We start from the raw sequence: 57,671 nt of genomic DNA on the forward strand, positions 1-57,671 counted from the left end.
AGATGTATATGTAATAGGGGCGTCGCCAAGTGGTAAGGCACCGGGTTTTGATCTCGGCATCCGTTGGTTCGAATCCAGCCGCCCCTGCCATTACATATCATCGAATTTAGGGGCGTCGCCAAGTGGTAAGGCACCGGGTTTTGATCTCGGCATCCGTTGGTTCGAATCCAGCCGCCCCTGCCATATCTTTAGACAGACTTGTTTTGTATCGATATTTGCTCAAATATATTGACATTGTCCTATAAAACAATTAAAGTTCTGCCGCATTAGGGGCGTCGCCAAGTGGTAAGGCACCGGGTTTTGATCTCGGCATCCGTTGGTTCGAATCCAGCCGCCCCTGCCATATAATAGATTGTTTCCAAATTACCCGTTGGAAAAATTAAAAATTTTTCCCTTGCGCTCGGTCGAAGCATAGCTTCGCTTAACCCTCGCTCAGGTGCTTCATGCCCAATCTTGTCGTTTTTAGTGGAAGTGCTCATCCACAGTTCGCCCAAAAAGTCGTAAGCCATTTACATATCCCACTCGGTGCTGCTTCTGTAAGCAAGTTCTCTGATGGGGAAATTTCAGTTGAAATTACTGAAAATGTTCGTGGTAAAGACGTTTTTATCGTCCAATCTACTTGTGCCCCAACCAATGATAACCTGATGGAAATCTTGGTGATGGCTGATGCTTTGCGTCGCGCAAGTGCTGGTCGTATCACTGCCGTCATTCCTTACTTCGGTTATGCCCGTCAGGATCGTCGTCCACGTTCTGCACGTGTACCGATCACTGCCAAAGTTGTTGCAGACATGCTGACAACTGTAGGTATTGACCGTGTAGTCATGATTGACTTACACGCAGACCAAATTCAAGGCTTCTTTGATATCCCGGTTGACAACATTTACGGTACGCCAGCGCTATTGGCTGACTTACGTCAACAACAACATCATAACCTCGTGGTGGTTTCACCTGACGTTGGTGGTGTTGTTCGTGCCCGTGCTGTTGCCAAGCAAATGGGTGATATCGATTTAGCCATCATTGATAAACGTCGCCAAAAAGCAAATGAATCACAAGTGATGCATTTGATTGGTGATGTAAAAGATCGTGACTGTGTCATCGTTGATGATATGGTCGATACAGCAGGTACGCTTTGCAAAGCTGCCGATGCACTAAAACAATTTGGTGCTCGTCGTGTTGTTGCTTATGCAACCCACCCTGTTTTATCTGGCAAAGCCATTGATAACCTTCGTAATTCTGTGATTGATGAATTGGTTGTTACAGACACCATTCCACTTTCAGATGAAGCCTTGAGCCTCGGCAAAATTCGCCAGGTTTCGGTTGCGAGCATGGTTGCTGAAACAATTCGTCGTATTAACAACGAAGAATCTATTAGCGCAATGTTCGATAGTTATCTATAATAGCCCAGCTTTTTTTCTTAAACCCTAGCTCGCTAGGGTTTTTCTATCACTAAACTGGTCGCAAGTTTAGTTCATTAAACTCCATTGAGGATATGCCCATGGCAAACTTCGTATTAAACGCTCAAGCACGTGAAGTCGCACAACAAGGGAAAGGTTCGAGCCGCCGCCTTCGTCACGCTTCACAAATTCCAGCAATCATCTACGGTGGTAGCGCTGAGCCTGTAGCAATCACTTTAGAGCTTCGCGAAATCGTTAAAGCTTTAGAAAACAATGCTTTCTTCGAAGAAGTGATCGAAATCAAAATCGGTGACAAAGTTGAAAACGTTAAAATCCAAGCGTTACAACGTCACCCAGCGAAAAACACACCTATGCACGCTGACTTCAAACGCGCATAAGTGTTAAAGGCGTAAATTAGTGTCAAATATTTCGCTAATTGTCGGTTTGGGCAACCCTGGAAAGGAATATGCCCAAACCCGCCATAATGCAGGCTTCTGGTTCGTGGAACAGCTTGCAGACCGTTATGGCATTTCCCTAAAAGCTGATCCTAAATTTCATGGATACAGCGGTCGTGGTCAAATTGAAGGTCGCGACGTACGTCTCTTACTTCCCACCACTTTTATGAACCGTTCTGGTCAAAGTGTTGTCCCTTTTGCCAAATTTTATCAGGTTGCACCAGAAGCAATTTTAATTGCCCATGATGAACTGGATATGGATCCTGGCATCATCCGTTTAAAGACAGGTGGCGGACACGGCGGACATAATGGTCTTCGTGATATCGTCCCGCATATCGGTGCAAATTTCCATCGCTTACGTATTGGCATTGGACACCCGGGTTCCAAAGAACGTGTTTCTGGTCATGTGCTCGGCAAAGCGCCTAGTAGTGAACAAGCTCTAATGGATGCAGCCATTGATCATGCCTTATCGAAAGTGAAAATGCTTGTTGACGGACAAGTATCACAGGCAATGAATCAAATTAATGCTTACAAACCCGCTTAAACTGAATTGTTGATCAATCACGCTTGCCATATTGCATTTTTAGGCGCAAAATGCGCATCAAACCGCCCCTAGCCCGCGGAAAACGTGACAAGTCAACCATAAGATAATCATCTTAGGTCTTACTCAGGAGACGCTAGCCATGCTATCTCGTTTATTAAAATGTAAAATTCACCGTGCAGTTGTGACGCATGCAGAGCTTCATTATGAAGGTTCTTGTGCAATTGATGGCGTATTAATGGACTTGGCAGGAATTCGTGAATACGAAGAAATCCACGTATGGAACGTTACGAATGGCAAACGTTTCACCACTTATGCAATCCGTGGTGAAGACGACTCAGGCATTATCTCGGTCAATGGTGGCGCAGCCCATCAAGCTGATGTGGGTGATCTAGTGATTATCGCAACCTTCGGTGATTTTACTGAAGTTGAAGCCAATCTTCACAAACCACGTCTGGTATATGCAAACCCGGACAATACCGTGAATCACACCGCAAACTGTATTCCGGTACAAATTGCATAAAGCATAAAAGATTCCTAAAAAGCCATGAGCCGCGAATGAAGTTGCTCATGGCTTTTTTATTGGCACCCCAAACCATCTTCCTCTATTCGCATAAAATCAGTCCTGCTTCAGCTCAAGCCTGGTTTTACGCAAACAGACTTGAAAAACATCGCCAGGCTTTGTTTAATAAACAGACAATAACGATAATTTGATCAATATGGATATTCTTAATATTCTCAGCAAAGTCAGCCTCTTTGCTGAATTGGATAGTTCAACACTTGAGAGCTTGATTCCCGCTTGCCATATTCGTCATCTACAAACCGGACAAACTCTGTATTGTGCCCATGATATTGCCGATCATGTTTATATTGTGATTTATGGGCGGGTCAAGCTCACTACCACAACCGGCGTGTTGACTTACTATGGCCGTCATGAACTGGTTGGCGAAACTGGTGTGATTTCCAATCAGCCACATCATTGCACAGTCAATGCAGTTCGGGACACTGCTCTCATTGGCATTCCACAACAACAATTTCTGGATTTCATTCATCAGCATCCCAAAGTCCTGTTCGCCTTATCCCGCCTGATCATTCATCGCTCGCAATCCGAACAGCAGCATAGTCATGCCATGGGCAGCAGCCGAACGCTTTCTGTGATTCCTGTTTCGGCCCATATCCCTGCCACCCATTTGGCAGAAAAACTAACCGAACATTTACAGCGCTGGCCGCATGTTCGCTTGGTGTCTGCAGCACATGTCGATGCCCTGTTTGGGGCTGGTTTTAGTCAAACTCCACTAGATTATAGTGTTGAAGATTTACAGCTCAGACAGTGGCTTGCCAGCTTGGAAGAAAAACATTGCTATGTCCTGTATGCTGCCGATAATAGTGAAGATGAATGGTCAAAACGCTGTTTACATCAGGCGGACCGGATTCTGATTCTGGCAGAAGCCAATCAGACCCCGACTCGAACCCCACTCTCGTATGTGCTCAGTCAACATGACTGGCAAAGCCCGATCGAACTGGTTTTGCTGCGTTCTGAAGGTGATCCTTCTCCCCACACCCTATTATGGAAGCAGCTTTATCATGCCCGCGCCCACTATTTTGTCCATCCTTGGGCACAAAATGACATCTGTGCGGTAGCGCGACAGATTTCCAGTCAGGGGGTTGGGTTGGTGCTGGGTGGCGGCGGTGCTCGTGGATTCGCGCATATCGGTTTGATTCGCGCCCTGGAACAGCTACATATCCCGATTGATATTGTCGGTGGAACCAGTATGGGGGCATTTGTTGCGGCGCTGGTGGCATGTGGTTTTGATAGTGTCGAAATGACCCATATCGCCTATGAGACTTTTGTGGCACGTAACTATCTGAATGATTACACCATGCCTCGGGTTTCCCTGATTCGGGGACAGCGTTTCCATAGTCGCCTACATGCCATCTTTGGGCAACGACGGATTGAAGAACTCAGACAGACCTATTACTGTATCTCCACCAATCTGACCACCGGACAAGCGGTCATTCATGATCAGGGTGAACTTGCCACCTGGGTTGGCACCAGTATGAGTGTGCCAGGTGTTGCACCCCCTGTGGCCTGGCATGAAAACCTGCTCTGCGATGGTGGTGTGATCAACAACCTGCCCACCGATGTCATGCAAAATCTGGAAAGAGGCACCATTATTGCCAGCAATGTCAGCTTGCATGATGATATTCGCGTTCCCGGTATCGGACTGGAAGAACCCGATCAGAGTGCCCTGCTCAACTGGAATAAAATTATTAAAGATAAACTGTTACACGCACCACGACTGGCTGAGATCCTGATGCGTACTGCGACCCTTGCCAGCGATACCATGATTCAAAGTGCAGCGATTGAACGGGCCAACTTACACATCCGTATGCCGATTGAAGGAATTGGCATGTTTGACTGGCATAAACTGGATGAACTGGTCGAACGCGGATATGAACATGCGCTCGAAATGCTATTGCCTATTCGGGATACGCTTCCTTCTTCTTGAATTTAGTTTCCCGATCCGGTCATAGCGGACTGAATCTGGTAACGCTCCAATAAACCATCTAGATATCGATAAGTTTCAGGATCTAACTGCTGCATATAGCCATCAAGGATTCGATGACACTCCTGCTGCTTTGCAACGGGCATGCGCCGCATGATGTCAAATGTCACTTCCCACTGGGAACGCAACAACGAAGCATAGGCAATATGATGCAGAACCTGCTCATCAATTTGTGCAATCGCGCAGGCGACCACGTCTCTGGCCTCATCTTGCATATAATTGACAATCACCAGCATATCCGTCCATAAATCACAACGGTCAGCCGCCTCGACAATACTCTGGATAATCTCGACCCGTCTTAAAGCCGGCAAATTAGCAACAAAATGCTGGGCTTGTGCTGACAGGCAAGCCACCACCGGTAGCATATCTTCCCACAACTGATCTTCTTGCGCAGCCTGAATAATGGCATTGATTACAGGCTCGCCTTGCAGAACCGCCAGATCACCCAGCTCCTGCTTCAACCCATAACTGATGTAACTCATCAAGGCCAAAACTTTTGGCCAGATGAGGCGCTGTGCCGGATCGCCAATAATCAATAACGCTTTCTCGATCCGCTGTTTCGGTAAGACATGCACCAGATGGTCAATTTGCTCACGTGACTCAATAAAAAATGCAATTTCCAGCAAATCACTTTCACTCTCGACCACTTGCGCCACATCTTGTAATACCGCATCGGACAGCATACTGACGAAACGGCCCATGGTGACAAAGTCACGTTGTTCCAGTAGAACTCGGGTAATCTCCGTAATCTGATGCGTGGTGAGATAGCCCAATAACTCTCTTGCCAAGCGTGGGTCGAGATACACCGAGATAGCGGCTACAGTTTTAGCAGGCAGATGCTTCACAATGCGATAAGAACTTTCTGTCGATAAATACACGGCAATTTGTGCCACGATAAACGGCTCTAAGCAGTGTTTGACCATAAAAACACTGATCCAGCGCGGCAACCAGCTTACCCAGGCAGCCAAATAACGGAAGCGTTTTTTCTGCTGATTTTGTAATCGTTCTAATATGGCAAAACGGAATTGTCTTAAATTTTCTGGTGCCAAAGGCTGCAAAAAGGCTAATTCAGCTTCGGTGACCTTCAAGATGCGCGCCAATTTGATTATCTCTGCCTGCACCGCAAGTCGAGTCATAAGCTTACTCCCTAGACTTTATCTCGGAACAGCCAACGTAGAAAAAAAGGAGTTTGATACAAACTCTGATTCATTTTCTGATCTTCATGTTCTAGGGTATGTTGTAATTGTTGGTTGAGCCAGGCCAGCTCCTGCGGGTTTAATTGAGAAAATGCCTTCAGACTCATGACAGGCCGATGTAATTGTTGTGCCAGCTGTTCCAGCTGGGTTTTATCTGTCTTTTCCATAATAGACCCTACTCCGAGATTATTGTTGTTTTATCTTTTCAGTCTATGCTCAATTGAAATGGATTACCAGTTGCACCGATCATGATAGAAAGCAGCGTCAAGTCTCAGCAGTTTTCTTCATTTTTATAGAACGATACATTCTATAAAAAGTTGCCTTTTCACTTAAAAATCTGGCTATAATCGAGGTACATCGCTTCAGGGCGGGGTGAAATTCCCCACCGGTGGTAAGTTAGGCAACACACTCAAATGACCTAACCAGCCCACGAGCCTGTATATATTTTTATATACTCGCAGATTTGGTGAGATGCCAAAGCCGACGGTATAGTCCGGATGAAAGAAGACGAAACCACTGAAATACGCTTTTGCGTTGTTTTGGTGTACGCTTATTTTTTACATCAGTCCTGAAATGTTCAACCGTATCCTATTTACGAGAGCGTTTCATTATGTCTAGTTTAATTCAACCCGAACTTTTCTTTTCAGCCCTTTCCCCTGCTGAACAACGTATTCAACAAGCTTTAGAAGATATCCGCCAAGGCAAACCTGTGTTGGTGATGGATGACTTCGACCGTGAAAATGAAGCTGACCTGATTATTGCAGCCGAAACACTGACTGTTGAAACCATGGCGCAAATGATCCGGGATGGTTCAGGTATTGTATGCCTATGTTTGACTGAAGCACTGGCAGATCATTTAGAACTTCCACCGATGGTCGTAGATAACTCAAGCCAGTTTAAAACTGCGTTTACCGTGACCATTGAAGCAGCTCAAGGCGTAACCACAGGTGTATCGGCCAAAGACCGCGTCACCACTGTTTTGGCAGCCACCAAAGATGGGGCTGTGCCGAGTGATCTAAGCCGTCCTGGTCATGTGTTCCCTTTACGCGCACGTGAAGGCGGTGTTCTGACCCGTCGTGGTCATACTGAAGGTACGATTGATCTGGCGCGTTTGGCAGGTTTAAAACCATCTGGCGTATTATGCGAACTAACCAATCCGGATGGTTCAATGGCGTCAGGTATTCAAGTGTTAGCTTATGCACAAACCCATGGCTTGACCGTGATCAGCATTGAAGAACTGGTGCAATACCGCTTAAAACATAATGTCTGATGAGACATAAAAAAGCCTCGATATTTCGAGGCTTTTTTTATTACTTGAATTTTAAGAAACTTTACGTTCTGCATTCAGTTCAGCCACCGTTTCAATGAGCTGGCTAAATTGAGAAATTTGCGTTACCGGCTGTGCCTGAGCCAGTTCCTCTGCCCGACCATAACCATAATTAACGGCAATGGTTTCAATCCCGTTGGCACGTGCACCCATAATGTCATACTGACGATCCCCCACCATAATACACTGCTGGGCATCGAGATGTTCTTGCTCAAGAATATAGGCAATCAAGTCCGCTTTATTAGTCCGCTCACCGGTCAGCTCACTGCCATAGATGGCGGTAAAATATTGATCCAGTTTGAAATGAGCTAAAATTTGTTTGGCAAATACTACAGGTTTGGCAGTAGCGAGAAATAGTCGATAACCTTCCGCCTGTAATTGCTGCAGTGTTTCTGCGACTGACGGATAAACTTCATTTTCAAATAAGCCTGTCACTGAAAACCGCTCACGGTAAGCCAGTAATGCCTGCTCAGCCAGTTCATCATCCTGGGTATTGAGTAATTTTGCCAAAGAAGCTTTTAAGGGTGGGCCAATGGTCCAGTCCAGATCCACGTCATCAGTCAAAGGTTGACCTAACTTTTGCAAAGCAAAACGAATTGAACCATGAATTCCTGTTTTAGGGTCAGTCAGCGTCCCATCTAAATCGATGAGAATATTTTTGATCGTCATTCGTTCAATCTCTTGCAGCCTTACACAACAGAGTCGAGAGTTTCTCGAAACTTCCCTATACTACCGTATATTGAAGACTAAAAGGAAATTGCAGTGCGTCCAACCGTGCTTTGTTTTTCAGGTTTAGATCCATCTGGCGGGGCTGGCTTACAGGCAGATATTGAAGCTATTGGACAAAGTGGTGCGCATGCTGCCATTGCCTGTACCGCATTAACCATCCAAAACTCACAACAAGTATTTGGCTTTGAAGCCACTTCAAAAGAATTGCTCCTTGCACAGGCCAATGCTGTGGTCGGTGACTTACCGATTAAATGTGTAAAATCAGGCATGCTGGGCACAACCGATAATATTGCTGCACTGGCTGAATTCTTGCGCACCCATCCAGACTATCTCTATGTCCTAGACCCCGTTTTAGTGGCAAATAGCGGCGGTTCATTGGGTGACCAAGCTACATTAGTCAAAGCCTTTGTTGAATTGATTCCTTTAGCGACGGTAATCACGCCCAATACGGTTGAATTAAGAGCTTTAACCGGTCTGGAAGATATTGAACAAGCCACGCAAAAACTGTTTGAAATGGGTGCAAAAGCCGTATTGGTCAAAGGCGGCCATGAAGATACCCCTGATCATATCCGCAATGTGCTTTATGCAGATGGAAAAATGCTTGCAGAAAGCCGCTGTCCACGTTTAGAAGGTCAATATCACGGTTCAGGTTGCTCTCTGGCAAGCTTCATTGCAGGACGTCTGGCGCTGGGTGATTCTTTAAAAATTGCCGTTCAACATGCTGAAACCTGGTTGTTTGGCGTATTGAAACAGGCAGAAACCCCTGTACCCAATGGGCAAAAGATTCCAAAACGCTTTTAAGCGCTGCAGAAACCGTTCGTTTTTTCAAAAAATTTTCATTAAAAAAGGCGCATCAAGCGCCTTTTTTAGTTCCATCAGATTACTGTGGAATACGTAAAACCTGTCCCGGGAAAATGTCATCGGCATTTTTAAGTAACGGGCGGTTCGCTTCAAAAATCTTGTTGTACTGGTTCGGATCGCCATAATATTCTTTTGAAATCTTCGACAGGTTGTCGCCTGATTTCACGGTATAGAATTTACTTTCTGGTTCCGGTGTTTCCACGGTCATCTGATCATCCACTTTCGCAACATGATCTGTGTTTCCGACCGCCAATACGATCTTTTCTTTATCCGCCTGGCTTTTTACCTGCCCTTTAATTGTTGCGGTATCTGTGCTGCCATTATAGGTCACAGACAAACCTTCAACCCCTAGACCCAAACTCTTAATCAAACCTAATAACTTATTTGCAATCTCTTGAGCTGATGGTTCAGCTGGTGTTGCTGGCGCAGCTTGTGGCTCTGCTGGTGCTGTATTTTTCTTACCGATACCTTTAACAAAATCAAAAAGACCCATTGTTATTACCTCTGTAATTATTAATCTCAAATCGTCAAAATAGACTTACTTTAGTTATACCGAAAAAAATAATCACTCGAGTTTCAATTTAAAGCGGTCTTGTAAATATATGTATATCCACTAAAACTCAGGATATTTACTGCTCTTATTCAATAGCCCATAAAAAAGCCACCTGACGGTGGCTTTTTTATCATGCAAGCTGATTAAGCAAGTTTCTTAGTTACGTAATCGATTGCAGATTGAACAGTTGTGATTTCATTTGAATCTTCATCTGGAATCGTGATGTCAAAATCGTTTTCGAAAGACATTACAAGTTCAACCAAATCTAAAGAGTCAGCACCTAAGTCATCCATGAAAGATGCTTCGTTTTTAATCTCTTCAGCACGCATACCTAATTGTTCAGCTACAGCTTGTTTGATGCGTTGTTCGATATCGCTCACAGGAATTCTCCTCATTGCTTGTGGCGTTTTAATTTGCCACTAGTTTAATTGAATATAAAAATTTTTAAAAGTTTATACATCGCCAGTTAGGCCATGTATAGACCACCATTTACGTGTAAAACTGTACCAGTAATGTAACTCGCCTTATCGCTGGCAAGGAAACTCACTGCATCAGCAATATCTTGAGGTTCGCCTAGACGATTTAAAGCTACTTGATCAGTCATTTTTTTACGAATCTCTTCGCTTAACTGATCAGTCATTTCAGTGGCAATGAAACCAGGTGCAACACTGTTCACTGTAATCTGACGGCTCCCCATCTCTTTTGCCAAGCTACGACTGAATGCTTCAATCCCTGCTTTCGCTGCCGAGTAGTTCGCTTGTCCAGGATTGGCAAAATGAGCAACCACTGAACTAATATTAATAATGCGGCCGAAACGTGCTTTGGTCATGCCTTTCAATACACGCTTAGATAAGCGGTATACCGCTTTCAGATGAATATTGAGAATGTCATCCCAATCATCTTCCGACATACGCAGCAACAAATTATCTTTGGTAATGCCTGCATTGTTGACCAATACCAGCACCGAACCGTATTTTTGCTCGATGTCTGAAACCAGTGCATCAATCGCAGCACCATCACGCACATCGAGTACAGCACCTGCACCATGTTCAGCAAAGCTTTCTGTCAGCTTTTGCGCGCCTGCTTCAGAAGTTGCGGTGCCAACCACAAAAAAACCGTCTTGAATGAGTTGCTGTGCAATTGCAGCGCCAATACCGCGGCTTGCTCCTGTCACTAACGCAACTTTTCGTTGTTGTGTCATGCAATTTTTCCTTCTGCCACTAACACTGCGTTTAGGGCATCTTCCATACGTGCTTTGCTATCAATGGCAAATGCTTTTTCTATGTTCGGTAATCGCTTGGCAAGATTGCTGAGCACAGTCCCTGGTCCACATTCAACCATGTACTGGATTCCCTGATCTTGCAGATATTGCATGGTCCGTGTCCATTGAACCGACTGGTACAATTGGGCTGTTAAGGCCTGACGTAACTGCGCAACATCTGTCGCGATTTCCGCGTTGACATTTTGTATTACAGGAAGGCATGGTAGCTCAATGGCAGTTTGTTCCAAAGCTTCAGCAAACTTTTCTGCTGCTGGCTTCATCAAGGTACAATGTGAAGGCACTGAAACTGGCAATGCAATCGCCTTACCAGACTGCTCTTTTGCTTCAGCCATCACTTGCTGAACCAATGCAGCACTACCCGCAATCACAACCTGACCCTGTGCATTGTAATTTGCAGCTTCAACAGAACCTTGACCCGCAGCAGAAACCTTTTCACAAAGTTCAACCACTTTGTCATCTGCCAAGCCAAGAATTGCCGCCATTGCGCCTTCGCCTTGAGGAACAGCGCTCTGCATTAATTGACCGCGTAAATGAACCAGTTTAACCGCATCAGCTAAAGTCATCGCTTCTGCTGCAACAAGCGCACTGTATTCCCCTAAAGAGTGCCCAGCAAGGTACTTTGGCACAATTCCACCCAGTTCTAACCACACACGCCATAAGGCAATACTTGCAGTTAATAACACCGGCTGGGTGTTTTCAGTCTGGTCTAAACCTTCACCGCTCTGGGCAATATGCCAAAGATCAAAACCAAGTGCTGCCGATGCTTCTGCAAATGTGTCTTGAACGACACTAAATTGCTCTGCAAGTTCAGCCAACATACCTGCTTTTTGTGAACCCTGACCAGGAAAAACAAATGCTGTTTTTGTTGCTTGAGCAGCCTGCTCAAGTCGCTTAGTCGACATATAAAAATCCTTAAAATGGTCTATCGCCAATTTCATCAACATGCATGATTCTACATGAGAATGACAACAGACTCTTTTCCGATGCGGCAATTTACCATTGATTAAATCGTTTTTTAATTGCGAAAAACAACAAAAAAGGGAGCTTTCGCTCCCATTTTTTCTATACTTTAAGCTAACGCTTAATGCATATGGTTCAATTATTCAGCATCAGCTGCTTTAGCGAATAATTGACGACCACGGTAGATACCATCTTTAGTCACGTGGTGACGACGATGAGTTTCACCCGTAGTTTGGTCTACAGATAATGCATTCTCGGTTAAAGCGTCATGTGAACGGCGCATGTCACGGCGAGAGCGACTTTTACGGTTTTGCTGAACGGCCATGATGGCTCCTTACAAAGATCGAAAAAATGGATCAGAAACAAATTCAGTTGTCTTAACTCAACATTATATCACAAATTATGAGTTAAGTTTACCCTTCAAACTTGCCAAAACATCAAACGGGTTATCCCGTTTCTCTTCGACAACGTCCTGAATGGCAGGTCGATGCTTATGCTCACAAACATCATGCTTGGGAGATAAAGGCATCAACAATAACAGTTCATCTTCTAGTAGTGCGAGCAAATCAATCGAAGCAGGTGTATCAAAATCACCTTTTTTCGAAGACTCGCTTTCACCTAAAACGATGAAATCAGCATCCTCATCCAAGCGCTCTATCAGTGACTCATCATCGATCAAGGCCAAATGAAAATCTGAAACAAGTTCAGTTTCAACAGTATCCAGACAACGCTGGCATTCCATTGGAACTTTCGTTTCAATACGTCCATCCAGCCATACAATGCGATGATATGCATCCATTGATAGCTTACAGTCTACGTTGATCAATCGATCATTAATTGATCCAACAGCTTCACGAGCGATACGAGCAAAGCGAGACAATGGCAGTGTGCCTGACCATGTAAAGCCCTGTTCAGCCCATTTAAACGGCTCAATCTGTGCCGGAAAGGTATTTGCTGACATAATTAAGGCGGCAATTCTACAAATTCATCGGTACTCTGTCAAAGATTAAGATACAATTTTGCACTTCTTTAGACAGAACTCGGGGTAAATTAAGCAATGCACCTGTTGCAGCCGCAACTTGAAGTAACAACTTCATTACTTGTAAGCACCCATTCAACCTCTGCTCCTGCATTAACGCCAGATCAAGTGCAACGCTCATCTTGGCAAAAGTTAATATCAGAACCAGAACAGGTCGATTGGCTTATTTTACACTTTAATCACTGGTTTTCCCACCATAATGTCACACTAGTTAAAGGTGATTTTGAACCAGAATATTTCCCGGCGGAAAATGGTCAGCCTGCAAGAATCCAGTTTGCCCATGGTTTCTTTAATAGTGCACTGCATGAAATTAGTCACTGGAGCATCTCGGGTGCACAGCGTCGCCTACTCCCGGATCTGGGATACTGGTATGCGCCAGATGGTCGAACTGCTGAACAGCAAGCGCTGTTTGAGCAGGTTGAAATCAAGCCACAAGCCATTGAATGGTTGTTTGCAAAGGCTTTTGGCCGAAAGTTCCGTATCTCTTTAGATAACTTGACCGGCGATGGCGGTAATGGTCAGCAATTTAAAGATCATGTCTTTATGCAAGTACAGCGTTATTTTTCAGGTGAAGCCAAGTTACCACGCGATGCTGCGCATTTTATTCATTACATCTGTCTATGTACCCGTCATGGCCGACCGTTACAACTCGATGAATTTAAACGCGAAGACCTTGATTAAAGGACAAAATTGTCACATCTAATGCTTGCAACTTGACCGCAACCCGCTTCATACTCAATTTAGCCATATAGATCAGGGAGTTCAAAGATGTTGCATTTACATATTCATCCCGAAAATCCACAGGCACGCTTAATCACACAAGCAGTGGAACGTATTCGTGCTGGGGATGTGGTGATTTATCCGACCGATGCGGCCTACGCCATCGGTTGTCAGATCGGAAATAAAAATGCGATGGAACGTATTGCGCAAATTCGTGGTCTGGGGCCAAAGCATCAATATGCCATTATGTGCTGTGACCTCTCTGACATTGCGACCTATGCCAAAGTCGATAATGCCATGTATCGTTTATTAAAAAATAATACACCTGCTGTCACCACGTTTATTTTGCCGGCAACCAGCGAAGTACCCAAGCGTTTAATGCATCCCAAGAAAAAAACCATTGGTCTACGTATTCCTAGTAATCCTGTTGCACAAGCTCTATTAAAAGAACTCGGTGAACCGTTACTGACCAGTACTTTAATTTTGCCCGATCAGAACGACCCACTAGATGATCCATACGATATTGAAAACCAGTTGGGTAAACGTATTGATGTGTTTATTGACAGTGGTTTCGGAACCTTATCAACCACCAGTATTGTCGACCTATCAGGAGAGAATCCTGAAATTGTGCGTCGTGGTGTCGGGGATGTCAGTGCTTTTGAATAAGGACTGACACCCGCTCTCTCTAAATCTTAGGCATATGGAAAGTTTGGACATTGCGCCAGAACTTGCTGAGTACTTTGTATTTTCTGGCCAGACATATTAAAAATTTCGATTTCAAATGACAGCCGATCTTCAATTAAAAGCCCATACACCTTGGTTCTTGTGCTTTGTTTAAGCGTCTGAAAGTTTTTTAGAAAGATACAGCTTTGCTGCTGAAGCTGCGCAGCGCTGACCGGGTTATGGCCTTCACCCCGTAATTTCATCTTCACCCTAATCTTCGGGTAGGAATTAACGGCGTGAATATCCATGTTCCACTTCGAAGCCGTCGGGTTGGCGCGATGATTAATCTTGCTGACGATCAATCTGCCTAAATACTGCCTTAACAGTTCTTTTTGAACAGAAGGATTGTTCCAGACAAAAAAACTTCCGATCAGAACAACCGGTAAGGTCAGCATCAGGCCAACAATTATTTTTCTTTTCATTGAAGTGATATACCGCAATATTTCTCATTAAAACGACGAACAACAACTCAGATTTCAAAAAAGTCTGATAACCGCTGTTTCTGGAATCCCTGTACATCAAAATTTGATGGATTTAACCACTGTAAGTAGCCTTGTTGCAGTGCCGGCCACTCCTCATCAATGATTGAAAACCATGCAGTATTGCGGTTACGGCCTTTAGTGATGCGGTCTTGGCGAAATAGCCCCTCATATTGAAACCCAAAGCGTAACGCCGCTGCTTTAGAGGGTGCATTGCAGTCATCACATTTCCACTCTACCCGTCTAAAGCCCTGTTTGAAGCATTGTTGTAACAGTAAAAATATGGTTTCAGTCGAGGCTTTGGATTTTTTCATCTGATGTGAGTAGTACACATTACCGATTTCAATCGCCCCATAGTTTAGTCGTGGGTTCAACAGCGCAATCCAGCCCTGAACTTTGCCATCCACTTCAATCAGAAAATGGGTGGAACCCTGAAAGCCAAATAAATCGTCTAAGCTTTGTTTTAGTTGTGCTTTGCTCTCTGGCGCAGAATAAGGTAAATAGGTCCAGCATGCCGCATCAGGCTCAGTTTCTACAGCCTGCCAGATTTCACTGGCAGCCTGATCGGAAATTTCACCGTCAATATGAAGCAGTTGAACGTATTGCCCCGTCAGATTTTGCTCAATGGGTAGACAGGGCTGATGATCAATGGCAAAGCCAACACTTTGTCCAAACGGATTTTGTTGCGTTTTTAAATATTTTTTCATGGCAATTTATAATTAAGAAGCAAACATGATTTTCGCTGCTCATTTAAGCATAAGTTTTTTAGCTGACCTAGCTGATCCTACATAAATAGGAAAAATACCCTGAGAAGTTTAAGGTTTTTGTAAGTCAGCAATTTATTAAATTCGGGTTTTCGAGTAGAATGAGCCTGCTCTTGGTAGCATGTGCCTTTCCTGCACAAAAATTATATCTTTTCATGCTTTTGAAAATTCGCGTGGCTTATAACGGTAATGAACCAAATTCTCCCCCAAACTTTGGAGTCCACTCCTTCCATTCGCGTGCTTGACGAGTGGCAAGAAGTCATACCTGAAGATTTGTATATTCCACCCGCCGCGTTTGAAATTTTACTGGAACAGTTTGAAGGGCCACTGGATTTCCTGATTTACTTGATCCAAAAAAATGGCTTTGATTTATTACAAGTGGATATTTCACCGATTGCCACCCAGTATCTGTCTTATATGGACAGTATGAAATCGTTGAATATCGAACTGACAGCGGATTATATGGTGATGGCCGCGCTTCTGGCGGATCTGAAATCACGTCTGTTATTGCCTAAACCTGCGGTTGTCGATCAATTTGAAAAAGATCCAAAACAGGAATTGATTGACCGTCTGGAAACCTATTTACGGATTAAACAGGCTGCCGAACGATTGGGACAAATGCCGATCTTCGAGCGTGATACCTTTAGTGCCAATGTCAGTCTGGGGCATATTGCACCGATTTATGAAGGCTATGATGTCGCCGCCTTACATGATGCCTTGTTCTGTGTATTTAACCGCCCTGAACCGATCACGCATGTGGTGGCACAAGAACCCGTCTTGCTAGAAGAACGGATTGCCTTTATTGAAAGCCAGCTCGCATTAGGTGAAGCGTTGAGTTTTATTGAATTATTAAATCCCCAGCAAGGTCGTATGGGGATGGTGGTGACCTTTATGGCCGTACTTGAACTCACACGCCAGCAAAAAATCCAGATTATTCATACTGGTATTGAAGCTCCGTTGACCATTCAGGGAGTGGCCGCATGAGTCTAGAACAGTTAGAACAAAATGAAAGCCTGTCACTTGAAGACATTCACCACGATGTTTTATTACAAATCGAAGCGATCCTGTTCGCCAGTGACTCACCAGTTTCGATTGCCCGTCTAAAAGAAGCCTTTCAAAACCAATATAATAAGCAACAATTGCGGACCTTTGTGCAGCAACTGGCGATGTTGCAGCATGGCCGTTCGATTGAATTGATTGAAACGGCACAAGGCTTTCGTTTTCAGGTGCGCGCCAAATATCGCAATATCATTGCACAAGTCTGGCCAGAACGTCCGACCAAGTTATCACCCTCATTACTCGAAACTGTCGCAGTGATTGCTTATCATCAACCTGTAACACGTGCCGATATTGAGCAGATTCGTGGTGTCTCTAATAACAGCCAGATTTTAAGAACACTTTTTGACTGGAACTGGATTAAAGAAGCCGGTTTCAGAGATTTACCCGGAAGACCTGCGTTGTTGATTACAACGCCCCAGTTTTTAAATGCTTTTGGTTTAGCTTCGCTAGGTCAATTGCCTCCCCTGCAGAACGCCAAGGAAGCATTCATGGCTCTCGATGCACATGCGCCGAAGTCTTGAGAAGGTGAACTGTTGATCATTATGTCTAAGGTTGTGCTGTCATGAGTGAAAAATTACAAAAGGTTTTAGCGAGAGTCGGGCTCGGCTCGCGTCGCTATATGGAGGAAGTCATTGCTGCTGGTCGTGTCAGTATCAATGGTCGTATTGCCCAGGTCGGTGAACGTATCGAACCAGGTGATGAACTTCGTATCGATGGTCGTAAAGTACAGTTCCAGATTGAAGACGAAATCCGTCGTCGTGTGTTGATTTACTATAAGCCAGAAGGTGAAATTTGCTCACGCAATGACCCTGAAAAACGCCCAACCGTATTTGATCATTTACCTCAAATTGCCAATGACCGCTGGGTCATGGTGGGTCGTCTGGACATCAACAGTACAGGTCTGTTGCTATTCACCAATGATGGTGAACTTGCCAACCGTTTAATGCACCCTTCAAACGAAGTTGAGCGTGAATACGCGGTTCGTGTCATGGGTGAAGTGACACCGCAAATTCGCAACAACATGCTCAAAGGTGTTGAGCTTGAAGATGGCCCGGCGAAATTTGAATCTTTCTCTGAAATTGGTGGTGACGGCATCAACCGCTGGTATCAAGTAGTAGTTAAAGAAGGTCGTAACCGCGAAGTACGTCGTATCTTTGAATCACAAAGCCTGAAAGTCAGCCGCTTGTTACGTACCCGTTACGGCACGGTGATTTTACCGCGTGAATTACGTACCGGTCGCTGGATGGAACTGGATAAAACCGATATCGACAATTTGGCTAAATCAGTCGAGTTAAAACCACGTCAAGGGACCGGTCTATTCGGTATGGCAAAACGTCGTACCGAACGTATGGCAGACAAGCCGATGGCTGCACGTCGTGGTGGATATTTACGTCAACAGCGCCGTGATGATGAACAAGATCAATCACAGCAACGTTCAGGCGGTAATAGCAACAATAACAATGGTCGTAAAACCATTGGTTTCAACAAAGGCTTTAAAAAGTTTTAATCCTTGAGTTTGAAATAAAAAAACGCTCTGATCAGAGCGTTTTTTTATGACTTGATTTTAATGATGGGCAATCCCTTGCGGAATTGCATTCAATAATTTCTTGGTATATTCATGCTGTGGATACAAATACAGTTGATCCGAATTAGCGATTTCAACCAGTTCACCATGATTCATCACCATCACCTGATCTGAAATATATTTCACCACCGATAAATCATGTGAAATAAAGATATAGCTCAATCCAAACTCATCCTGTAGATCCTGCAATAAATTCAGCACTTGCGCCTGCACCGATACATCCAGTGCAGAGACCGATTCGTCACAGATCAGGATTTCAGGTTTTAAAGTCAAGCAACGCGCAATCGCAATCCGTTGCCGTTGCCCGCCAGAAAACTCATGCGGATAACGGTCATAAGCCTGCACAGGCAAGCTGACACGCTCTAATAATTCCAAGGCAATTTTCTTACGCTCGGTGTCATTTTGACCAATACCATGAATCCGCATCGGTTCCAGTAAAATCTGTCCAATGGTAAAGCGTGGATTGAGTGAGGCATAAGGGTTCTGGAAAATGATCTGGATCTTGCGTTGGTACTGACAAAACTCTTTCTCACTCATGGCCAGAATGTCTTTACCACCAATCAGCGCCTGTCCACCAGTGGCTTGGTGTAAGCGCATCAATAACAACCCGATGGTGGTTTTTCCCGAACCCGACTCACCGACCAAACCTAATGTTTTGCCTTTGGCCAGTTGAAAGGAGACCCCTTTCACGGCCTGAAACTCCTCTCGTCCCCATAAGCCTTTACGACTATAAAAAGATTTTTTCAGGTCTTTGACCTCTAAAATAATCTGTTCATCTCCCTTCAGACCACGAGTACGTTGTTTGAGATTCAGGTCAGATAACTGGCTCACTTCAACCCATTGTCCATGTTCCTGTTTCATAAAGTCACTAGTCACAGGTAAGCGGTAAGGTCGTGAAGCCAACTGCGGACGGCAATGCAGCAAAGCTTTGGTATAGACATCCTGTGGCCGTTCCAGCACTTGCTCAACCGGACCACATTCCCGAACTTCCCCATGCCGCATGACAATCACCTCATCGGCAATTTCCCCGACCAGCGCCAGATCATGAGTAATAAACAACATCGACATCTGGTGACGTTGTCGTAATGATTCCAGCAAATCAATGATCTGTTTCTGAATGGTGACATCCAAAGCCGTGGTCGGTTCATCCGCAATCAAAAGCTTCGGTTCACAGGCAATAGCCATCGCAATCATGACCCGTTGCTGCTGTCCACCCGAAAGCTGGCTTGGATAGGCATCAATCTTGGTTTCAGGAGCAGGAATACCGACTTCCCGGAGCAATTCCAATACCCGGGCTCTGGCCTCCTTGCGCCGCATGCCCAGATGAATACGCAGCACTTCGGCAATCTGATCACCGACCGTAAATACCGGATTTAATGAGGACATGGGTTCCTGAAAAATCATGGCAATGTCTTTACCACAAATCTTTCGGATTTCACCTGCTGACAGGTGCAGTAAATCCTTGCCTTCAAACTTGATCTGGCTGCGTTCTACAATCTGGCTCTGGCCTTTTGGCAATAGCCCCATCACCGCCAGTGAGGTCACTGATTTACCGCTGCCGGACTCACCCACCAAAGCCACGGTTTTATTTTTAGGGATCGAAAATGAAATTCCTTTCACGGTTTCAATCCACTGTTTATTTTCGCCTTTAAAGCTGACCCGAAGCTGTTCAACCTGTAATAGCGGTATTTCATTCTGATGTTGCATATTGTTCACTCCGCTATTTCAACTTAGGATCCAGTGCATCACGTAAAGCATCGGTAAACATCGAGAATGCCGTGACCAGTATCGCCATTGCAATTGATGCTGCTGCCAGCTGCCACCATTTCCCCAGAATCAGTTCACTTTGCGCTTCATTCAGCATACTGCCCCACGACACCACACCGACAGGCACACCAAAACCGAGGAAGCTCAGAATCACTTCCGATTTGATAAAAGACACCACCAGAATCGAAATCTGTACCAGTGCAATATGACTCACATTAGGAAAGATATGCACAAACATACGGCGTAAATGACTGACACCAATCGCCTTGGCAGCAAGCACATATTCACGCGACTTGTGTTTCATATATTCAGCACGAATCAGACGAAATACCCCAGTCCAGCCCGTCAAACCAAGAATAAGTACAATCGACAAAATGCCTTTTTGCTGGAGTACTGCGGCAATCGCCAGAACCAGCAACAAATAAGGAATCGAGGTAAAAATGTTATAAAACCAGTTCAGAATATCATCGACCCAACCGCCAAAATAACCTGCAATTGCCCCCAGAAAAGTCCCGATCACCACAGCCAGCAGCGCCGACAACAAACCAACCAGAATCGACGTTTCCGCCCCTTTAATGGTTTTCAATAGAATATCCTGCCCCCATTTATCGGCCCCAAATGGCAAGGTGGTTTTTAACTCCTGCTTTTGTTCAAGCAAATGCCCACCCAGTTGCTGATCAATTTGCTGTATATCTTCCGCCAAAGGATCAACCACACCATAATGATCGATGTAGCCACTTTGCTGTTCATTCTGGATCTCGCTGTTGAGCTGGCGGATGACATCTTTTAAGGGGTCTACCGGATTTTCTGGTAGCGTTTCGTTAAGCTTCGCCGCTTCCCCAGTTGACGAGGCATCGGCATCGGCGCCTAAAAACGTTGGTGGTGCATAACTGACCGCCACTTCCTTATTCCAGTCCGATGCAATCACACCGGTCATGGATAAGGCCAGCAGGATGAAATAAAACAGCACGACAATAAAGGAAACTACCGCAATACGATCTGATTTCAGTCGCTTTAATGCCAGTTGCCATAATCCTGTTGCAGCCGTGGATTCATCAGAAGATGCTTTGCTTTTAAAAATTGTACTTAGCATTGTGCTCTCCTCTACTTCAACTGAACACGAGGATCGAGGAGCTTATAAATCAGATCGGCGATCAGGTTAAAAATCATGGTCATTGCAGCGATATAGACCGTAATTGCCTTGATCACTGGAAAATCGCTACGCTCTACCGCAATAATGATTTCCCGTCCAATGCCCGGGATGCCAAAAAAACGCTCAATCAGGAAGGCACCAATTAACAAAGCCGGTAAACTTGCCATGACTTCGGTCACAATCGGAATGGACGCGTTACGTAGCACATGCACACCCAGTACACGCGATTCGCCCACACCTTTGGCACGGGCAGTACGTACATAATCCTGATGAATCTCATCCAGCACAAAACTGCGATACAGCCGCAAGGTCGGTGCAATACTTACCACCAGCATAATCAGGATCGGTAATAAGGCATATTGAAACAGGTTTTCACTGAAATGATCACTCCATCCCTGCACCGGAAACCAGCTGAGCTGATAGGCCAAAACATACTGGAAAACAATGATATACACCAGAATACTGATCGACATGCCAATGGTACACAGCATCATCACCATACGGTCTGTCAGCGAGCCACGCACGGAAGCAACAGCCAGTGCCAAGATAATTGAAATTACGGTTTGTAAAATCGTCAGTGGAATCAATAGCGTCAGTGATGGCCCTAAACGGGTCAGAATAATCTGTGAGACCGATTCACCGGTACTCCAGCTGACACCATAATCAAAGCTCAGAATCTGCTTGATAAAAATCCATAGCTGTACGTAGTAAGGTTGATCTACGCCCAACTGTTTGCGGATGTTTTCAATTTGCTCCGGGTTAGACATCTTTCCTGCCAGAATATATGCAGGATCGCCCCCCACCCAGTTAAATAAAAAGAAAATCAGCAAAATAACACCCAACATGGTCGGGATCATTTGCCATAGTCTACGCACGACATAAGCAAGCATAATGGCAAATCCTTATTTGACCCGTTGACCAGTAATTTCATTAAAAAATGCTTTGTTCTCAGGCTCTCGACCTAAGAAGTCTTTCACCAGTTGAGCTGCATCCTTTTGGCTGCCTTGTGACAGAATGGTTTGACGATAACGTTGGCCGACAACGGGATTGTTCAGGTTGTTCCCAAAAGCAGACAACATGTCCAGCGCCAGTACTTCAGACCACATATAACCATAGTAGCCAGCCTGATAGCCCATCAAATGCCCAAACTGACCTGGAAATTCGGTAGTGGGTACATAGCCTAATGCCGTGACTGACTCCATTTTCTTCCAGACATCCATCGGCTGGACTTTCAAGGCATCGGCACCATGTAAAGCCATGTCGTATTGTGCATACAGGGTCTGACGTGCATAACGCATACCACGTCCATAATTATGGACCGATTTCAAACGGGCAATCAGGGCATCATCGACGCGTGGACAAGCTGGATCACAATAATCCGCCACTTTAGCTAAGGTCTCTTTACGGCGAGCCCATTCCTCATACATTTGTGAAGGCGCTTCAACAAAATCACGCTCTACCGAGGTTCCTGACTGGCCCGAATAACGCGTTTTCGACAAGATGCCATGTAAGGCGTGACCAAACTCATGCACAAAAGTTTCAAGCTCATCACTATTTAAACCTTTGCGGTTAAAATTGGTCACCAGTACAGAAATCGGTTTACGCTTGCTTAAAGTACTGCCACCATAGACGCCCCACACCGCTGCATGGCCATATTTGCCTTCACGCGGGAATTTATCCATATACAGGCCACCCAGCACTTCGCCGGTTTTCTTGTCTGTCACATCGTAATATTCAACTTCATCCTGCCATGTATCAACTTTGGCGGGTTTAAATTCAATGCCATACAGATCGGAAGAAATCGCAAATAACCATTTTTGCGCCGCTAAAGTTGGAAAATAATCACGCAGTTTTTCCTGATCAATCTGGTATTTAGCTTTACGCAACTTTTCACTCCAATACCCTACATTCCAACGATTGATGTCAGCCTTGTCCAAAGCGATGTTTAATGTTTTGGCTTTAAACGCCCGTAGTTCTTCTACTTCTTTTTGCTCGAGCGGTGCCACCACTTTATGTACATCCGTCAAGAAGCTATTCACGGTTTTTGGTGTTTTTGCCATGCGTTTTTTTAAGGCCAGATCAGCATAACTTGCCTGACCAAACAGCTGTGCCAGTTCATAACGCAAGTCGATAATCTGTTTCAATAAAACCAGATTCTTTTCCGTACCACGACGGGTAAAGGCGGTTTGATAACGCTTACGGGCAGCATCGCTGTCTGCCAGCTCCATGAAAGGCTGATATTCAGGATATTCAAAGCCTAATAAATAATTACCTTTGTCATTTTTCTTTAACCCTGCAATATAACTGTCAGGTAAGCCCTTTAATTCTGCAGGGGTAAATTCCAGTTTTTCCGGATTATCCCGGATATTGCGGGAGAACTCTTGCGAGAGTTTGGTTAATTCATCAAAAATCGTTTTCACCCGAGCGCGCTTCTCAGGGGCTAATTGCACACCGGTATCTTCAAAGGCATCGAGGATGTCCTGACGATATTTGCGATCAATGGCATCTGCTGCCGTGGTATTTTTAATGCGCTGATACAGTTTCGGATTCTGATAAATTTCAGTTTGCAGCTGGTTCAATTTGACTTCACAATCTTCGGCAGCTTTACGCAATTTCGCATCCGGATCGACATTGCTATATAAGCTGATCGGTCCGGCAAAATCTTCAAAACTTGCCATCAGTTGATCCCACTCAGCCAAGACTGGTGCGGCATTAGACTGCTGTTTTACTGTTTGTTTTTCAAGTTGAGCAATACGCTGTTGTAATTTTTCTAAGTTGGCATCACACCATTGCGCACTCGCCGCTGTTTTTAAAATAGGTAAGGTGGTTCTTTCAGCCCAGATATTCTGGCTCATGCCGATGGCCGTCATGGATAACAAAGCCAGACTCGATAATTTCAATATTTTTTTCGCCATTCTTTCTCTCCAATTTAATCTGTTGGTTATTTCTTGTCTTGAATATCAATGTACATCCACTCTGCAGGCAATATAGGATGCTTTTTATAGCCCAGCACCCGAGGCTGCGCGACTACAGTCCGATAACGGGTCGAGACGAATTGTACGGGTGAGTAAAACTCTAAAAGACGTGACATTTTGCGATATAACATATCGCGTTCAGGCCCATCTTCCAGTTTCAGGGATTGTTCATATAAACGGTCATATTCGGGTAATTTAAAGCAGGTATGGTTAGTGGCATGAATATTATTACCATAGAACAACTGCATAAAATTATCGGCATCAGGATAGTCGGCAATCCAAGCAGAGGCTTTAAACATGGTCTTACACTGCTTTTCCGCCTTTAAACCTTCCGCGAAAGGAACGGGCTTGGATACCATATTAATTTTGATATTGGTCAGGTCTTTCTTGAGTAGTTCAGCCATTTGCATACTACGGGCACTGCTGGTGGATGGCATAAACTCAATCACCAGCGGCTTGCCATCAGGCAGTCTGCGCCAGCCATCGGCCCCGACTTTATAGTTATACCGATCCAGTAACAGATTTGCGGCCTTGACCGAATAAGGAATACTGCTTTTATACTCAGGATCATGCCCCGCGACCCCATAAGGAATCGGTGTTTCCAGTTTTTTGGCATTTCCTTTGGCCAGAATCGCAATCATTTTGTCTTTGGAAATGGCCATTGACATGGCACGACGTAATGCAATTTTATCTTTGCCAAAACCACCGACCACCGGATTCTGGATATTCCAGTAAAGATAATCAATCGACGGATCCGGTATACGCGACAACTGGATTCCATTCTTGGCCAGCTCAGGTTTTAAGCTGCCATCTTGCTGTAAGGCTTGTGCGGGCAACTCACCGTCCAGTGTAAATAAATCCAGCCCGTCTTTCTGAAAAGCAAGCCATCCTGATTGTGATTCTTCAATGACACGAATATCAATCACTCCGATCTGCGGCATTTTTTTGCCTTGCATCTGCTGGACGATTTTCTGGTCTTCTGGATTGCTGGCCTTAAAGTTCCAGCTAAAACCACGATAATCAGGATTGGCCTTGAGAATAATCCGTGAACCTGGCGTCCAGTGTGCCAGCACATACGGGCCTGTTCCTACCGGATGCGCCATGGCATAGCCAGTTGTTTTATCCCGGTAGTGCTCAATCACTTCACGGGCGACTGCTCCCGTTGGTTGATGGGCAAGCAACATCGGAAAATTATGGTTTGGCTCTTTTAAGCGAATCACCAAGGTATAACGATCAGGGGTCTGAATGCCACTGACCGGCTGATCGTAGTTAAATTTTCCAGTTTTACTGGCCTGTTGGATTAAAGCATCCATCCCGGCAATTTTATCTTCGAATAACCAGCTATTCGGTGAGCGTAAGTTTGGGTCCAGTAAGCGCTTATAGGAATAGGCATAGTCTGCCGCCGTCAACTCTCTGGGCTTGCCTTTAAATACCGGATCAGCAGCAAAATAAATCCCTTTCTTTAGCCGGATGGTATAGGTCAGACCATCTGCACTCACTTCGGGTAAGGCAGCGGCAGTATTGGGTACCAATTGTGCTGGCGATGCCAGATAGTCATAGGTATAGAGGGTTTCAAAGACAGAATATAAAACATGGGCAGAATATAAATCTTGAGTCGCCACGGGATCAAAGCCCGTTTCTGCCACCGGAAAAGCATAACGTAATACTTTTTTGGGATCTGCAGGACTTTTCGCTACTACCGTACTGACTGCGCTTGCACATGTTGTCCCCACTAACAGTGCCAACCCCATACATGATACAGAACGTTTAAAATTTTGCTTCATCAGGTATACATCACTTATTTTTGATTTGGTTCAGCAATATCCAGATATTGCCAATTGCTATTCATAATCGGATGGGCCTTAAACCCCTGCACTTCTGGCTGAATCAACCAGTTGCGAATGCGGGTATCTTGCAAGATCCAGATATTGTCGGCCTCAATCTGGCGACTCATTTTTTCATAGAATGGCATGCGTTTTTCCGGTGATTGTTGCATCGCCTGTTTGTATAAATTGTCATACGCCACAGATTGATAACAGGACTGATTACCGCGTCCAACATTGGGTCCATACAGTAACTGAGTGAAGTTTTCTCCTTCTGGATAGTCGGCATGCCATGCACCACTCCACATCATATATTGACACTGCGTGGCCGCTTTTAGGTTATCGGCAAAATTACTGACTTTAAAATCAGCACGTATCCCGATTGCGTCCAGATTTTTCTTCCATAATTCAGAGTACATCACTGAAGATGAGCCACTTTCAGTATTGATTTTTAAGGTTAAAGCTTTGCCATTAGGTAGGTTACGATAACCATCAGCACCCTTTTTATAACCGAAATGATCCAGTAATTTATTGGCTAATACAGGATTGTAGCCAATGCTACTGCGATAATCGGGGTTATGCCCACTAATCCCTGCAGGAACCAGCATTTCAGCCTTCACTGCCTGGCCTTTGCGTAATATGCGAATATATTCATTCACATTAAACGACATTGCGATTGCTCGCCTTAAGGCAATTTTGTCCAGACTCTTCCCGCCGACTACCGGATCACGCATATTCAGCATCGAATAAGTAATCTCGGCCTCTTTATTGGCATACAGGCGAATCCCCTGTTTTTTTATGGCGGGCTTGAGTTGATTGTTGTGATCAAGCACTTTAGGAATCGCATTTGAGGTGACTTTGTCAAAATCGAGCTGCTTGGACTGAAATGCCAGCCAGCGCGACTGTTCTTCTTCAATAATACTGATATTGACCTTGCCGATTTGTGGCATCTGCTTGCCGCTCATTTCCTTGACCAGTTGGTTGTCCCAGGCCGTGCCCGTCGATTTAAAGTTCCAGACAAAACCCCGGTAATCCGGATTGGCAACTAGTTCGATCTTGCTGCGAGGGACATATTTACTCAGCATATAAGGGCCCGTACCGACCGGATGCATGGCCAGACGATCTTTATAATATTCAACCACTTCACGTGCAGTTGCCCCAAATGAACTATAAGCCAGAATATAAGGAAAGTTATAATCAGGTTGCGTCAGCGTAAATTGAATCGTATATTTATCGAGTGCCTTGATCCCTTCAATCTTGGCATCATAATTAAAATTTCCAGTTTTCTTTGCCTGTTCAATCAGCGCATTGGCACCGACAATTTTATTATCAATAAAAGAAAATGATGAAGCATGATTTTTAGGATCTAAAATGCGTTTAATAGAGTAAACATAGTCTTCAGCCACCAGCTCCCTGCGCTTACCTTTAAATGCGGGATCATCCGTAAAATAAATACCTGACTTTATTTTAAAGGTATAAACTTGTCCATTTTTTTCAATCACAGGTAAGCTTTGTGCAGTTCCAGGCATCAGTTTAACGGGATCTGCCAAATAATCATATTGAACCAGCCTTTCAAAAATTACATCTGCCACATTCCCACTATAGAAATTGAAAGTTTTAACCATGTCAAAACCATCATCCGGAGCTTCAAAAGCAACCCGAAGTACCTTATCCGCTTGCGCAGGTGTTTTTGCGTAGACATATGGCATAAATGCAAATACACCAGATAAAACGGTGACCGTAAAAAAAATAGACTTCAACTCAATACTCACATCATCGTTTTTTAATAAATACTAGACTTTTGCATAGCATTCAACACCGCTGCCATTTCTCTTGCCCTGAATCAGATTTAATTTTTTCATTAAAAAATCATCCACTTGATTTAATTTTACCGTTCGGAAAAATTAAATCGGAAGAAAAATCATTTCCAGGTTAAAAATTACCTTGCTAAATTCATGCCACTTTTCAAATAAAAAAGTTATGATTATTTTTTAACCAAAAACTATAAAAAGCTAAACTGGTTTTCAGGCATCTTAAATAAAAGTAATTTTATGCCAAATCATATTTTTTTATATTATTTCCCATTTCCATGAAATTAGATTAATAAAATACATGTTTTATTGAAATATAAAAGTATTTGCACTAGAAAAAAGCAAAAATAAAACTTTATGATTCATTTTAATGCATCAATAGCAAACTTCTATTTTGTAACTTTATGACAACTTATCCGTACTGATCATTATTTTTGGTTTTTTAATATTTAGTAAAAATATGAAAAGCTTATATATAAAAACTAAAACACTTTTACATAATTTATTCTACATTAAGCGAAATCTAAAAATAGAGCTTGGCACAGGTCTTGCTAAAACGGATTTATCTAATTTTAGAGTGGCAAACCATTTAGGGGTTCAATAAACAATGAAAAAAGCCAACTTCGCTACACCTGACTTCACACAAAAATCGGGCAAAATCATACTCAAACTCAGTACGCTTAGTTTAAGTATGTTGTGTTTAACCATGGCACATGCTGCCGACGCGGACTCAACAACTGAAGAAAAACCCACCAAGGTCGTTAAGGTCGCCGTGACGGGATCTTCCATCAAAGGCGTTGCAGCACAGAGTGCTTCACCGATTACCATCGTCAAAGTAGACGAGATTTTGAAACAAGGGGTGACTACGACAGAAGAAGCACTGACCAAAATTACTGCCAACCAAGCTGGTTTTGTGACTTCACAAAACGTCGGGCGCTCTGGCACAGCGGGAGCAACAGCCAATTTACGAGGCGTTGGTGAAAATAAGACATTGATTTTACTCAATGGCCGCCGTTTGGCTGCAAGTGCATTTGATAGTGGTGTGACCAATTTAAATATCATCCCCCTTGCTATGCTTGAGCGTATCGAGATCGTCCGTGATGGTGCTTCTGCAATTTATGGTACGGATGCGATTGGTGGGGTTATTAACTTCATCACCAAAAAACAATTCACTGGACTGAATATCAGTGGTGGTCTTACACAACCAGAACACAAAGGTGGTGATACCCAAGACTTCAGTATTTTTGGTGGTTATGGCGATCTTGAAGATAATGGTTTTAATGTATTTGGTGTGGTTGATTATCGCCATGGCAATGACATCATGGCTAAAGATAGAAAGGTTAGTGCAAAAGGCAGTCTGATTCCTGAGCTTGGTCTTGATGCACGAAGTTCAGCCTCTTTCCCAGCCAATTTCGTTGATTCTAAAAATGGAACCAGTGGAAATCCTTATGCAGCAACGGGCTGTGGAGGTTATGCAGGTACTGAAGCGCTTGATAAAATTTGCCTATTAAACACCCAAAACCTGATTGGAATCGTACCGAAAACAGAAGATATTTCCGCAATGGGTCGTTTAACACTGAAGCTAAATGATAGCTTCAACGCTATTGGTGAATATGTTTATGCCAATAACAAGGTCTCAACCTCAGTCGCACCTGATGTCTATAACGGCAATAATAAAGTCTCAATTAGCAAGAATAGTAAGTATTATCCAGGCAATGGTTTAGTACCGACTGTTGCGGGCCTCAGTGGTGAACCACTTCTACTCTCACTCCGCTCACAAGCCGGCAATCGCATCAGTGATACCGAGAATGAATCTCACCGAGTTTTTGCAGGCCTTGAAGGTGAAGCCTATGGGTGGGATATCAATACAGGTGTCAGCTATGCACGTAGTGCCGTCACTGAGACAGCAAGCAGTGGATATTTAGATAAAGCTGCTGTGCAATCCGCTTTAGATGCTGGCCAACTTAATCCATTTGGTCCACAGGCGGCTGGAGATGATCCGAATCTTTGGAACAAACTCTCACTTTCTGGAGATTACAACAAAGCAAAATTAGAATCGAGTACAGTCGATTTTACTGCAAGCCGACCAATTTATACCTTACCTGCTGGTGATATAGGTTTCGCATTTGGAGGCAGTTTCCGCCATGACAAGTGGGATTCTACTGTAAACTCAGATCTCGCTGCTCGTTTACCAAGTCTTGGGACTGATCCAAACAATCCACATCAGGAAGGCAAGCGCGATATTTCATCTGTATTTACCGAACTACAAATCCCATTACATAAAACGTTAGAAGCACAAATTGCAGCGCGCTACGACAATTATAGTGATGTCGGTGATACCTTTAATCCAAAAATTGCTTTACGTTGGGAACCAATTAAACAACTCATGTTCCGTACGTCATATAGTACAGGCTTCCGCGCACCAACCTTATACGAAATCAATAAAACCAATAGTCGAACTTTATCACCAAGTAACAGTGACCCAATTTTATGTCCAGGGGGCAAAGCTACCCCTGATGGTAGTCAGGCTCGTGACTGTGATCAGCAGTTTGATCGCATGCAGGGCGGTAACAAAGAGTTAGAGCCTGAAAAATCGACGTCGATCACAGCAGGTTTTGTACTTGAACCAATCAAAAACCTGGTGTTCTCTCTAGATTACTACAATGTCGAAGTTAAAAATCAAATCTCGGCACTTGAAGCATCAACCATTTTTGAAAGCCCAGATAAATATAAAGACAAATTTGTTCGTAAAGCAGATGGTTCAATCGACTATATCATTACAACTATGCAGAACATGGGCAATTTAAAAACCCAAGGTTTTGATGTCAGCCTGAACTATTTAACTCCTGTCACATCAACGGGGCGTTTTGGCTTTGGAATTGATGGAACCTATGTCACCAAATACGAATATCAAAATGAAAAAGATGGTGAGTGGATCAGCAGTTTAGGTGTTTACAAGGATGATGGTCCAACCATTCGTTGGAAGCATGTCGCAAATCTTAACTGGAGCTATGAAGACTGGTCACTAAATTTCCAACAGCAATTCACACGCGGCTATAAAGATCAAAACTCAGAAAATCTTGATGACGGTTATAAGAATCATCGTGTCAGTGACTATACCCTTTATAACGTTTCGGGCACGTACCGTGGTTTCAAAAATCTGGATTTAACGCTCGGTATTAAAAATATCTTTGATGAAGAACCAGCAGCATCTAACACCTTGGAGAATTTCCAGTATGGCTATGACCCACGTTTTGGTGATGTAACAGGCCGAACTTACTTCGCCCGCGGTACTTATAAATTTTAATGTGTTTCGCCACTACGACATGATGTTCCTTCTGTTGTAGTGGTTCACCGTAATCCTCTGATTCATTGAATATTAAAGTGGTCAGTATCAATTTCAAATTGATGCTCTACGCCGAAAAAAGATGAATGCAAGATTACAATTTCAGGAGTAATTATGGGCATCCCCTTTTCTGAGAATGAAAATCAACCTGCCAAACGCCTTATCGGTATTGGTCTGGTGTTATTTCTACATCTCATTATCGCCTATATTCTGATGACAAGTTTAGCGACTGACTTTAGCAAGCCTGTCGATAAGCCTGTAGAACTACAGATTATTCAGGACATCAAACCACCACCTCCGCCAAAACCAGAGGAACCAAAACCTAAAGAAAAGCCACCCGAGCCACCAAAGATGGTCGAGAAAGTGGCCAAAATGCCTGACCCACCTAAACAGGTGGAGAAAGCCACACCTGTACAAAAACCGGCACCTGCACAACCGACCCAAACAGCAGTTGCAACACCAACACCTGCACCTGCGACACCAAGCCCGAGTCCAGTGGCAGCGCCTGTAGCCCCAACTGCGCCTGCAGCTCCTGCCAAACCCGCAGGGATTTCACGTGGTGTTTCCGAAGGTGAAGCAGGTTGTCAAAAGCCTGAATACCCGCGTGAAGCCTTGATGAATGAGGAAGAAGGCACAGTACGTATTCGTGTATTGGTCGATGCCTCAGGCAAGGTGATTGACTCGAAAGTTAAAAAATCGAGTGGCAGTAAAAGTTTAGATAAAGCAGCAATCAAAGCTTACAGCCTGTGTACTTTTAAAGCAGCGATGAAAGACGGTGTACCACAACAAGAATGGTACGAAATCGAATATCCATTCACAATTTCCTAAATAAATGCATTGAACAAACAAATTTTTGGAGAATTTAAAGATGACAAACACAGCAAAACGTATTTCTCGAATCGCAGCAATTGGCCTGATTGCAGGAAGTACCTTACTGCCCGTTGCAACCGTATGGGCCGATGAAACTACGCAAACCACAGCGGTAACAACTGTAGCGACTGATGCCACAGCACAAGCAACACCAACCCCGCCACCATTACCTGCAACTGTTGAAAAAGTCCATAATCCTTATGGCCTGGAAGCCCTGTGGCGCGAAGGTGACTTAGTCGCGAAATCAACCTTGTTTATTTTAGTCCTGATGTCGATTGGGACGTGGTACATCATTCTGTCGAAAGTATTTCAACAAAGTAAAATCAAGCGCCATGCTACAGAAGCTGAGCGTAATTTCTGGGAAGCGGAATCTTTAAATAGTGCAGCCGATAGTTTAAATGCAAACAGTAGCTATCGTTATATTGCAGAGAAAGGCATTCGTTCGACCAAACACCATGACGGCACCTTATTAGAACGGATCGACTTCAATACCTGGGTGACCATTTCAATTCAACGCGCAATCGAAAAAGTTCAAAGCCATCTGAGCAATGGCTTGGCCTTTCTGGCGACTGTTGGTTCAACCGCACCATTCGTTGGTTTATTTGGAACGGTTTGGGGGATTTACCATGCGCTCACTGCAATTGGCATTTCAGGTCAGGCATCGATTGATAAAGTGGCAGGCCCTGTGGGTGAAGCCTTGATTATGACAGCAATTGGTCTTGCAGTCGCGGTTCCTGCTGTACTTGGTTATAACTGGTTAACCCGTCGCAATAAAGCAGTCATGGACAATGTTCGTTCTTTTGGCTCAGACCTACATGCCGTACTTCTCAGCGGTGACTTAAACAGTAATCACCCAAACCGTGATTCTAAATAAGGAACACCATTATGGGCATGATGATTAATTCAGAACAAAATGATGATGATGTGATTGGGACGATTAACACCACCCCGTTAGTCGACATCATGCTGGTCCTGCTGATTATCTTTTTAATCACAGTGCCAGTGGTCACACACACCGTTCCGGTAAAACTGCCTGAAGAAAAAAATACACCTTATGCCACTACACCACAAAATATCCAGCTTTCAGTGAATAAAACGGGTGATATTTTCTGGAATGAGCAACATGTTGCAAATAAGGAAACCTTACTTACGCGCTTACAGGTCGAAGCACGAAAACGTCCGCAGCCTGAGGTTCATATTCGTGGCGATCAACTGACACATTACGACGCGATTGATCAGGTAATCAGTACAACTCAGCAAGCGGGTATTGGCAAAATTGCATTTGTCACGACCCCACCTGCGACGACACCATAACAGGAGGTCTCACCTATGGGTATGAATGTAGGTTCAAAAAATGATGAAGAAGATGTCATGCTCGACGTCAACATGACACCGCTGATTGATGTCATGTTGGTGCTGTTGATTATGTTCATCATCACCATTCCGATTCCAAACAATGCCATTAACATTAATTTGCCAAATGGTACGCCACCGCCACCAACAGATCAAAAACCACCAGAGACCATCAATTTGCGGGTCGATGCGCAAGGACATATTTTCTGGAATGATCAGGCAGTGGCTGATCGTCAGGCACTAAAGGTTTTATTTGAATCAGTTGCCAAAAAAGCCGATCAGAATCAAATCAAGTTTAAACCTGATGCCCAGGCGGAATATAAAAACATAGCCATGGTGATGGCACTGGCTCAACAAAGCAATGTCACCAAAATTGGTATCGTCAGTAATAACTAAAGAATAAAATAAGAAATTTATCCAATAATGACAAGTTTACTCCTGCGCTAACAAGTTCGCTTGTTAGCTTTTTTTATTTTATTTCACTAATTACAATCGGAATCAGCTTACTACTCACTTTATAGCCTTGAGGTTTATTGTTGCAGGCATCCCCTGTCACGGTGGTTCGAATGACATAAGGTGAATAAGGCATCACATTTAAATAACCTGAATTATCCCGACCAGTATGACAATCTTCTGCACCTGATTTTTCATCATAACGTCCTTCGTAAGAAGATTCTTCGACCTCTGCAATCAGCTTACTGGTCCATTGATTTAAATAAACCAGACTTTTACTCGACTCTACCGTGCCCTGTCCTGAGCCTGCGCTTTCAATTTCGATCAGTTGAATCGGCTTACCTTTATAAACAGTTGGATGCACTTTAAAACTATTCGATTGACCACCAAACGCTTTCAAGATTCGCGCCTGCTTTAATTTTGGACGGGTTAATACATAACCTCCCCAAAAGTTACGCCCTGCATTTTCAAAACTCACGCCCGATAAATAAGCTTCTTCTCCTGAGATCAGTTTTACGGCTTCAGTAGAATCGATCTGAATGGCTTGAGGTGGATTGGCATTTGAATCTTGTAAGTTGGTGATCCAACTGATGATGGTTTTATCTGTTGGCACAGCAGCATGAGTTGTCGAAATTAGACCTGACAAGCAGAGGGTTATAAAAATAAAATTCTTTTTATTCATTATGATTTCTCTTTAGTGATTAAATCTGAAAGCTGTCTTGACGGAGTCTCTCCCAGCTCTCATCCGATCATAGGGAAACCTTCTTACTTTTCAAAGATGAAAAGTAACAAAAATCTTTTGTTAGACTGACGGTACATCCTTGCTACCGCAGTCTAACTTGGCGGCATCCTGGCCGCCCTCCACGATCACAGATATTTACTAGACCATACATACCTAAAGTTATTTAAACTTTTCCAACTCAATCCATTGCGCATCAGGAAAATGTTTTGCTAAATAAGCTTTTAGATAATCAGCGGTATCTTTTGAAATCACCGGATCTTTCGACTCATCCTTTAAGTTATACACTAAAGCATGCAAACTCAAACCACGTTGCTTTAATGCCTCTAGACTCAACAAAGTATGGTTAATACTCCCCAAACGTCCCGAAGTTACCAAAATTACAGGAAATTGATGCTGAGCGATATAATCGATGGTCAGCAATTCTGTAGTTAAAGGCACCATCAAACCACCAGCACCTTCTAACAACACCACCTCAAAACGCTGAGCCAGCTCTTTGGTCGCAGCTTCAATCTTGGCAAAATCCAGATCACGCCCATCCAGACGTGTGGCTAAATGCGGCGAGGCAGGATAAGTAAAAATTTCAGGCATGGTGAGCTTGTCATGGTCTTCCTGAAACCAGCCACTGCCCATAATTTCACGGTGTTTTTCGATATCTTCCGAGACATCAACATTCCCCGTCTGCACCAGCTTCTGGGTAATCACTCGTCGCCCTTGTTCGGTCCAAAGCTTGGCGAGATAGCCTGTGGCATAGGTTTTACCAATTTCGGTATCAATGCCGCTGACAAAATAAATTGCTGCACTCATGCTATTCTCCGTGCAATCACATAAATCGGATGATAAGTCAGGCGGAAACCCTGCTCATCATAAAACTGTTGATAATCTGCATAAAACTTTTGCAAGGATTGCTTGGTCCAGCGATGTGATTTTGCTGTTGCGGTTACCCCTGTCGCTTTCAAATGCTGCAATACCGATTTGGGATGATCAAAATAAACCTGCTGCCGTTCTTGTGCGATGAATAGCACTTCAAAGCCTTGCTGTTGCAACTGCTGTTGCAGCACATCACGATCGATATAATTTAAACCCTGTCCTGTCAGTTGCTTAATTTCAGTGAGATTATCAGGTCCAAAGGTAGAAAAGCCGAAATATCCATGAGGGTTTAACGCCACTTGAATCCGTTGTAATAACGCGGGCAGGTCCATCATCCATTGCAAAGCAGAACTAGAAATCACTGCATCCAAACATTGCGGTAACGCCAGTTGCTCAATATCACCGATCAACCAATTGATCTTGTCGACGCTTGAAAAATGCTGCTCGACATCGCCATATAAATCGTTTAAAAACAGCTGTTTAACCTGAAAATAGGGCTGAAACAAATGAGTGAGATTACCCGAACCACAACCGATCTCAAGAACTGAGTCCAAGCTGTGCGGATAATATGCTTTCAGATATTCAAATAATTGCGCACTAATCTGTTTCTGTACCACAGCATGCTCGACATAGCTTTGCCCTGCTTTGGCAAAACGTTGCGCAACCAGTGTTTTATTGATGCTCACAAACACTCCACCAATTGCTCCAACTCTGCTTTTTGCACCAAAGAGGTTAAGGAAATACGCAAGCGTGAACTATTCTGTGGCACTGTTGGTGGGCGTACTGGCATGGCATAAAAACCCTGTTGTTGTACATAGCGTGCTTTTTCAATGGCCGCTTGGCTTTCACCTACGATAATTGGAATGATATGACTGCTGGAAGGACTGGAGAAACCTTTTGCAATCACCGCCCGTTGTAAATACTGACTGATCTCAGCCAAGTGTTGACGCTGTGGCTGCATGCCCAATACTTTATTAAACATGAAATCTGACCATGCCATCGAGATCGGAGGTAACGCAGTACTAAAAATCAGTGGGCGCATTTTATTGATCAGATAATCACGGATGATTGAATCACAAATGATATAACCACCGACGGAAGCAATTGCTTTGCCAAAAGTTCCCACCAAGAAATCAATCTGATCGATTACCCCATATTGTTCGGCACAACCCAGACCTTGCTCACCCCTGACGCCAATCGCATGGGCTTCATCGACATACAACATGGTTTTGGCAAAACGCTGTTTTAACTGCGCCAAAGCAGCTAAATCCGTCTCGTCACCATCCATACTAAAAATACTTTCAGTCACCACAATAATGCGTTCAATTTGCTCATCTTGATGATACTTTTGCAATAACTGTTCCAGATGCTGCAAATCATTATGACGATAACGCACATATTGAGCGGTTGATAATCGAATGCCATCAATCATACTGGCATGCACCAGTTTATCGGCCAGAATCACGGTTTTACTATCACACAAGGCTGGCAAAATACCGATATTCATGTGGTAGCCGCTATTAAAGAGTAAGGCAGCACGGCCAAAGGCTTTGCTTAGGCTATTTTCAAATTGTTCATATTCAGCAAAATTACCCGTCAGTAAGCGCGACGAAGATGAACTAAAGAGCGCCCGTTCGATTTTCAGCGTATCAAGAAACTCTTCTCTTAAAGTTAAATCAGCGGCAAGACCTAAATAATCATTGGATGCCAGATTCAACATAGTTCGATCTTGAATGGTGATCCATTGTCCTTGCTGTTGATTTGAAGTAAATTGGCGAAAATTACCTTGCTGTTTGAGTTGCTCAAGCTGCTCGGCATAATGATCAAGCAAGGACATTGCTATTTGCTCCTTGCATATTTTTCACCACCTCACTCATCTGTGCTAATAAATAATGGAGTTCATCATCACTAATTACATACGGTGGCATTACATACACCAATTTCCCAAATGGTCGTACCCAAATACCACGCTGCACAAACTGTTGCTGTAAGGTTTTCATATCCACATTGCTGGTTAATTCAACCACACCGATCGCCCCTAAAATCCGCACATCCGCAACGTGTTCAAGCTGTGCCAAATCCGTTAATTGTTCAGCCAGAATCTTTTCAATCCGTTGAATATTGGCTTGCCAATCCTGTTCCACTAATAATTGAGTACTTCTTAAAGCAACTGCACACGCCAATGGATTCGCCATAAAGGTTGGCCCATGCATAAACACACCTGCTTCACCACGACTGATGGTTTCAGCCACCTGTTTGCTGGTTAAGGTCGCAGATAGGGTCATATAGCCACCTGTTAAGCCCTTACCTATACACATGATATCGGGTTCCACCTGCGCGTGTTCCCACGCAAACATTTTACCTGTACGCCCAAACCCCGTGGCAATCTCATCAAAGATTAACAATAGATTGTATTGCTCACACAACGCTTTGGCCTGACGTAAATATTCAGGATGATAAAAACGCATGCCACCTGCACCTTGTACAATTGGCTCGATAATCAGGGCAGCAATACTGTGATGATGCTGTTCAATCTGTTGTTTGAGTTGCTGAATATCTTGCGGGTCCCATTCTGCATCGAAGCGGCTTTGTGGCGCGGGTACAAAAATTCGATTCGGTAAACTTGTACCAAAAATCTGATGCATCCCTGTGACTGGATCACAAACCGACATCGCATTCCAGGTATCGCCATGGTAACCAGAGCGCGTGGTAATAAAATTGGTTTTCTCGGGTTGATTCAACGCAGTCCAATATTGCACGGCCATTTTTAAGGCCACTTCTACGGCAACCGAACCTGAATCTGCATAGAAAATCTTATCTAAGTTCGGCGGTGTAATTTTTAATAAGATTTTACCTAATTCAATCGCCGGTTCATGAGTCAAACCGCCAAACATGATATGTGCCATGTTCTGCAATTGATCAGCAACGGCCTTGTTCAGTTCAGGATGGTTATAACCATGAATCGCACACCACCATGACGACATGCCATCCACCAAAGTTCGACCATCTTCCAGTTCAATGGTCGCACCATAGGCACGTTTCACTTTAAAAGTTGGCAGTGGATTTAACATCGAAGTATAGGGATGCCATATATGTTCTAAATCAAATGGGTCTGTCATCCTTTACCTCTGTAAAATCAATATTTAATGATGTGCTGTACAGTGTCATTCCGATTACTCACCCAATTTCAGGATAAGCCTTCAGCTGGACCTACTTTTCTTTCGGGATGAGGAGCGCAGCTCCGCAAGGGTAACCATCTTGCGGAGCTTTAGCGCTGCTCATCCACAAAACCTGTTCACTTCTTGATCCCATCCAAGTATATCTACTCATCCATATTCATCACTTTTACGATAACCACGCAGGTTGTGGATGACCTTATCGAGTATCAATTTTTGGATAAATTCATACAGAAGAACTTGTCTACATCTTAAACTTGTCAAAATCTAAAATATATTGCGAGAACTTTCAATTCAAGCAAGATTAAACTGTCTACTGAATAAAATCTTCAATTATTTGCACAGTCTGCTCAACCATAAAGCACGGAAAACCATGAGAAGCGCCATCAATCGAAACAACAGATAGATTACTTGCAGCTAAATCTTTAGTTTTTTGTACAACTTGGTAAGGAACTAAAGCATCATGCTCTGCAAAGACATGCAACTGCCTACCTTGATAATTTTCATACAACTCAACCAAGTTCAATTGCTCCAGCAACTGTAATCCCTGCCGAAGCAAGGCAATTGGTTGCGGACGAATCAATTTCTGCATGGCTACGAAATCCTTTTTTGCCGAACTTGCACCTTGACAGACCAACAAGCCAAACCGTTTTAGCGTACTAATCGCATCCTGTTCAAATGACTGTTTGAACTGCATAAAGGTTTCCACAGGCATAGCAGTAGTCCAATCTGCATGTGCCACAAAACATGGATTTGACGCTAAAGTAATTAAAACTTTTTGCTCAGCATATTTTTTCTGGATTTGATTGGCCAGTAAAGTTGCCAGTTGTCCGCCAAGCGACCACCCAATAATCACATTGAATTTCATTGCATGTTCGACCTGCTGTTGCAATATCTCATCATCCAGCGCATTAAAGATATTCATCCGTTCAACGCTATGTCCCTTTTGTTCTAAAGCCTCATGTAAAGGTTTTAATAATTCGGCACCACCGCCCCATCCCGTGATGAGTAGAATCTTATAGGTCACGTGCTTGCTCAATTCCAAAAACTTCAACGCAGTATACCCCGATTAATACCGCTCATTATTTTCCAAATCTACCAAAAGCTGCGCTGGAATCACCTGCGCCCAATGCTGCTTGAACTGTCGATGGACTTGATCAATCTCAAAGGCACTGTTTCTTGCAACCTGTTGTGCATGCGCAATATCTTTAGCACGCGTATAGGCGAGTAAATAATCGTCGCCATTCAGTTCAAGTTGAAACCAAGATTCAACGGTTACCCCTTCAGCTTGCAGCGTTTGAATCGCTTCGGCTTTACGTTGTTGAATTTCACGTTGCCAGACTTCGACATCGGCCATGCTATTGGCTTTTAATTTAATCAGGACTGCACCAACCTCCATTAATTTTCCTTTTCTTTTTTAATCATCATTCGGTTTAAATATATAAAGCAGATCAAAATCCTGTAAAGAATTTTCTACCCCATCCAATCTCTAAATTTGCTAAAGTAGGTTTTATTACACTTTGAGATCAACATGATGAATACGATAAAGTCCAAAGTTCTCGTTTTATGTAGCTCACTTTTTTTACTCAGCGCACCGATGCTCAGTAGCGCACAAAACACCTTATTTTCGAAACAAGATACTGCACAAAAAGAATGGGTTGGAAAATCCGCACCGGATTTCAAACTGCAAGACCAGAGTGGGAAATGGCATACATTGAGCCAGTATAAAGGCAAATGGGTGGTGCTCTATTTCTATCCAAAAGATAATACGGCGGGTTGTACCCAAGAAGCCAATCAATTTAAATCACTCTATCCTCAATTTACCAAATCAAATGCTGTGGTGCTGGGTGTCAGTCTGGATGATGTTGCCTCACATCAGAAATTCTCGGAAAAACTTGGCCTGCCTTTCCCGATTCTTGCCGATGATCAGGGTGAACTGGCAACTAAATTTGGCATCGTCCGAAACCTGGGTATTACTAAAATTGCCAAACGCGAGAGTTTTTTGATTAATCCTCAAGGCGCGGTGATGTATCACTACACCAGCGTGAATACGCAAACTCATGCCGATCAAGTGTTAAAGGATTTAAAAACCTTACAAAGCAAATAATTGCGTTGAAGATTCTGAGTCAGCTTATTGAGTAATAATATGCCTAGCTATTTGAAGTCTAGGCATTTTTATACTCACTTAAAAATCAATGCCATTGGAATCATCAATCGGATTCTGATCCAGTGTAAATACAGTGCGCTGATAAGGAATGCCTTCCAGATCATAGACCTGATAAACACAATCAAATAACAACTGTAGGTCTTCACTACGATCCATTGCTCGTGCGGTCAGAAAGATGGGGCTGACGGCTCCATTGTCCAGAATTGGAATGTAATTGAGATGGGGAAAACGAATGGTATCCGCACTAGCAGGAATCACACACAAACCTTCACCTGCCGCCACGAGACCTAAAGCCAGTTGGATTTCCCGTATCTCATGCATATTTTTGGGGACCAGGCTATGCTCGGCAAAAATATTCAGCAGTTGAGTCGAAAAATTAGGCTTTGGAGATGTGGGATACATAAACATCTTTTCGTCAATCAGATCAGCCAGATAGACTCCTTCCGTCCGCTGCGCAATCGGATGGCTGGTATGCGCCGCCACCACCAGACGTTCCTTACGCAATAAAATTCGCCTAACCGCAGGATCACTAATTCGCAAGCGTCCAAAGCCCACATCAATGCGACCTTCTTTTAAGGCTTGCACTTGTTCTGTGGTGCTCATTTCCACCAGTTGAATATTAAGATGCGGCTGCTGTTGTCTGAATAAATAGATGATCCGTGGCAATAGACCATAAAGCAGCGAACCGACAAAACCAATCGTGACACTGCGTTCAATCAGCCCAATCCGTTTCGCCATACTTTTAATTTCTTCGGCATTAGACAAAAGTTTAATCGCATGCTGATAAAAGAAATGTCCAGCAGGTGTGGTTTGTAAAGGTCGACTTCCGCGCTCGAACAGTTGAATACCCAACTCACTTTCCAGATTTTGAATCTGCCGGCTCAAAGGAGGTTGAGCAATAAATAGTTTTTCTGCGGCTTTGGTGAAACTCTGCTCTTCAACGACCGCAACAAAATACCGTAAATGACGTAATTCCATGAGGTTTCCATACCTTTAAGATATATAAAAATATAAATTCAGTCTTAGACAGAGTTTACTCATTCTTTTAAGGTATAGACAAGAGATAAACCGATGAAGTTATGAATCGCTTCCGCTAGATTCCAGCTGCCCACATTCATCCTTATCGGTTCAAGCCACCACACTCGCCACATTCAACTTATTAGGATATCGAGACGCTTTAAGCGCAACTCGATGACTTCCACAGTTTTGGAAAGTCGGAGAACGGACATGCCACGTATTCCTGTAATTAATACCAGCCATCTTGACCGCATTGATGAATTACTGGTCGATAATATCGACACCGGTGAATTTAAACTTCATCGCTCAGTATTTACCGATCAAGCCCTATTTGACCTTGAAATGAAATACATTTTCGAAGGCAATTGGGTGTATCTGGCCCATGAAAGCCAAATTCCCAATAACAACGATTTCTACACCACCCACATTGGCCGTCAACCTATCATCATTGCCCGCAACCGTAACGGCGAGCTGAATGCCATGATCAATGCCTGTTCGCATCGTGGTGCCCAACTTTGCCGCCATAAGCGCGGTAACAAAGCCACTTACACTTGCCCTTTCCATGGTTGGACCTTTAACAACTCAGGCAAACTCCTCAAAGTGAAAGATCCAAGTGAAGCGGGCTACTCAGATTGCTTTAATCAGGATGGTTCACATGATCTGAAAAAAGTCGCACGTTTTGAAAACTACAAAGGCTTCTTGTTTGGCAGTCTCAATCCAGATGTACCCTCACTTGAAACATTCTTGGGAGAAACCAGCAAAATTATCGATATGATTGTCGATCAATCCGAGTATGGTTTAGAAGTTCTGCGCGGTACCTCCTCTTATACCTATGAAGGGAACTGGAAACTGACGGCGGAAAATGGGGCTGATGGCTATCACGTTTCAGCGGTACACTGGAACTATGCTGCCACCACACAACACCGCAAAGAGACCCAGGCTGCCGATAATATTCGGGCCATGAGTGCAGGTTCCTGGGGCAAACAAGGTGGCGGTTCTTATGGTTTTGAAAATGGACACATGCTGCTTTGGACACAATGGGCCAATCCAGAAGATCGCCCAAACTTTCCGAAAGCAGATGAATATACCGAGAAATACGGTGCCGCGATGTCGAAATGGATGATCGAACGCTCACGTAATCTGTGCCTCTACCCGAACGTATATTTAATGGATCAATTCGGTTCGCAAATTCGGGTATTACGTCCTATTTCAGTCGATCGCACTGAAGTTACGATTTATTGTATTGCACCAAAAGGTGAAGCCCCAGAGGCACGTGCGCGTCGTATTCGTCAATATGAAGATTTCTTCAATGCCTCAGGCATGGCCACTCCCGATGACCTGGAAGAATTCCGTGCCTGTCAGGCCGGTTATGCAGGCATCGCACTGGAATGGAATGACATGTGCCGTGGTTCCAAACACTGGATTTATGGTCCTGATGAGGCTGCCAATGAAATTGGTTTAAAACCCATGCTTAGTGGGATTAAAACCGAAGATGAAGGACTTTATCTTGCCCAACATCAATATTGGTTAAAAACCATGAAACATGCGATTGCATCAGAGAAACAAATTGCTGATCAGGGAGAAACAGCATGAGTGCCCAAGACAACCTAACTTTAGAAAATATTGCTCAGTTTCTCTATCGTGAGGCTCGCTTTTTAGATGATGAACAATGGGATGACTGGCTGAATTGCTATGCAACTGAGGCCAGTTTCTGGATGCCAGCATGGGATGACAATGACCAGCTCACGCAGGATCCACAGTCTGAAATTTCCTTGATTTATTACCCGGATCGTCAAGGACTGGAAGACCGTGTGTTCCGGATCAAGACCGAACGCTCTTCTGCCACCATGCCTGATACTCGGACTTGCCACAATATTGCCAATGTTGAAATCGTAGAGCGCGACGGGGATAAGCTCACCATTCGCTTCAACTGGAATACCTTGAGCTTCCGCTATAAAACCACCTATAGCTACTTTGGCATGTCACGTTATGTGATCGATTGTTCCGGTGATCAGCCCAAAATCTTGAGCAAGTATGTGGTTTTGAAAAATGACTATATCAATCAAGTGATTGATATCTACCACCTGTAAAAAATAGCTCTCCTCAGCCAAACGGACTGTTGGCTGAGGATAAAAGTTTCAAATATTTTGTAGGATACATGCCATGTCAAACCACAATATCGCACTTCAATTTGAAGATGGTGTGACACGTTTTATCAGTGTCGCTCAAGGTGAAACCCTGTCCGATGCTGCTTATCGCCAAAAAATTAATATCCCATTGGACTGCCGTGACGGTGCCTGTGGTACTTGCCGTGCATTCTGCGAATCTGGCAGTTATGACATGCCAGAAGAAAGCTATATCGAAGATGCCCTCACCCCAGAAGAAGCAGAGCAAGGCTATATTCTGGCGTGCCAATGCCGCCCAAGTTCAGATGCCGTATTCCAAATTCAGGCTTCTTCAGATGTCTGCAAAACTGAAATTCATGCTTTCCAAGGCACATTGGCACGTGTTGAGAATCTATCAGACTCGACCATTACTTTTGATATCCATCTGGATGAAGGTCAGCCCGATATTCACTTCCTTGCAGGACAATATGTCAATGTCGCAATTCCTGAAACAGGTGAAACCCGTTCATATTCATTTAGCTCAAAACCGGGCAACCGCTTAACGGGCTTTGTGGTGCGTAATGTCCCAAATGGCAAAATGAGCGACTTCTTAAGCAAGACCGCACAAGCGGGCGATAAAATGACCTTTACCGGTCCTTTCGGCAGCTTCTATCTACGCAATGTAACGCGACCTGTGCTGATGCTGGCAGGTGGTACCGGTATTGCCCCATTTATCTCGATGCTACAGGTGCTGGAAGAAAAAGGTTCTAACCAACCTGTACGTTTAGTGTTTGGCGTGACCAACGACTTTGATCTGGTGGCTTTAGAAAAACTGAATGAGTTGCAGGCGAAATTTCCATGGTTCGAATATCGAACGGTGGTGGCAAATCCTGACAGTCAACATGCGCGTAAAGGCTATGTCACAGGCCATATTGAATCTGAATGGCTCAATAGCGGCGATGTCGATATTTATCTGTGCGGTCCTGTACCGATGGTCGAAGCTGTCCGTGGCTGGTTAGATGCTGAACAGATCAAACCTGCCAACTTCCTGTTTGAGAAATTCTCAGCAAACTAATTCAAGGTGAGAAAGTTATCCATGTCAAACCTGCAAAGATTTAGCGATAAAGTGGTGATTGTCACAGGTAGTGCTCAAGGCATTGGTCGTGGGGTGGCGCTACAACTGGCGGCGGAAGGTGCGCAACTGGTTCTGGCCGATCTTTCCGATTATGTGCAGGAGGTACTGAACGAAGCCAAAGCCTTAGGTGCTGAGGCCATTACGGTTCAAGCCGATCTGGAAAGCTTTGCAGGTGCACAAACTGTGGTTGCCAAAAGCATTGAGCATTTTGGTCGGGTCGATGTGCTGATCAACAATGTCGGTGGTGCAATCTGGATGAAACCTTTTCAGGAATTCTCCGAACAGGAAATTATCAAGGAAGTGAATCGCTCATTGTTTCCAACGTTATGGTGCTGCCGAGCGGTCTTGCCTGCAATGATTCAGCAACAGGCGGGTGTGATTGTCAATGTTTCATCGATTGCGACTCGCGGGATTAACAGAATTCCCTACTCTGCCGCCAAAGGTGGCGTCAATGCACTGACAGCGTCGCTGGCCTTTGAACATGCTAGAGATGGAATTCGCGTCAATGCCATCGCTACAGGTGGCACCGAAGCCCCACCACGTAAAGTACCGCGCAATAGCAATCCACTCAGTCAAAATGAAAAAGACTGGATGCAACAAGTGGTGGATCAAACCATAGATCGCACCTTCATGGGCCGTTATGGCAGTATTGAGGAACAGGTCAAAGCCATTGTCTTCGTTGCATCCGATGATGCCTCTTATATCACCGGCAGCGTCATTCCCGTGGGAGGTGGAGATCAGGGTTAGCCCTGATCTTTTGCATTTTAGATAAAGAGCAAGATGTGCATGGAGGCCATCACCCAATGACAACTTTACTCAAAACATTAAAACAAGATTGGTCCATTTCAGCCACGGTTGCGGGTTTTCTTGCGGTGCTGATTTCCTATTCAGGACCACTGATTATTTTTTTTCAGGCGGCGCAACGTGCCCATGTCTCAACCGAGATGATGGTGTCATGGATATGGGGCATTTCGATTGGTGCTGCGGTAGCGGGTATTTATCTCTCGATAAAATATAAAACCCCAGTCATTACTGCATGGTCTGCGCCCGGAACCGCTTTATTGGTGACGCTATTTCCTGACATTTCACTGAATGAAGCGGTTGCTGCCTATATCACCTCCGCCATCGTGATTTTTCTGATTGGGATTACAGGTTGTTTCGACAAACTACTGAAATGGATTCCCCAAGATGTTGCTGCAGGGATGATGGCAGGCATCCTGTTCCAGTTTGGCATCAATCTGTTTACGGCTTCAGATCATATGCCGTTGATTGTGTTTAGCATGCTGATTGTATTCTTGGTCGCTAAACGACTGATGCCGCGTTACACCATGATTTGGGTGTTAGCTGCTGGAGTTTTATTAAGCCTCATTTTAGGCAAAATGAATCCGGTTGATGTGAGTTTTAGTTTAGCTATTCCGCAGTGGATTAGCCCAGAATGGACATGGAACTCAACACTCAACCTCGCTGTTCCTCTCATTTTAGTCAGCCTAACCGGCCAGTTTTTACCAGGTATGGCGATCATGAAACTGAGCGGCTATGACACGCCTGCCAAACCCATTATCAGTGCTACCAGTATTGCTTCTTTAGCCGTTGCCTGCGTTGGCGGAATTACCATCGTCCTCGCTTCGATTACGGCAGCCTTATGTATGGGCAAGGATGCCCATGAACTGAAAGAAAAACGTTATATCGCGGGGATTGCCAACGGGATTTTTTATATTCTCGGCGGACTGTTTGCAGGCAGTCTTGTGATGCTGTTTAGTTTATTGCCAAAAGAACTAGTTGCGGCTTTGGCTGGTCTCGCCTTACTCGGTGCAATTGCAACCAATATCACCGCTGCCATGCAGAATCCTCAACACCGTGATGCTGCACTGATTACTTTTCTGGCAACGGCTTCTGGCATGCATTTTCTAGGCTTAAGTTCAGTCTTCTGGGGGATTTGTATTGGCGTTATTGCCCATCTGATTCTCACGCCAAGCAAACAGTCCGTTGCGCCTTAACAACTTCCATATCTCCTCTTTTTACGACTTCACCTCTCATGTGATCAGAAAACCTGAGCAATATTCAGGTTTTCTTTTTTTGTATTTTAAAATACCCACGACCCAATAAATGTCTGATTAATAAATCCGCAATTATTCAGCCTTTTAAACCTGACTAAAATAAGCCATTTTTTAATAAGAACCTTATTTATTCACTTATGATTATTCATCCAAAAATATTTAAAAACACCACTTTAAAATGACTAATATTCTCGTATTTTAATATTTAACTCTAATTTACCCTTTTATGCCACAGCATAAAAACATAAATTAAAAACAATATTTTTCAATAATTTAATATATAAAAACCACAATACTTTAAAGACATAAAGATATATCAATTAGGTTTTTGACTCTGCTCCGATAACAAAATAGTTTAATAAAAAATAACCTGTACTTCACAAATCGGAGGTGAAGCAATGGATACAAACAAGGTCAATATTAATGACATTATTGATAAAGCCCGTTTTACGGCATTTCACTGGAAGGTTTTAATCTGGTGCCTGATCATTATTATTTTTGACGGTTATGATCTGGTTATTTACGGCGTCGCCTTACCCCTGCTGATGCAGCAATGGTCACTGACTGCCGTGCAAGCAGGATTACTTGCCAGTGCAGCGTTGTTCGGAATGATGTTTGGTGCCATGATTTTTGGCACACTCTCAGACAAACTGGGCCGTAAAAAAACCATTCTGATCTGCGTCACTTTATTCAGTGGCTTTACCTTCTTAGGTGCTTTTGCCCAAAGTCCCACTGAATTTGCCATTTTACGTTTTATCGCAGGGCTTGGCATTGGTGGCGTGATGCCAAATGTTGTCGCGTTGATGACCGAATATGCACCGAAAAAAATCCGTAGTACCTTAGTCGCACTGATGTTTAGCGGCTATGCCATTGGCGGCATGAGTTCTGCCTTACTGGGTGCATGGTTAGTGAAAGACATGGGCTGGCAGATCATGTTTTTAATTGCGGGCATTCCGCTGTTACTGTTGCCTGTAATCTGGAAATTCCTGCCTGAATCATTGGCTTTCTTAGTGAAATCGAACCATCACGATCAGGCCAAAATGATTGTCACTAAAATTTCACCTGAAACTGAATTAACCGACAACTCAGCGCTGGTTCTAAATGAAAGTACCAGCACTGATGCCCCTGTTCGTGCGCTATTCCAGCAAGGTCGTAGCTTTAGCACCTTTATGTTCTGGATTGCCTTCTTTATGTGTCTGTTAATGGTCTATGCGCTAGGTAGCTGGTTACCAAAACTGATGCTACAGGCGGGCTATTCTCTAGGTGCCAGTATGCTGTTTCTGTTTGCACTGAATATTGGCGGCATGGTCGGTGCAATTGGCGGGGGCGCATTAGCGGATAAATTCCATTTAAAACCCGTGATTACCAGCATGTTTGTCATTGGCGCTGCGGCCCTGATCTTACTGGGTTTCAATAGCCCACAATTTATCTTGTATAGCCTGATTGCAATTGCTGGTGCCGCAACCATTGGCTCACAAATTTTGCTCTATACCTTTGTGGCCCAATTCTACCCTACCGCAGTACGTTCAACCGGTATGGGTTGGGCCTCAGGCATTGGTCGAATTGGTGCCATCATCGGTCCTGTGTTAACCGGTGCTTTACTGACCTTTGAACTGCCCCATCAAATGAATTTTCTCGCCATCGCGATTCCCGGCATTATCGCCGCGCTCGCCATCTTCCTGGTGAATTTAAAAGTCTCTGTTGCAGCGCAACCCGCGACCCGCTTTAACTCCCAACCTTCATTGACTCAGCAATAAAACTACGTGCACCGAGGATAGGTGCACTGACTTCGGATATGGATTATGAAATTATTACAATACTTTTCCCCTTCGTACTTAACGGTTGCAACCTTATTGACAATGGGCGGCTTGGCTTGCCCAATGGTTTTTGCTGCCGAGATGACCCAGCCCGCTCAGGATGAATGGAAATTTACCCTGAAAAATGCCTATATCAATCGCGACTATGACAACCCAAGCCTGAAAGATACGGGAAGCTGGTCACAAGCAGCGTCTTTATTTTACAAATCCAATATGCGGGATACGCCACTGCAAATCGCAGATAAGCCAGTCACCATCGGGGCAGATGCTTCGGTGCAATATGCAGTCCGTTTAAGCAAGGATAAGCATGTGGCGGATACGGTGTTGCCCTTTGACACCCAAACCCAATCACAAGCCTCTGATTATTTAAAATATGGTGCGACTCTGAAACTGGGCTATGACAAAACACTGCTCAGTGTCGGTGAACTCTGGCTGGATCTGCCTGTAACCGCAGTAGATGCCAGTCGTCAGTTATTGGCTTCCTATTGGGGTACCAATTTAAAGTCACAGCTCTCTGATCAGCTCTATGCCGAAATAGGCCGTGTCACCAAAGTATCGCCCCGCAATGAAGAAGATTTCCGTAAATTTTCTTTTACCGCGAATGGCAAAACTGAATATTCCGATGGCTTAAATTATCTGGATCTGCGTTATCAACTGACACCTTCATTAAAGGCCGAATACTACTTCGGTAATTTAGAAGACCTCTACAATAAACACTATGTCGGGCTAGAGCATAACTGGAAACAACCCGACTTCACCCTGAATTCCAAGTTTAAATATTTCAATGCCAAAAATGACGGTAGCAACTTTGATATTGATGCGCAAAATATTGGTGTTCTGGAAATGCTAAAACTAAATAATCAGTCTTTTGGTTTGGGCTATCAACAGATTATCGGGGAGTCTGCTTATCCTTTACCTGATGGTTTCCTGCCTGAAACCTATTTTATCAACTGGAATGCCACAGGTTTCTTTAAAAAGAATGAAAAGTCATATCACCTGATGTATGGCTATGACTTTAAGGACTATGTGCCTGGGCTGAATGCGATGGTGAAATATGTCTATGGACATGACTTTAAGGCAGCCAATGGTGAGAAAAACCATGAGACCGAGTCCAATATTATTGTGAATTATGCCTTTCAACAGCCGTATCTCAAAGGCTTTGCTTTGCAGTACATCCGCATCGACTATGATGTGAAACATGGTAATGACTTTGGTGAAGACCGCTTATTTGTGAACTATAGTAAAAAATTCTAAGTCTTATATTTCTTCCTTACAAAAAAAAGAGAACTTCAGATGAAGTTCTCTTTTGCAGCACACATTCAAACGGATCAATTAGATTTGTGATTGAATATAATTCTGCAAACCGATCAATTCAATTAAACGTAATTGCTTTTCTAACCAGTAAGTATGATCTTCTTCTGTATCAGAAAGCTGCTGACGCAACATATCACGGCTAATGTAATCGCCTTTTTCCTCACACAGTTTAATACCCACTGCCAGTTTTTCACGGACATGGTATTCAAGTGCCAAATCCGCCTTTAAACAGCTGACAACATCCGTACCGACATTTATGTCTTCACGGTTCATATTCGGTTGAGCACCAAGGAACAGAACACGACGAATAATGGCATCGGCATGAGATGCTTCTTCCTGCATTTCATGGTCAATACGCTCATAGATCTTGTTCAGGCCCCAATCTTCGTACATTCTTGAATGAATTAAATATTGATCACGAGCAGCCAATTCACCGCCAATGAGCATATTTAAATAGTCGATGACTTCTGGATTGCCACGCATAATACTTACTCCTATCGAATGACAATATTATGGCCAAGTTATAATGGAATTGCAAAAATAAAAGTGTGTAAGTTTATGATTTTTATAAAATTAAAATGAGAAACATACGCATTTACAGTTCTGGTTAGCCGAATTTATCTAAATAAAATAAGCCTTTGCATATCATTTATTGCTTTAAAAATGGATAATTCTATTGAAAATCATTTGTTTGATTTTTTGTAACGATTAGCAATGCTTCTTATTTCGCCGAAGTTTTGATCAAAAAAGCCTAAAAAATGACTGCCCAGCTGTTGTTTGTTGAAGCAAAATTCGGTAAATAACAGCAATCACAAAAACATAATGTGGAAACCACAATGGATAAAAGTAAACCGATTTTGGTCACTGGCGCGACGGGTTATATTGCAGGCTGGATTATTGAACGCCTGCTCAAGCAAGGTTATACAGTTCATGCCACAGTGCGTGATCCATCAAAGAAAAACAAGATCCAGCATCTCTATGATCTGGCAGAGCAATCGGCCGGGCACATCCAGTTTTTCAAAGCAGATTTGCTTGAAACAGGTTCATTTGACGAAGCAATGAAAGATTGTGAAATCGTGATTCATACCGCATCACCGTTCGTGGTCACCAACTATAAAGATGCCGTTAAAGACATTATTGAGCCGGCGGTGAAAGGCACAGAAAATGTTTTGAACAGCGTTAATCGCACTGAATCGGTTAAACGTGTGGTACTCACCTCAAGCATTGCCTCAACCTATGGCGATGCAGTTGAGATTCAAAATACCGCCAATAATGAATTTGATGAAAATCACTGGAACACCACCAGTAGCGAAACACACCAGCCCTATCCTTATTCAAAAGTCATGGCCGAACGCAAAGCCTGGGAAATGGTAGAACAGCAAGATCGTTGGGATCTGGTGTGCATTAACCCGGCGTTAGTGATGGGACCATCCCTCACCGATGCCAGTCAGTCAGGCAGTATTGAAGTATTGCAACAGTTTGGTAATGGTACCACCTTGTTTGGTGTACCACCGATGTGGAATGGCATTGTTGATGTACGTGATGTGGCAGATGCCCATGTCGCTGCTGCATTGAATCCGGAAGCACACGGTCGTTATATCATTTGTGGTGGTACACTCAGCTTATTGGACATGGGCAAAGCACTTACTCAGAAGTTTGGCTATAAGTTTCCCTTCCCGCATTTTACTGTGCCCAAGACCGCCTTTGCTTTTGTCGCGCCAGTCCTCAGCCATTCACGTGAATTTGTAAAATTGAATATGGGCTATCCGATTTATTTTAATGCGCAACGCAGTGTCAAAGAACTTGGCATTGAATATCGCGATGTGCGAGAAAGTGTCTGTGAACATTTCCAGCAATTGCTGGATGATGGCATTGTAAAAAAATATATTTAATACAAGAAAAAGGCGGCATTGATGCCGCCTTTTTATCAATTCGCACTGATTCAAAATTTAAATCAAGAATCTATGCTTCATACTGTTGCAAGAACTCTAAGAACTCTTGTTCATTCATTACGCGAATTTCCAGTTTCTGCGCTTTATCCAGCTTGCTACCCGCTTTCTCGCCCGCAACCACACATTTGGTTTTACTGGACACACTGCCACTGACACGGGCACCTAAAGCTTGCAGCTTTTGTGTCGCTTCATCACGTCCCATGGTTTCCAGCGTTCCAGTCACCACCCAGCTCTCACCATTCAACGGTTGACGCGTTGGTGCAGTCGGTGCATCCCAATGAATACCCGCAGCCATTAAACGATCCAGTACCTCAATGTTATGCGGTGCCTGAAAGAAATCAGCAATCCATTCTGCAGTAATATCCCCCACATCAGGCGTTTTCTTGAGTGCCTCAATATCCGCTGATTTCAGAGCCTCAAGCGTCTGAAAGGTATTCGCCAGCATACGCGCTGTGGTCTCACCCACCCCACGGATCCCTAGGGCATAAATAAAGCGTGCCAACGTGGTTTTCTTGCTGGCTTCAATCGCATCAATCAGGTTCTGAACCGATTTCTCACCCATTTTCTCGATGGTCAATAAGGTCGCGCGATGTTCATGTAAATGATAAATATCAGCCACATCTTTGAGCAAGTCGAGATGCAAAAGTGATTCCACCCAACGATCGCCTAAACCTTCAATATCCAGTGCTTTACGTGAAACAAAATGACGAATCGCCTCAATACGCTGCGCTGCACAATACAGGCCACCTGAACAACGAGCCAAGGCCTCACCTTCCGGCATCACCACAGGGGAATCACAGACTGGACAATTTTCTGGAAGATGTACAACTTCTGCTTCAACAGGACGGAACTCTGCCCAGACTTTCTCGACCTTCGGAATCACATCACCAGTACGGTAGACACTGACGGTATCGCCAACGCGTACATCTAAACGATGAATTTCACCAATATTGTGTAAGGTCACATTCGATACCGTTACCCCACCCACAAAGACAGGTGCTAAACGTGCAACCGGTGTCAATGTTCCTGTACGTCCCACTTGCCAGTCAATATTTTCAACTTTGGTCAGTGCGGCCTGTGCAGGGAATTTATAAGCCGTGGCCCAACGCGGTTCACGACTCAAAAAGCCGAGTTGTTGCTGCTGTTTAAGGCTGTCCACCTTAATCACCATACCGTCAATTTCAACCTTGAGGTCTGGGCGTTCTTGTTGAATCTGTTCATAGCGCTGTTGTACTTCTTCAATCGAAGCACACAGGAATTGACGTTCTGCAATTTCAAACCCAAATCGGGTTAACCAGTGCAAACTATCATGCATGGTCTCAAGTCCATGGTTCGGTACACACTGCGCAATCCCATAGGCATAAAACGCCAATGGGCGTGAGGCTGCAATATTCGGATCAAGTTGTCTTAAGCTACCTGCCGCTGCATTACGTGGATTGGCAAAGGTTTTATCGCCTTTGGCTTCCTGATCGGCATTGAGCTTTTCAAAGCCCTGCTTCGGCATCAACACTTCACCACGAACCTCAAGAAACTGTGGAATGGCCTGATGCTGACTTGATAGTACTTTTGGCAGATTCCGTATGGTCTTAACATTCTGGGTAATGTCTTCACCGGTCTCGCCATCGCCACGGGTCACACCACGAACCAGGACACCATTTTCGTACCACAGTGAAATTGCTAAACCATCCAGTTTCAGCTCTACTTCATACTGGACTTTCTGATTCGGTAAACGTTCATCAATACGGCGGGCAAAAGCAAACAGGTCTTCCTGATTAAAGACATTGCCCAATGACAGCATCGGTACTGCATGGGTGACACTTTCAAATTTCGATAAGGCTTGCCCCCCCACTTTATTGGTCGGGGTATCTGCCTGAATACAGTCTGGATATTGTTGTTCGAGTGCTTTCAGTTGATGAAATAAATGGTCATATTCACTGTCTGAAATGGAAGGCTGATCCATCACATAGTAAGCATGATTATGTTTTGCAATCAGTTGAATCAACTGACGCATTTGCTCAATAACTGAGTTGTGTTCCATTTAAATTTCACCATATAAAAGGGCGGAAAAACCGCCCTATAATTTTTACTAAATTTAGTATATCGAACCTGAGTTAGACATGAAATATGATACTCAGAAATGTCATCTGCAAACTGCGTGGTTTAAGCAAAATAATGTTTTTGCAATAAAAGAATTTTGATGAAAGAAGTAAACAGGTTTTGCAGATGACAATGGTTTTGCTTACTTTTGCCGAAACAAAAGTAAGTCGAACCGAAGGTTATCCAGAAATAGGATGAGAACCCAACATGACTCCGTTAAGTTCTTTATTTTTAAAATTTAAAAATATGTTAATCAGTTTATGAAGAAACAACTAATTAAACTGCCGCCTGATTTGGACGATAATCAATCACGTGATGACGCCAATGTTCTTTTAACTGCGGGGTAAATTCCAGATTATTTTCATCATAAACCTTACCATCCACTTCACGCGCAATTAAACCGGCAATACTGGTCATCATGTCATAACCGGTAACGGCTTTGCTATTTGGTAAAGCCAGGAAGAATGCAAGACCTTGCACCTGTTCGCCAGATAAGGTTTCCAGATCAAAACCCGCTGGGCCATTATCGGTCATACGCAATACCGAGAACATCAAGGCACTTGGTTCATCGGTATTTTCATAACGGTGGAAGCATGACATTTCACCGAAACGTAAACCGTATTTCAATAAGACTTTGAGTGCTTTATCACCTGACAAGGCACGGCGCGGATTCGGATAAACATTCAGGGCAATGATCTGCTCTGCGGTGGCTAATGCACTCTCATCGTCGTAGCGTTGCTGTTCGTGTAAATGCACATCCAGAATATTACTTTCGCCATCAAACTCTTCAATGGCTACCGTTTCGATATTCGGATTCAAGCTCAGTTCTGCTTCGGTTTTATTTTCCTCAGCTTTCTCTATAGTCTCTGCATTTTCAGGGACGACTGTTGTTTCTGCTTCAGCAGTTACGGTCTCATCTTTTTGAACAGTTTCAGTGTCTACAACTGCTTCAACAGCTTCTTCTTTAGCAACTTCTGCTGTTGAAACTACAGCTTCTGTTTTTTCTACAGTATTTGCAGTCTCACCTGTTGTTTGTACCGGTGTCTCTACCGCAACCGCGTCTTTATTCAGACTTGGTTCAACACGTTCAGTTGTGGTGACCACTTCGTCTGGTAAAACTTGATCTCGTACATGACGAGGAATAACAGGCTGCTGACTTTCAGGATTAATATATAAATCCGCTTCTAATGACGGCTCGACCGGTTTTGGTTTTCTAAACAGCATCATTAAACCAACGAGCATAATCACAACGGCGATAACAATGCCTATTATTGTATTCATTTCCATACTATGACTCCGCAACTAACCCGTATTCTTTTGCCTGCTCTAAATCGACAGTCACTAATTTTGATGTGCCTGGCTCTGGCATGGTCACTCCCAGTAAGTCAGTTGCCATTGTCATCGCCAATTTATTATGTGTAATGTAAATGAATTGCACCTGTTCAGAAAGCTCTTTTACCAAATTACAATATCGCTGCACGTTAGCATCATCCAGAGGTGCATCAACTTCATCCAGAACACAGAATGGTGCAGGGTTTAATCTAAAGATCGCAAACACCAGCGCCAAGGCCGTCAAGGTTTTTTCACCACCAGACAACAGCGCCAATGAACTATTGCGTTTACCAGGTGGACGCGCCATCAATTTCACCCCAGATTGCCAGTCATCTTCAAGACTTAAGCTCGCTTCCCCGCCATTAAAGACTTTAGGAAAGAGGACTTGCATTTCCTGATTGACCTGATCAAAAGTGCTCATAAATAACTTACGGGTTTCCTGATCAATGCTTTTCATGGCATCTTTCAGTTGATCAACCGTATTTTGCAAGTCCTGCATCTGGTGACTCAGTTCATCAAAACGCTGCGACACCTCCTCATATTCTTGTGAGGCTGCCAGATTGACCGCACCAATTTTTTCGAACTGCTGCTGGGCCTTTTCCAGTTTCTGCTGATGATCTTTGATTTCAATCGACAGATCGGATAAAGCGTCTGCATTCAACTCTTTCAGTTGTTCCAGATAGTGCTCACGATCCGATTTGGCTGCCTGCCAAGCCAAACGCTTTTGCTCTAACTGTTCACGCACCTGCTCATCTTTTTGCTGGGCTTGATGACGCTGTTCAGTCAATTGCTGCTGTTTCTCTTGAATCTGATTCAGTTCCAGTTGCCATTCATTCCAGTTTTTTTGCAATTTTTCGGTTTGCTGAAATTGCTGCTGAAATTGTGACTCTAAATTTGGCAATTCCAGCTGAATCGGATCAACAAATTTTTTCGCCTGCTCAATTTGTTCAATGATCTGGTGATATTGCGTTTTCAAGAACGAAATATCTTTCTCTAACAGTTCAATTTGCTGATTGGCCTGAGAGGTCTGGCGACGCAGACTTTCACGTTGCTGTTGCTGCTGAAGCAGTTGTTGCTGTTGCTCATCCAGTTGCTCATTCAGGTTTTCCACCTGAAACTGCAAGGTTTTATAATTTGGCAATACTGCTTCGAGTTTGAGTGCAAGTGCATGCAAATCTATTTCCAGATCATCACGCTGCATCGCATCTTCTTCAAGCTGTAGATCAAGCTGTTTCAGTTGATCTGCCAATTGCTGTTGCTGCAACACAAAAGCCTGCGCGGTACTTTGCAATTTGGCAATTTGCACATCCAGCTGTTGTAGCTCTTTCTGTTTTTGTTTCAGGCTGTGCTGTTGTTGCTGTAAGTGCTGTTGTTGCTGTTGCAAGGTTTGCTGCTGTTGAGAAAATTGCTGTTCCAGTTCAAGCAGCTTAGGCTGTTTCTGCGCAAGTTGCAGCGCTATTTCATCTAAACGCACCTGATGACTGAGCATACCTTGTGCGCTTTGGCTATCTTCATCGTAATGCAGACCAATCACCCAGTCTGCACCGACATGATAACCATCCAGCGTTAAAATTGACTGCGTCTGTTGGAGCTGTGCTTGATGCGCTAAGGCAATTGCCAGATTTTCGGCCACAGCCACACTGGCCCAGAGTGAAGATTGCGGGGTTTCGATCCAGTCGCTTAAACAGCTCAAATGTTGAATTTGAATACGTTGCTGCGTCGCTGACTTTAACTGACGCGCCACACCTTCCTGAAATGACTGCTCATCCTCCAGTAAATGCGCTTGTAACCATTTGGCTAAGAACTTTTCAATGATACTGGCATGGCTTTTACCTTGCGCGGTTAAACGCAGGCTTTGCATCAAGCGAAGCGTATTCTGCTGCTGTTTCGGACTTTGCTTTGCCACCAGTTGATTCAAATTCTTTTGTTCAGCCAGTAAAACCTGTATTTCGGTTTTAAGCGTTTGCACATCAGTCTTATCCAGCTGTTGTTGTTCTTGTTGTGCCTGTAAATTTTGCTGTAGTTCTTCAATGGCTGCTTCCAGCTCAATCATCTCTTGATGCAGTTGTTGCTGCAATTGCTCAAGCTGCTCCTGTTCTTCATCTTGA

The 57,671-nt window shown here is 43.9% G+C and carries 55 protein-coding genes, 3 tRNA genes and 1 riboswitch (1 of these 59 running past the window's edge); of the genes, 29 read left to right on the plus strand and 29 right to left on the minus strand.

Annotated features, from left to right (window positions below; all coding sequences use genetic code 11):
* The first annotated feature begins 15 nt into the window (after positions 1–15).
* The 8 genes from MSG93_RS15320 to MSG93_RS15355 all read left to right on the plus strand — a co-directional run bounded on the left by MSG93_RS15320 (position 16) and on the right by MSG93_RS15355 (position 4,900).
* Positions 16–90, plus strand: a tRNA-Gln gene (locus MSG93_RS15320).
* Positions 91–108: 18 nt separating this feature from the next.
* Positions 109–183 (plus strand) — tRNA-Gln (locus MSG93_RS15325).
* Positions 184–268: 85 nt separating this feature from the next.
* Positions 269–343, plus strand: a tRNA-Gln gene (locus MSG93_RS15330).
* A 100-nt stretch (positions 344–443) separates the two neighbouring features.
* A complete protein-coding gene (locus MSG93_RS15335) occupies positions 444–1,397 on the plus strand; it encodes a ribose-phosphate pyrophosphokinase (protein WP_004770906.1) in 954 nt (317 codons plus the stop codon).
* A gap of 98 nt (positions 1,398–1,495) precedes the next feature.
* Positions 1,496–1,792, plus strand: a complete 297-nt coding sequence (gene rplY, locus MSG93_RS15340; protein WP_005229026.1) for a 50S ribosomal protein L25 — start codon at positions 1,496–1,498, stop codon at positions 1,790–1,792.
* Between the two features lie 19 nt (positions 1,793–1,811).
* A complete protein-coding gene (gene pth, locus MSG93_RS15345) occupies positions 1,812–2,393 on the plus strand; it encodes an aminoacyl-tRNA hydrolase (protein WP_005229025.1) in 582 nt (193 codons plus the stop codon).
* A gap of 139 nt (positions 2,394–2,532) precedes the next feature.
* Positions 2,533–2,913 (plus strand): aspartate 1-decarboxylase, encoded by a 381-nt coding sequence (panD, locus tag MSG93_RS15350; RefSeq protein WP_004655255.1) that lies wholly within the window; start codon positions 2,533–2,535, stop codon positions 2,911–2,913.
* Between the two features lie 196 nt (positions 2,914–3,109).
* Positions 3,110–4,900 (plus strand): patatin-like phospholipase family protein, encoded by a 1,791-nt coding sequence (locus MSG93_RS15355; protein ID WP_324622404.1) that lies wholly within the window; start codon positions 3,110–3,112, stop codon positions 4,898–4,900.
* 2 nt (positions 4,901–4,902) lie between these two features.
* Here the strand turns inward: MSG93_RS15355 and MSG93_RS15360 are convergent, their stop codons facing one another.
* Together MSG93_RS15360 and MSG93_RS15365 are read right to left on the minus strand one after the other, a co-directional pair.
* Positions 4,903–6,093 (minus strand): hypothetical protein, encoded by a 1,191-nt coding sequence (locus MSG93_RS15360; RefSeq protein WP_324622405.1) that lies wholly within the window; start codon positions 6,091–6,093, stop codon positions 4,903–4,905.
* A gap of 11 nt (positions 6,094–6,104) precedes the next feature.
* Positions 6,105–6,320, minus strand: coding sequence for a hypothetical protein (locus MSG93_RS15365; protein WP_324622406.1), 216 nt, complete (start codon positions 6,318–6,320; stop codon positions 6,105–6,107).
* A gap of 188 nt (positions 6,321–6,508) precedes the next feature.
* A riboswitch (FMN riboswitch) is annotated at positions 6,509–6,666 on the plus strand.
* Between the two features lie 97 nt (positions 6,667–6,763).
* Here MSG93_RS15365 and ribB point away from each other — a divergent pair.
* On the plus strand, positions 6,764–7,423 hold the full coding sequence (ribB, locus tag MSG93_RS15370; RefSeq protein ID WP_324622407.1) for a 3,4-dihydroxy-2-butanone-4-phosphate synthase: 660 nt from the start codon (positions 6,764–6,766) through the stop codon (positions 7,421–7,423).
* Between the two features lie 51 nt (positions 7,424–7,474).
* Here the strand turns inward: ribB and MSG93_RS15375 are convergent, their stop codons facing one another.
* A complete protein-coding gene (locus MSG93_RS15375; RefSeq protein WP_005283890.1) occupies positions 7,475–8,149 on the minus strand; it encodes an HAD family hydrolase in 675 nt (224 codons plus the stop codon).
* A 93-nt stretch (positions 8,150–8,242) separates the two neighbouring features.
* Between MSG93_RS15375 and MSG93_RS15380 the strand changes: the two genes are divergently transcribed.
* Positions 8,243–9,010, plus strand: a complete 768-nt coding sequence (locus tag MSG93_RS15380; protein ID WP_324622408.1) for a hydroxymethylpyrimidine/phosphomethylpyrimidine kinase — start codon at positions 8,243–8,245, stop codon at positions 9,008–9,010.
* Positions 9,011–9,089: 79 nt separating this feature from the next.
* On the opposite strand, the gene lysM is transcribed toward MSG93_RS15380, so the two are convergent.
* From lysM to MSG93_RS15410, 6 genes are all read right to left on the minus strand, one after another.
* Positions 9,090–9,563, minus strand: coding sequence for a peptidoglycan-binding protein LysM (gene lysM, locus MSG93_RS15385; protein WP_005229019.1), 474 nt, complete (start codon positions 9,561–9,563; stop codon positions 9,090–9,092).
* 203 nt (positions 9,564–9,766) lie between these two features.
* Positions 9,767–10,003, minus strand: coding sequence for an acyl carrier protein (acpP, locus tag MSG93_RS15390; RefSeq protein ID WP_005229018.1), 237 nt, complete (start codon positions 10,001–10,003; stop codon positions 9,767–9,769).
* A gap of 86 nt (positions 10,004–10,089) precedes the next feature.
* A complete protein-coding gene (gene fabG / locus MSG93_RS15395; protein ID WP_005229017.1) occupies positions 10,090–10,824 on the minus strand; it encodes a 3-oxoacyl-ACP reductase FabG in 735 nt (244 codons plus the stop codon).
* Positions 10,821–11,807: an ACP S-malonyltransferase gene (gene fabD, locus MSG93_RS15400; RefSeq protein ID WP_005229016.1), complete on the minus strand. Its 987-nt coding sequence runs from the start codon at positions 11,805–11,807 to the stop codon at positions 10,821–10,823. Before fabD ends, fabG begins: the two co-directional genes overlap by 4 nt.
* 197 nt (positions 11,808–12,004) lie before the next feature.
* The gene (rpmF, locus tag MSG93_RS15405; protein ID WP_004638135.1) at positions 12,005–12,190 is read right to left on the minus strand and encodes a 50S ribosomal protein L32; all 186 of its coding nucleotides are present in this window, start codon (positions 12,188–12,190) and stop codon (positions 12,005–12,007) included.
* A gap of 75 nt (positions 12,191–12,265) precedes the next feature.
* Complete coding sequence (locus tag MSG93_RS15410) at positions 12,266–12,826, minus strand: YceD family protein (protein WP_005229015.1); 561 nt, start codon at positions 12,824–12,826, stop codon at positions 12,266–12,268.
* A gap of 96 nt (positions 12,827–12,922) precedes the next feature.
* On the opposite strand from MSG93_RS15410, the gene MSG93_RS15415 reads away from it, so the two are divergent.
* Entirely contained in the window at positions 12,923–13,585 is a 663-nt protein-coding gene (locus MSG93_RS15415; protein ID WP_324622409.1) for an elongation factor P hydroxylase, read from the plus strand.
* A gap of 87 nt (positions 13,586–13,672) precedes the next feature.
* On the plus strand, positions 13,673–14,290 hold the full coding sequence (locus MSG93_RS15420) for an L-threonylcarbamoyladenylate synthase (RefSeq protein ID WP_199974338.1): 618 nt from the start codon (positions 13,673–13,675) through the stop codon (positions 14,288–14,290).
* A gap of 26 nt (positions 14,291–14,316) precedes the next feature.
* Here the strand turns inward: MSG93_RS15420 and MSG93_RS15425 are convergent, their stop codons facing one another.
* Together MSG93_RS15425 and MSG93_RS15430 are read right to left on the minus strand one after the other, a co-directional pair.
* Entirely contained in the window at positions 14,317–14,769 is a 453-nt protein-coding gene (locus tag MSG93_RS15425) for a hypothetical protein (protein ID WP_312049595.1), read from the minus strand.
* Between the two features lie 47 nt (positions 14,770–14,816).
* Positions 14,817–15,533 (minus strand): GNAT family protein, encoded by a 717-nt coding sequence (locus tag MSG93_RS15430; RefSeq protein ID WP_324622410.1) that lies wholly within the window; start codon positions 15,531–15,533, stop codon positions 14,817–14,819.
* A 246-nt stretch (positions 15,534–15,779) separates the two neighbouring features.
* On the opposite strand from MSG93_RS15430, the gene MSG93_RS15435 reads away from it, so the two are divergent.
* From MSG93_RS15435 to rluB, 3 genes are read left to right on the plus strand one after another with little or no spacing between them, the layout of a single operon-like run.
* On the plus strand, positions 15,780–16,574 hold the full coding sequence (locus MSG93_RS15435; RefSeq protein ID WP_199974340.1) for a segregation and condensation protein A: 795 nt from the start codon (positions 15,780–15,782) through the stop codon (positions 16,572–16,574).
* Positions 16,571–17,170, plus strand: a complete 600-nt coding sequence (gene scpB / locus MSG93_RS15440) for an SMC-Scp complex subunit ScpB (protein WP_032867943.1) — start codon at positions 16,571–16,573, stop codon at positions 17,168–17,170. Before MSG93_RS15435 ends, scpB begins: the two co-directional genes overlap by 4 nt.
* A 41-nt stretch (positions 17,171–17,211) precedes the next feature.
* Positions 17,212–18,156 (plus strand): 23S rRNA pseudouridine(2605) synthase RluB, encoded by a 945-nt coding sequence (gene rluB, locus MSG93_RS15445; RefSeq protein ID WP_005229009.1) that lies wholly within the window; start codon positions 17,212–17,214, stop codon positions 18,154–18,156.
* 57 nt (positions 18,157–18,213) lie between these two features.
* On the opposite strand, the gene MSG93_RS15450 is transcribed toward rluB, so the two are convergent.
* The 6 genes from MSG93_RS15450 to MSG93_RS15475 are packed head-to-tail and all read right to left on the minus strand — an operon-like array spanning position 18,214 to position 27,712.
* Complete coding sequence (locus MSG93_RS15450; RefSeq protein ID WP_324622411.1) at positions 18,214–19,941, minus strand: ABC transporter ATP-binding protein; 1,728 nt, start codon at positions 19,939–19,941, stop codon at positions 18,214–18,216.
* A gap of 13 nt (positions 19,942–19,954) precedes the next feature.
* Positions 19,955–21,094, minus strand: a complete 1,140-nt coding sequence (locus MSG93_RS15455; RefSeq protein ID WP_324622412.1) for an ABC transporter permease — start codon at positions 21,092–21,094, stop codon at positions 19,955–19,957.
* An 11-nt stretch (positions 21,095–21,105) separates the two neighbouring features.
* The gene (locus tag MSG93_RS15460) at positions 21,106–22,044 is read right to left on the minus strand and encodes an ABC transporter permease (protein WP_005229006.1); all 939 of its coding nucleotides are present in this window, start codon (positions 22,042–22,044) and stop codon (positions 21,106–21,108) included.
* A gap of 12 nt (positions 22,045–22,056) precedes the next feature.
* On the minus strand, positions 22,057–24,069 hold the full coding sequence (locus tag MSG93_RS15465; RefSeq protein WP_324622413.1) for a M3 family metallopeptidase: 2,013 nt from the start codon (positions 24,067–24,069) through the stop codon (positions 22,057–22,059).
* Between the two features lie 26 nt (positions 24,070–24,095).
* Positions 24,096–25,913: an ABC transporter substrate-binding protein gene (locus MSG93_RS15470; protein ID WP_324622414.1), complete on the minus strand. Its 1,818-nt coding sequence runs from the start codon at positions 25,911–25,913 to the stop codon at positions 24,096–24,098.
* Positions 25,914–25,927: 14 nt separating this feature from the next.
* Positions 25,928–27,712, minus strand: a complete 1,785-nt coding sequence (locus tag MSG93_RS15475; RefSeq protein ID WP_324622415.1) for an ABC transporter substrate-binding protein — start codon at positions 27,710–27,712, stop codon at positions 25,928–25,930.
* Between the two features lie 658 nt (positions 27,713–28,370).
* On the opposite strand from MSG93_RS15475, the gene MSG93_RS15480 reads away from it, so the two are divergent.
* The 5 genes from MSG93_RS15480 (at position 28,371) to MSG93_RS15500 (ending at position 33,728) form a co-directional block, all read left to right on the plus strand.
* Positions 28,371–31,070 (plus strand): TonB-dependent receptor, encoded by a 2,700-nt coding sequence (locus tag MSG93_RS15480; RefSeq protein ID WP_324622416.1) that lies wholly within the window; start codon positions 28,371–28,373, stop codon positions 31,068–31,070.
* 153 nt (positions 31,071–31,223) lie between these two features.
* Positions 31,224–31,937 carry a TonB family protein gene (locus MSG93_RS15485; RefSeq protein ID WP_324622417.1) on the plus strand — a complete coding sequence of 238 codons (714 nt, stop codon included), beginning with the start codon at positions 31,224–31,226 and terminating at the stop codon, positions 31,935–31,937.
* Between the two features lie 40 nt (positions 31,938–31,977).
* Positions 31,978–32,853, plus strand: coding sequence for a MotA/TolQ/ExbB proton channel family protein (locus MSG93_RS15490; protein WP_324622418.1), 876 nt, complete (start codon positions 31,978–31,980; stop codon positions 32,851–32,853).
* An 11-nt stretch (positions 32,854–32,864) separates the two neighbouring features.
* The gene (locus MSG93_RS15495) at positions 32,865–33,293 is read left to right on the plus strand and encodes a biopolymer transporter ExbD (protein ID WP_324622419.1); all 429 of its coding nucleotides are present in this window, start codon (positions 32,865–32,867) and stop codon (positions 33,291–33,293) included.
* A 15-nt stretch (positions 33,294–33,308) separates the two neighbouring features.
* Positions 33,309–33,728, plus strand: coding sequence for an ExbD/TolR family protein (locus MSG93_RS15500; protein ID WP_262476000.1), 420 nt, complete (start codon positions 33,309–33,311; stop codon positions 33,726–33,728).
* 73 nt (positions 33,729–33,801) lie between these two features.
* Here MSG93_RS15500 and MSG93_RS15505 read toward each other — a convergent pair whose 3' ends face one another.
* From MSG93_RS15505 to MSG93_RS15535, 7 genes are all read right to left on the minus strand, one after another.
* Complete coding sequence (locus MSG93_RS15505; RefSeq protein ID WP_324622420.1) at positions 33,802–34,467, minus strand: hypothetical protein; 666 nt, start codon at positions 34,465–34,467, stop codon at positions 33,802–33,804.
* A gap of 219 nt (positions 34,468–34,686) precedes the next feature.
* Positions 34,687–35,331 carry a dethiobiotin synthase gene (gene bioD / locus MSG93_RS15510; protein WP_324622421.1) on the minus strand — a complete coding sequence of 215 codons (645 nt, stop codon included), beginning with the start codon at positions 35,329–35,331 and terminating at the stop codon, positions 34,687–34,689.
* Positions 35,328–36,080, minus strand: a complete 753-nt coding sequence (gene bioC, locus MSG93_RS15515) for a malonyl-ACP O-methyltransferase BioC (protein ID WP_324622422.1) — start codon at positions 36,078–36,080, stop codon at positions 35,328–35,330. Before bioC ends, bioD begins: the two co-directional genes overlap by 4 nt.
* Positions 36,077–37,231: an 8-amino-7-oxononanoate synthase gene (locus MSG93_RS15520; RefSeq protein WP_324622423.1), complete on the minus strand. Its 1,155-nt coding sequence runs from the start codon at positions 37,229–37,231 to the stop codon at positions 36,077–36,079. The genes bioC and MSG93_RS15520 overlap by 4 nt, the downstream gene beginning before the upstream one ends.
* A complete protein-coding gene (bioA, locus tag MSG93_RS15525; RefSeq protein WP_324622424.1) occupies positions 37,218–38,513 on the minus strand; it encodes an adenosylmethionine--8-amino-7-oxononanoate transaminase in 1,296 nt (431 codons plus the stop codon). Before bioA ends, MSG93_RS15520 begins: the two co-directional genes overlap by 14 nt.
* Before the next feature lie 370 nt (positions 38,514–38,883).
* Positions 38,884–39,597, minus strand: coding sequence for a hydrolase (locus MSG93_RS15530; RefSeq protein ID WP_324622425.1), 714 nt, complete (start codon positions 39,595–39,597; stop codon positions 38,884–38,886).
* A 42-nt stretch (positions 39,598–39,639) separates the two neighbouring features.
* Entirely contained in the window at positions 39,640–39,969 is a 330-nt protein-coding gene (locus MSG93_RS15535) for a DUF6176 family protein (RefSeq protein ID WP_324622426.1), read from the minus strand.
* 132 nt (positions 39,970–40,101) lie between these two features.
* Here MSG93_RS15535 and MSG93_RS15540 point away from each other — a divergent pair, with 132 nt between their 5' ends.
* The gene (locus tag MSG93_RS15540; RefSeq protein WP_005228989.1) at positions 40,102–40,677 is read left to right on the plus strand and encodes a peroxiredoxin; all 576 of its coding nucleotides are present in this window, start codon (positions 40,102–40,104) and stop codon (positions 40,675–40,677) included.
* Positions 40,678–40,755: 78 nt separating this feature from the next.
* Here the strand turns inward: MSG93_RS15540 and MSG93_RS15545 are convergent, their stop codons facing one another.
* On the minus strand, positions 40,756–41,715 hold the full coding sequence (locus MSG93_RS15545; protein WP_005283809.1) for a LysR family transcriptional regulator: 960 nt from the start codon (positions 41,713–41,715) through the stop codon (positions 40,756–40,758).
* 249 nt (positions 41,716–41,964) lie between these two features.
* On the opposite strand from MSG93_RS15545, the gene benA reads away from it, so the two are divergent.
* From benA to MSG93_RS15580, 7 genes are all read left to right on the plus strand, one after another.
* Positions 41,965–43,347, plus strand: coding sequence for a benzoate 1,2-dioxygenase large subunit (gene benA, locus MSG93_RS15550; protein ID WP_324622427.1), 1,383 nt, complete (start codon positions 41,965–41,967; stop codon positions 43,345–43,347).
* Complete coding sequence (benB, locus tag MSG93_RS15555) at positions 43,344–43,844, plus strand: benzoate 1,2-dioxygenase small subunit (protein WP_324622428.1); 501 nt, start codon at positions 43,344–43,346, stop codon at positions 43,842–43,844. Before benA ends, benB begins: the two co-directional genes overlap by 4 nt.
* A 73-nt stretch (positions 43,845–43,917) precedes the next feature.
* Positions 43,918–44,934, plus strand: coding sequence for a benzoate 1,2-dioxygenase electron transfer component BenC (benC, locus tag MSG93_RS15560; RefSeq protein WP_324622429.1), 1,017 nt, complete (start codon positions 43,918–43,920; stop codon positions 44,932–44,934).
* Positions 44,935–44,955: 21 nt separating this feature from the next.
* Entirely contained in the window at positions 44,956–45,741 is a 786-nt protein-coding gene (gene benD / locus MSG93_RS15565) for a benzoate diol dehydrogenase BenD (protein WP_324622430.1), read from the plus strand.
* A gap of 56 nt (positions 45,742–45,797) precedes the next feature.
* Entirely contained in the window at positions 45,798–46,991 is a 1,194-nt protein-coding gene (benE, locus tag MSG93_RS15570; protein ID WP_324622431.1) for a benzoate/H(+) symporter BenE, read from the plus strand.
* Positions 46,992–47,449: 458 nt separating this feature from the next.
* Positions 47,450–48,808, plus strand: a complete 1,359-nt coding sequence (locus MSG93_RS15575) for an aromatic acid/H+ symport family MFS transporter (RefSeq protein WP_324622432.1) — start codon at positions 47,450–47,452, stop codon at positions 48,806–48,808.
* A gap of 45 nt (positions 48,809–48,853) precedes the next feature.
* On the plus strand, positions 48,854–50,122 hold the full coding sequence (locus MSG93_RS15580) for an OprD family outer membrane porin (protein ID WP_324622433.1): 1,269 nt from the start codon (positions 48,854–48,856) through the stop codon (positions 50,120–50,122).
* Positions 50,123–50,200: 78 nt separating this feature from the next.
* Here the strand turns inward: MSG93_RS15580 and ftn are convergent, their stop codons facing one another.
* Positions 50,201–50,665: a heteropolymeric bacterioferritin subunit Ftn gene (gene ftn, locus MSG93_RS15585; protein WP_005228980.1), complete on the minus strand. Its 465-nt coding sequence runs from the start codon at positions 50,663–50,665 to the stop codon at positions 50,201–50,203.
* A gap of 353 nt (positions 50,666–51,018) precedes the next feature.
* Between ftn and MSG93_RS15590 the strand changes: the two genes are divergently transcribed.
* On the plus strand, positions 51,019–52,074 hold the full coding sequence (locus tag MSG93_RS15590; protein WP_324622434.1) for an aldehyde reductase: 1,056 nt from the start codon (positions 51,019–51,021) through the stop codon (positions 52,072–52,074).
* Between the two features lie 70 nt (positions 52,075–52,144).
* Here MSG93_RS15590 and ligA read toward each other — a convergent pair whose 3' ends face one another.
* From ligA to smc, 3 genes are all read right to left on the minus strand, one after another.
* Entirely contained in the window at positions 52,145–54,172 is a 2,028-nt protein-coding gene (gene ligA, locus MSG93_RS15595) for an NAD-dependent DNA ligase LigA (RefSeq protein WP_199974391.1), read from the minus strand.
* Positions 54,173–54,507: 335 nt separating this feature from the next.
* Positions 54,508–55,518: a cell division protein ZipA C-terminal FtsZ-binding domain-containing protein gene (locus MSG93_RS15600; protein ID WP_324622435.1), complete on the minus strand. Its 1,011-nt coding sequence runs from the start codon at positions 55,516–55,518 to the stop codon at positions 54,508–54,510.
* A gap of 1 nt (position 55,519) precedes the next feature.
* Positions 55,520–57,671: the 3' portion of a chromosome segregation protein SMC gene (gene smc / locus MSG93_RS15605; RefSeq protein ID WP_324622436.1), read on the minus strand. The gene runs 1,298 nt beyond the window's last position; 2,152 of the gene's 3,450 nt are visible here — the last part of the coding sequence; its start codon lies beyond the right edge, outside the window; it ends in the stop codon at positions 55,520–55,522.

The sequence above is a fragment of the Acinetobacter sp. IK40 genome, assembly GCF_035615075.1.
Taxonomy (GTDB): Bacteria; Pseudomonadota; Gammaproteobacteria; order Pseudomonadales; family Moraxellaceae; genus Acinetobacter; species Acinetobacter courvalinii.

Bases quoted from the DNA above. Each gene is read 5' to 3' on its own strand.
- MSG93_RS15335 (WP_004770906.1), top strand. From the start codon at position 444: ATGCCCAATCTTGTCGTTTTTAGTGGAAGTGCTCATCCACAGTTCGCC.
- rplY (WP_005229026.1), top strand. From the start codon at position 1,496: ATGGCAAACTTCGTATTAAACGCTCAAGCACGTGAAGTCGCACAACAA.
- panD (WP_004655255.1), top strand. From the start codon at position 2,533: ATGCTATCTCGTTTATTAAAATGTAAAATTCACCGTGCAGTTGTGACG.
- MSG93_RS15355 (WP_324622404.1), top strand. From the start codon at position 3,110: ATGGATATTCTTAATATTCTCAGCAAAGTCAGCCTCTTTGCTGAATTG.
- MSG93_RS15360 (WP_324622405.1), bottom strand. From the start codon at position 6,093: ATGACTCGACTTGCGGTGCAGGCAGAGATAATCAAATTGGCGCGCATC.
- MSG93_RS15365 (WP_324622406.1), bottom strand. From the start codon at position 6,320: ATGGAAAAGACAGATAAAACCCAGCTGGAACAGCTGGCACAACAATTA.
- ribB (WP_324622407.1), top strand. From the start codon at position 6,764: ATGTCTAGTTTAATTCAACCCGAACTTTTCTTTTCAGCCCTTTCCCCT.
- MSG93_RS15375 (WP_005283890.1), bottom strand. From the start codon at position 8,149: ATGACGATCAAAAATATTCTCATCGATTTAGATGGGACGCTGACTGAC.
- lysM (WP_005229019.1), bottom strand. From the start codon at position 9,563: ATGGGTCTTTTTGATTTTGTTAAAGGTATCGGTAAGAAAAATACAGCA.
- fabG (WP_005229017.1), bottom strand. From the start codon at position 10,824: ATGACACAACAACGAAAAGTTGCGTTAGTGACAGGAGCAAGCCGCGGT.
- fabD (WP_005229016.1), bottom strand. From the start codon at position 11,807: ATGTCGACTAAGCGACTTGAGCAGGCTGCTCAAGCAACAAAAACAGCA.
- rpmF (WP_004638135.1), bottom strand. From the start codon at position 12,190: ATGGCCGTTCAGCAAAACCGTAAAAGTCGCTCTCGCCGTGACATGCGC.
- MSG93_RS15410 (WP_005229015.1), bottom strand. From the start codon at position 12,826: ATGTCAGCAAATACCTTTCCGGCACAGATTGAGCCGTTTAAATGGGCT.
- MSG93_RS15415 (WP_324622409.1), top strand. From the start codon at position 12,923: ATGCACCTGTTGCAGCCGCAACTTGAAGTAACAACTTCATTACTTGTA.
- MSG93_RS15420 (WP_199974338.1), top strand. From the start codon at position 13,673: ATGTTGCATTTACATATTCATCCCGAAAATCCACAGGCACGCTTAATC.
- MSG93_RS15425 (WP_312049595.1), bottom strand. From the start codon at position 14,769: ATGAAAAGAAAAATAATTGTTGGCCTGATGCTGACCTTACCGGTTGTT.
- MSG93_RS15430 (WP_324622410.1), bottom strand. From the start codon at position 15,533: ATGAAAAAATATTTAAAAACGCAACAAAATCCGTTTGGACAAAGTGTT.
- MSG93_RS15435 (WP_199974340.1), top strand. From the start codon at position 15,780: ATGAACCAAATTCTCCCCCAAACTTTGGAGTCCACTCCTTCCATTCGC.
- scpB (WP_032867943.1), top strand. From the start codon at position 16,571: ATGAGTCTAGAACAGTTAGAACAAAATGAAAGCCTGTCACTTGAAGAC.
- rluB (WP_005229009.1), top strand. From the start codon at position 17,212: ATGAGTGAAAAATTACAAAAGGTTTTAGCGAGAGTCGGGCTCGGCTCG.
- MSG93_RS15450 (WP_324622411.1), bottom strand. From the start codon at position 19,941: ATGCAACATCAGAATGAAATACCGCTATTACAGGTTGAACAGCTTCGG.
- MSG93_RS15455 (WP_324622412.1), bottom strand. From the start codon at position 21,094: ATGCTAAGTACAATTTTTAAAAGCAAAGCATCTTCTGATGAATCCACG.
- MSG93_RS15460 (WP_005229006.1), bottom strand. From the start codon at position 22,044: ATGCTTGCTTATGTCGTGCGTAGACTATGGCAAATGATCCCGACCATG.
- MSG93_RS15465 (WP_324622413.1), bottom strand. From the start codon at position 24,069: ATGGCGAAAAAAATATTGAAATTATCGAGTCTGGCTTTGTTATCCATG.
- MSG93_RS15470 (WP_324622414.1), bottom strand. From the start codon at position 25,913: ATGAAGCAAAATTTTAAACGTTCTGTATCATGTATGGGGTTGGCACTG.
- MSG93_RS15480 (WP_324622416.1), top strand. From the start codon at position 28,371: ATGAAAAAAGCCAACTTCGCTACACCTGACTTCACACAAAAATCGGGC.
- MSG93_RS15485 (WP_324622417.1), top strand. From the start codon at position 31,224: ATGGGCATCCCCTTTTCTGAGAATGAAAATCAACCTGCCAAACGCCTT.
- MSG93_RS15490 (WP_324622418.1), top strand. From the start codon at position 31,978: ATGACAAACACAGCAAAACGTATTTCTCGAATCGCAGCAATTGGCCTG.
- MSG93_RS15495 (WP_324622419.1), top strand. From the start codon at position 32,865: ATGGGCATGATGATTAATTCAGAACAAAATGATGATGATGTGATTGGG.
- MSG93_RS15500 (WP_262476000.1), top strand. From the start codon at position 33,309: ATGGGTATGAATGTAGGTTCAAAAAATGATGAAGAAGATGTCATGCTC.
- MSG93_RS15505 (WP_324622420.1), bottom strand. From the start codon at position 34,467: ATGAATAAAAAGAATTTTATTTTTATAACCCTCTGCTTGTCAGGTCTA.
- bioD (WP_324622421.1), bottom strand. From the start codon at position 35,331: ATGAGTGCAGCAATTTATTTTGTCAGCGGCATTGATACCGAAATTGGT.
- MSG93_RS15520 (WP_324622423.1), bottom strand. From the start codon at position 37,231: ATGTCCTTGCTTGATCATTATGCCGAGCAGCTTGAGCAACTCAAACAG.
- bioA (WP_324622424.1), bottom strand. From the start codon at position 38,513: ATGACAGACCCATTTGATTTAGAACATATATGGCATCCCTATACTTCG.
- MSG93_RS15535 (WP_324622426.1), bottom strand. From the start codon at position 39,969: ATGGAGGTTGGTGCAGTCCTGATTAAATTAAAAGCCAATAGCATGGCC.
- MSG93_RS15540 (WP_005228989.1), top strand. From the start codon at position 40,102: ATGATGAATACGATAAAGTCCAAAGTTCTCGTTTTATGTAGCTCACTT.
- MSG93_RS15545 (WP_005283809.1), bottom strand. From the start codon at position 41,715: ATGGAATTACGTCATTTACGGTATTTTGTTGCGGTCGTTGAAGAGCAG.
- benA (WP_324622427.1), top strand. From the start codon at position 41,965: ATGCCACGTATTCCTGTAATTAATACCAGCCATCTTGACCGCATTGAT.
- benB (WP_324622428.1), top strand. From the start codon at position 43,344: ATGAGTGCCCAAGACAACCTAACTTTAGAAAATATTGCTCAGTTTCTC.
- benC (WP_324622429.1), top strand. From the start codon at position 43,918: ATGTCAAACCACAATATCGCACTTCAATTTGAAGATGGTGTGACACGT.
- benD (WP_324622430.1), top strand. From the start codon at position 44,956: ATGTCAAACCTGCAAAGATTTAGCGATAAAGTGGTGATTGTCACAGGT.
- benE (WP_324622431.1), top strand. From the start codon at position 45,798: ATGACAACTTTACTCAAAACATTAAAACAAGATTGGTCCATTTCAGCC.
- MSG93_RS15575 (WP_324622432.1), top strand. From the start codon at position 47,450: ATGGATACAAACAAGGTCAATATTAATGACATTATTGATAAAGCCCGT.
- MSG93_RS15580 (WP_324622433.1), top strand. From the start codon at position 48,854: ATGAAATTATTACAATACTTTTCCCCTTCGTACTTAACGGTTGCAACC.
- ftn (WP_005228980.1), bottom strand. From the start codon at position 50,665: ATGCGTGGCAATCCAGAAGTCATCGACTATTTAAATATGCTCATTGGC.
- MSG93_RS15590 (WP_324622434.1), top strand. From the start codon at position 51,019: ATGGATAAAAGTAAACCGATTTTGGTCACTGGCGCGACGGGTTATATT.
- ligA (WP_199974391.1), bottom strand. From the start codon at position 54,172: ATGGAACACAACTCAGTTATTGAGCAAATGCGTCAGTTGATTCAACTG.
- MSG93_RS15600 (WP_324622435.1), bottom strand. From the start codon at position 55,518: ATGGAAATGAATACAATAATAGGCATTGTTATCGCCGTTGTGATTATG.